This is a genomic window from Providencia sp. (genome assembly GCF_052096715.1).
Classification (GTDB): domain Bacteria; phylum Pseudomonadota; class Gammaproteobacteria; order Enterobacterales; family Enterobacteriaceae; genus Providencia.
This window is the reverse complement of the sequence record NZ_JBQDNB010000009.1, coordinates 57,672-115,342: the sequence shown is the minus strand read 5'-3', so window position 1 is coordinate 115,342 and position 57,671 is coordinate 57,672. Positions and strand designations below refer to the sequence as shown.

Below are 57,671 nucleotides of genomic sequence, written 5' to 3'. Positions count from 1 at the left end.
ACACCATTAACTTGTGATATTTTTTGAGCAACTCGCGTTTCAATGATGTCTTGTACTTGAGTGAGCGGCATTGCATCAGACGTTACTGCCAGTGTTAAAACAGGAGGATCAGCAGGGTTGACCTTATTATAGATAGGTGGGTAGGGTAAATCTGATGGTAATAAACTTGTTGCCGAGTTAATTGCCGCTTGGACTTCTTGCTCAGCGACTTCAAGCGGTAAGGTCAGTTGGAACATGAGCGTAATAACAGATGCGCCACCTGAACTTTGGGAGGACATCTGTTTAAGCCCAGACATTTGTCCAAATTGGGTTTCGAGTGGTGCAGTTACCGCTGAGGTCATGACATCAGGGCTGGCGCCGGGATATAACGTCACCACTTGAATTGTTGGGTAATCAACTTCGGGTAAAGCGGAAACGGGTAAGAAACGATAACCAATAATACCCGCAAGTAAAATAGCGACCATAAATAATGTGGTCGCGACAGGGCGCAGAATAAAGATGCGAGAAGGGCCGCCACCTTTCATCATTTCAGGTTGCATTACGCTTTCTCCGCGCTGTTTCTATTATTTTTTCTTGTTTCTGAGCTGGGCTCTTTTGATTTTCGCGCCACTTGCCCTGGATTAACAACCTCAACACTGGTGCCATCCGTTAATTTATCGACGCCATCAGTAATGACTTTACTTTTAGCACTTAAGCCACTTTCAATGACCACTTGTTGGCTATCTTGCATGCCGACAACCACATTATGTTTTGTCACCTTATTGTCATCACTGAGTATCCAGACGTAGTGTCCTTCATTACCCATTTGTAATGCTGCTGTTGGGATCACGACGGCATTCTGTAGGGTTTCAACTTGCATTTTTACATTCACAAATTGGTTTGGAAAAAGTTTTTGTTCTTCATTGGTAAAACGCGCTTTAATTTTTAATGTACCCGTTGCTGGGTCGATTTGGTTATCCGTACTCAGTAACTCACCACCGGCAATCATGGCAATATTATTTCTATCCCATGCTTCAACAATCACTTTCTGACTTGATGACTGCGCTTGTTGAATGGCGGGGATATCACCTTCAGGCAGGGCGAATAACACATCAGCAGGTTGCGTTTGTGTAATCACAACAATAGGTGTGGATGTCCCTGCTGAAATAAAATTGCCCGTATCCACTTGTTTTAAACCAACACGGCCAGAAATAGGTGCTGTAATTTTACTGTATGTCAGTTGTAATTTGGCGTTATCGACGGCCGCTTGGTCGACTTTAATGCTGCCTTCGGCCTGTAAAACCGCCGCTTTTTGGTTATCAAGCTCTTGTTGTGAAATAACTTTGGTGCCTGCCAATTTTTGATAACGAGCTAAATCTAATCGTGCATTGGCTAAAATAGCTTTGTCTTTTGCTAATTGCCCTTCGGCTTGGGCTAATTGAACTTCAAATGGGCGAGCATCTATTTGCGCTAGTAAATCACCTGCATTGACATATTGTCCTTCGGTGAAATAAAGCGCCATTAGCTGCCCTTCAACACGGCTCGTAACAGTCACAACATTGGCGGCTTGTACTGTGCCAAGGCCAGATAAGTATCTAGGCACTACTTTTTCTTCAGCGGTCGCAAATTGTACGGGCGCTAAAACGCGTGGTGGTCTACCGCCTGTACCGGGTTTTTGTTGCTGATTTGGCTTGGCTCCAGCGGCAGAATTTGAGGTATCTGCTTGATTATTATGTTGATAAAAATACCAGCCTGCACCAGCTGCCGCAATAATGGCAACAACGATAGCGCAGCGAGTCAAAGTAGTACGGCGATTTTGTTTATTCATTTTGGGTAAGTCGCTCAACGCAAAAAGTGGATAAAGTCAGTTCGTTTTTAGAGCAAAAAACTAACTGAAAAAGAGTCAGTTACACAAATAACATAGTAATAGTTTAGCGTGATAGGTACAAAGAAAAATGGAGGAAATATGAATTAGTGTCAATTTATATATACATAATTGTTTGGTTAACACTTTGTAAGTGAAGAAAACTAGTTTAGGAATATCTCCAAATCAAAGTGTGAACATTTTATTTGTTTAAATTCAACCAGTTATCATTATCTTGATTGGGCTAAAATATAATTCACAATGAATTATATAAATTAAAAATTAGTTTATTGAATATGAGAATTATATTGTTTAAATGCTCGTTACAGAAAGGCCACACAATATTTTCTTAAACTAACTTTAAAAGGATTTAATTAATGGATATTCTTGATATTACAACTTTATTGAGTCTCGGTCGTGAAGTTGTTGCCCATAAAGCTACTGACCATGGAGTTAATATTTACGAAGAAAAGGGCACGGATAAAGTAGTGATTGAAGTACCAATTGAAATAATGACTGAAGTAGCGGTTGAATTAGTGACTGAATTAGTGACTGAAGTGCCAATTGAAGTAATGACTGAATCGGCAACTGAAGTAGTGGCTGCTTGTGGTGTAGATTCACATAAGAAAATTGAAACATTAGTGTCTTCATTTAGTGGTCTCAATCAAGCGCAAATCGAAATGTTAGTGTCTTCATCCAATAGTATCAACCAAGTAGAAACAGTTTCCATGGACTTTGAAAAAGCAGTCAGCTATGCCGAATCATTTATTGAATGCCCACTAGCTGTATTTTAATTCTCAGTAACCTATTATTTGCAGCCTTAATGTAATCATTAAGGCTGCAGAATATCTGTCTACTTCCCTTGAATTGAGATACATCGATTTAAAGTCCTTTAATTGTTAACATCTTAATTTGATAGGGAAAATAATAAATATCATTAAATGAAAAATTTCTAATGGTTAATTATTAAAAATTAACAAAAAAACTAAAAATGAGGCTTAAAGTATGAAGCATGGTAATGAAGTGAAAATCAATTATGTTATTAATTTAAAAATTGAAGCCCTAAGGTTTCAAAGAGATTCAAATAAAAATTATAATAAAATGGAAAAACATTTAAGAAATCAATGGAAATATATTAAGAAATATGAAAAAGGCGTAAAGAAAAATCAGCAATTGAATGATGCTGAAAGTCTTGTTGAATATAGTAAAAATATAGCCATTATCAGCCAAATGGAGAATATCTATTATTCTTATGAATATGATTATAAAAAACAAAAGGCAGAAATAGAAAATTATATCTCTAGCATAAATAGCACTAATTTTTTTGATACACGAATAGAGCAATTAAAATTAAGCTCAGAGCCTAGAGCTTTAACTGTGGATGATGATGTTAGTAAATATATTGAAATGCCTAAAATGACAAAGAAGAAAGAAGAATTAATGAATAAAATATCGGATAGTTGTCATCATTTTAATGCTAAATATAATGAGATTACTTCTTTGCTTGTTAATTTAGATAATGCCGTGCAAAATTTTTATATAGATGACTACAATCAAAATCTACAGGTTGATTATAAAATTGAAAGGGGTATTCTTTCTAATGAAAAAGAAAAAATATCTAAAGAACTGATTGAGTTAAAAGCTAAAGTTAGCAATAAAGATTCAGAAAATATAGCTTATTATAATCGTATTATTAAACGTAAAGAAAGAAAAATTGAAGCTATAGAAAGTGAATTAGAGGTTATCCGAATCGTACGTATGGAGTATGAATCAATTGATTTAGAAAAAGAAATGGGGGAGCCTAATGTTACTCAAGAAGAGTCGGGAGAGTTTAATTTTACTCAAGAAAAGGTGGAGAGTAAAGAAGAGTTTATTTCTGATGTTGATTCACAAAAGCAAATCGGGATATTAGAGTCTTTTGTCTGTAGTTTCAATTCAATAGAAAAAAGTTGCATAGATTCTAAAACAACAACTGTTAATTATTTCAATTTTATTGAAATGGCAATGCCGGTATTTTAATTTACAATAATCTATTATCTGCACCTTAATTTAATGATTAAGGTATGAAATAGTCTGACTACATCCTTTTAATCAAAGTATATCGATTTAGAGTCTTTAATTACTAATATTTAATTTGATAAGGGAGAGGGGAGTGTAATGAAAATAAAAAGGAGTTCCGTTTATGGACTTTTTGAAAAGTGATAGTGAAGAAAATAATATAAATAAATTAACCAACATAGAAATCAAGTTATCTGATCTTGAAGATAAAATCAAACAAACAAAAAGCAGGATTGAAAAATATAAGGAAATTTTTGAAGTTAAAATAAATGTAATGAAAGAACAGATTGAAAAATATAAAGATGAAATAATATATAATGAGCTCTGCAAGGCTATTAGTAATATTGAAAATAATTTCACTAAAAATACCGAGAGATTGCACTTTACCTTTTTGCATGTGGACAATTTTATTCGGCGTACGAGAAGTCGATTTCATTGTAAGACTGATAGAGATCAAGCATTAAAGGAAGTGAGTTTTGATTTTAATAATAACGAATATATCAAAGATTATATGGAAGTATCTATTGGTAACTATCATTTTAAAAAAAAATTGCCAGAAGAATTAAGCGGGAATGTTAATAAAATAGCAAATATGAATGCCAGTTTGAAATCAAATTTACATCAAATGATAAAAAAAATAAGACAAATAGAAAAAGAGTACCTCAAAATTGAAGCAGGTAAACCCTATAAAGGACCTAGTTATAGTAATCAATACATAGAACTAAGTAATGATATTAATTTTTTATCACGGGTAATTAAAACAGAAACTGATCCAGAGAAACTGGACTCACTTAAAGCGGAGAAAGCAAGCTATGAACAACAACGAATCAAAATAAAAAATAGTTTAGATAATGCTAAGTCAAAAAAAATATTTGCTAGGGATCATCGAGAACAATCCTTTGTCAATGATAAAATAATCTATGCTGAAATGCTAAGTTCGTTAATAAATAGCATTGATGAAAGTGAAATGTTAACTCCTAATAATAAAAAAATATTACCTGAATATTTAAATAATACGCCTTTGATTTTTGATTTTAGTTAATGTCTTAAAATTCATGAAAAAAGGAATAAAAAAAGCAGGAAAAATGTATTTCCCTGCTTTTTGCACGACTAAAACGTATGGTTAACTAATGTGTGGTGCTGGTATTTAACACCTTGGCACCGTCATCAATTTTAGAACTGTTGGCTGTCCACCCTTTCCAAGAAAGAGGTACATAAGCAACAGCCACTGCTAACAATGATACGCCTGCGACATAATAAGCGGGTGCCATATGGGATTGTTGTAACCAAGCACCTGTCAAAATTGGGGTCAATCCACCGAAAATCGCATAAGCCACATTATAAGCAAATGATAATCCAGAATAACGAATCTCAGGTGGGAACGCACGAGTACTGATAATCGGCGTCGTTGCAATAGCCCCCACAAAGAATCCCATTAAGGCATAGTTAAAAATCAAAGTATTGGCTGCGATATCTGTAGATAAAGACGAGTAAAAATAAATTGCTGTTACTGCAAGGCCGCCCCAAGAAAAAGTCATTGATGCGCGAGTACCCGCTTTATCACCTAGCCATCCCCAGAAAATACAGCCTAAAGTTAGCGTTAAGGTGGCAGCGCAGTTTGCCTGCAGCGCAATATTACGGTCAATATTATAGATGCCCTTTAACACCACATCAGGGGTCATTAAAATTGTAACAACGATCGCGGTTGATAATGACCACGTTAATGCTGCGGTTATCATACAAGCTTGTTTATGAGAGCGAATGACTGTTTTTACAGGTAACTCTTGAGATAAGGCTTTTTTTGCGGCTAGCTCTTTGAATATCGGTGTTTCTTGTAAGAAACGGCGCAAATAAACAGAGATAAAACCAAAAATACCACCAAGAATGAAAGGAATACGCCAAGCAAACTCATGAACTTCCTGTGAAGTATAAGAACGTTCAATAATAATTGCGACAATAGAGCCCAGCAAAATACCACCGGTAATGCCCGAGGTTAATGTGCCAACGCCTAAACCATAACGTTGTTTAGGGGTATGTTCTGCAATAAAGACCCAAGCGCCTGGCATTTCACCACCAATTGCTGCGCCTTGCATAATACGCATTAATAATAATAGTAAAGGTGCAGCTGCACCAATCGTGGCATAAGTTGGTAAAAAGCCGATAACAAAGGTCGGAAATGCCATTAAGAAAATACTTAATGTGAACATTTTTTTACGGCCAATTTTATCGCCAAAGTGGGCCATAATAATACCGCCAAGAGGACGGGCAAGGTAACCCGCAGCAAACAAACCTAGCGTCGCCATTAGTGCAAGAAATTCATTGTCTCCTGGGAAAAATAGTTGAGAAATGATTTTTGCGTAAAAGACGAAAATAACAAAATCATAAAATTCTAGGGTTCCGCCTAATGAGGATAAGCCTAATGTTTTATAATCTTCTTTACCCAAGGGTCTTGCCGAGGGCTGGCCGGTTGTTTGCGATGACATAATACTATCCTTCTAAAATACCCAAAAATATTGATGGGAAATGACAAGCTATTTTTGCTTTGAATAAATATATTAGTGATTAATTAATATTAGTTGTGTGCAGATAAGCGGTATAAAACGTTGGATGGATGAACCTAGTTAATACTGTGTATCTTTTGCATACCCTCATTTATAGCAGAAAGTTTCATATTCTGTAAACCTCGACTGTTAAAACAAGCATAACATTCTTATTAGTTGATTTTTTATGGTTTAAGCATTCAATGTGAGGATAAATAACATTATATGATGTTAATAATAACAATTTGGCAGACGATCGTATATTGGCGTTGGTAATTTAAGGCCATAATTTATAGAAAATAAATGAATTGTTACTCTTTTTATTTAAATAATAAGGGGAGAAACCTATTTCATGACATTAATTACAACTAATAGTAGTAGCGAATAAATCTATTTGAATAAATAGAATAAGTTTAAATGACCTGTTTATTGCTGTCTGGCTAGTTTGATTAAGTAGTATGAAAATATAAACTGGGGGATTGTAAAAAAAACATGCCCAGAAGGAAGCTGAGCATGTTTGAATAAAGCGCTAAACCAAGAAGAGGGTGGCAAGACCAAGGAAAATAAAGAAACCACCGGTATCAGTGATAGCCGTGATCATCACACTTGAACCAATCGCGGGATCTCTACCGATCTTGAGCATAAGGAATGGCACTAATACACCCATAATGGCGGCCATCAGTAAGTTCAGTATCATCGCGAGCGTCATGACGGCACCCATCGCGAGGTCGCCATAGAGAAGGTAGGTGACAACACCCATAATTCCTCCCCAAACGACACCGTTAATCATGGCGACACCAAGCTCTCTAACTAAAAGGAATGAGAAGCTATTATTTCGGATCTGGTGTAGGGCAATTGCGCGGACAATCATCGTAATGGTTTGGTTACCGGTATTACCCCCGATCCCAGCGACTATCGGCATGAGTGTCGCTAAGGCCACTAGCTGAGAGATAGTATCTTCAAATACACCGATAACACGAGAGGCGACAAATGCAGTACAAAGGTTAATTGCAAGCCATGCCCAACGTGTTTTAACAGCTTGTCCTACAGGTGCAAAGACGTCCTCTTCGGCGCTTAATCCACCCATACGACGAATACTATTGTCATTTTCTTCGTTTAAGTTATCAACGATGTCTTCAACAGTCAGTCGTCCCATCAACAGACCATTACTGTCAACCACCGCGGCAGAAATCAAGTCATACCGTTCGAACGCACTTGCCGCATCTTCCCCTTTTTCATCGGGTAAGAAGGTGACCGTATCGGTTTTCATCACATCCGCGACAATTTTTTCAGGGGATTGGATCAGTATTGTGGTAAGTGGAAGCTCCCCTTGAATGTAATTATTGTTGTCGACAACAAAAATTTTATCTGTGGCTTCAGGAATTTTTCCGCGTTGACGCAAATAGCGTTGCACTGTTTTTAAGGTGACATTAGGACGCACGGTAACGAATTCAAAATCCATCATCTGGCCGACACTGTCTTTTGCATATTGCAAAACTTCACGAATACGGCTGCGTAAACTTGGGTCTAAATAGGTGAGCAGCCTGCGCATGGTATCGCGAGGTAAATGTTCGGCAATATAGGCTTGCTCATCAACATGTAAATTGGCGACGGCCCGTAGAAGTTCTCTATCGGACATATCTTTAATCAAGCTGTCCCAAACGGCAACAGAAGCTTCAACTAACACTTCACCACGGTCGTTATTATCGACAAGACGCCATAAAGCAAGACGCTCATCGTAAGGCAGCATTTCTAAAATATCTGCAATATCGGCGGTGTGGAGGTCAAGTAGCAACTCTTTTACAGTATTGACTTTTTCACTAAATGCTTTGTCATCACTATCGACATGTTGATCTTTTTCAACAAGGCGATGAACGAATTCTTCGTCATCCAAAAATATCGTTAGGATCTGCTGGCGGATATGCGCCAGTTTTTGTGAGTGCGGATTTACTGTTGATACCGCATCGTTAGAAAAAGCATGTTGTGACATTTTAATCCTTAAAACAATAAGAGCGCTAAGGGCGCTTCTAAACTAATCCGTCTGCTAATTGACGAAATATCTTACTACCATTGTCACCGATCCCGGCAAAATATCAAATATATGAGTAATAAGGTAGTCAATTTTATATTTATAAGTCAAATAGCTAAGTTTAAATCACTACAAATGATAGATTGAAGTTACTCATATTCTGGGCTGATGGTTAATTGCCAACCTGGCACATCTTCCCAATAAGCACTTTCTTTCTCAAGGTCGAGTAGCATAAGTGCATTTCGCGTTAAATATTCAGCAGGTAAAAATAGGTTCCAATGGTCATCATCGGTTTCTATTCTTAGCGATGATGGGGTCGTTGTCGATTGGCGCTGGTTATTTAACAGTATCGATAGCCGCAAAATTTGAATTAACGGCATAAACTGTTTTCGTTTATAAAGGTTAAACTTCGGAATATCATCATATTTAATCACTCGGCGATGATTACGAACCAGTGTCGCTAACAGTAATTGCTGTTCTTGATTAAATCCGGGTAAATTAGTGTTCTGGAGAATATAAGCGGAATGTCGATGCATACCACTGTGATTAATACTCAAACCTACTTCATGCAGCATGACTGCCCAAATAAGTATTGATTCAAGTTGTGGATTTAACTGTTTGGGATTTTGCTTACCCCATTGATAATAAAGCTCTTCCATCGTTTTGAGAACTCGCTTGGCTTGTTCTCTATCAATATTATAGTGCTCCGCTAGGCTTAGTGCAGTGCGTTGGCGGATATCTTGATGGCGAAAACGACCTTCCATTTCATAGAGAACACCTTCACGTAAGGCGCCGTCAGAAAGGCGTAACTCTTTAACGTTGAGTGAATCAAAGACAGCAATTAAAATCGCTAATCCGGGCACAAAAACATGTTTGCGTTCATTAGAAAGACCGGGAATATTTACCGCAGAGAATGACTTATACTTCAAGGCCATTTGTTTGATTTTTTCAAGCCGTTCACGGGTGATAATGCCGTCTTTTTCTTCCATTTCGAGCAACACTGCGTGTACCGCTTTGATGGTACCTGAAGCGCCCATCGCGACATCCCAGCTTTGTTTTTTAAATAAGATAGCGGCATTTTCAAGTTTCAAACAGGCTGCAAGGTAGGCTCGATTAAAATTTTCAGACGAAATGGTTTCATTAGGAAAATAATTGCGGGCAAAACTGACGCATCCCATCCGGCGGCTTTCAATTAACAGAGGCTCGAATTTTTCTCCAATGACAAGCTCAGTCGAGCCACCACCAATATCGATAACCAGTTTACGGCCTTTTTCCGGTTGAGTATGCTCAACACCCATGAAAATCAATCGCGCTTCTTCTTGTCCTGAAATAATTTCAATGGGATAGGGCATTATGCCTTTAGCGCGCTGCAAAAAATCTTTTACATTCGTTGCCACACGTAATGAATGGGTGCCTACGATACAAACGTTTTCAGGTGAAAAACCTTGTAAGCGCTCAGCGAATAGCGCTAAACAAGCTAGTCCTCTTTCCATTGCTTCTTCGCTAAGTTCATTGGTATCACTGAGCCCGTCAGCAAGATGCACCCGTTTTTTTAAGCGAGTAAGCACTTGTAATGCACCATTAACGATACGTGCAATCACCATGTGAAAACTATTAGAACCTAGGTCAATAGCCGCAATTTCTTGTGGTCTAGTCGTGGATGTATTGGTTATTGGCATAGTATCAAGCTCTTGTATCAGGCGTTTCGTGTGATTTTAAATAGTCATAAACCGCAAGTTGGGAACGAATTTTACGTTTATTACCGCGGGGAACATAATGATTACTTAAATCTTTGTCAACATAACGCGCTTTTACAGTATCGTTAAATTGTAACTCAAGAATATCTAAAACTAATTGTTTAAGACGTGGGTCTAGCAGGCGAACAGCGACCTCAATACGATAGTCTATATTACGAGTCATCCAATCTGCTGACGAAATAAAGACCTGTTCATCACCGGCGTTTGAAAAGACGTAAACGCGGTCATGTTCAAGAAATCTATCGACAATACTGGTTACTTGAATGTTTTCACTGTAACCCGCCTGACCAGTAACTAAAGAACACATACCGCGTACTAATAAGCGGATTTTGACACCTGCATTTGATGCATCATAAAGTTTATCGGTTAATTCTTTATCAACAAGGTTATTGATTTTTAATGTAATACCACTAGGTAATCCGGCGAGAGCATTACTAATTTCTTGATCAATGAGTTCATTTAATTTAGTGCGGGTATTTTGTGGTGATACCATTAAATTATCGAATGAAACAGGGCGGTATGGATTTTCAATAAAGCTAAAGACTCGGCGAACTTCATTGGTGATTTGTTCATTTGCAGTGAGTAATGAATAGTCAGTATAGAGACGCGCGGTTTTCTCGTTAAAATTACCGGTTCCAATATGTGCATAGCGGATAATTTCGCCATTTTCCATCCGCGAAATAATAAACAATTTAGCGTGGATTTTAAGGCCTGGCGCAGAGAAAATAACGTGTACGCCTGCTTCAGTTAATCTTTTGGCCCAATGAATGTTGGCAGCTTCATCAAAGCGCGCTTGTAGCTCAACCACCACTGTGACTTTTTTGCCATTGTGCGCGGCATGGATAACGGAATCAATAATCCGAGAATCTTTAGCGACACGATAAATATTGATTTTTATCGAGAGCACATTGGGGTCAAAAGAAGCTTGCCTCAGTAATTCTAAGGTATGTTCAAATGTGTAATAAGGGTAATAGAGCAGCACATCTCGTTCACGGATGGCATCAAATCCATTGCGAAAATTATCGAACCAACGATGGCGAAGTCTCGGCAATGGTTTATTTAATAAGTTTTTATTACCTTCATTTGGGAAGTTAATGAAATCTTTAAAGTTATGGTAACGTCCACCCGCAATAACAGAGTCATCATTAGATAACCCCAATTTTTGTCGTAGAAGAACCACCATTTCATCAGGCATATCTCGCTGATAAACAAAACGCACAGGTTCCGCGGTAAGGCGCTGTTTCAGGGTCGATGACATGATTTCAAGTAGGCTGGATTCCATTTCTGTCGCAATATCATATTCTGCATCGCGTGTCATTTTCATGGAATAAGCATTTAACTTATCGTAGTCAAAGAAGCCTTTAAAAATTTCATCAAGGGTATATCGCAAGATATTATCAATTAATACCATAGACTTTCGACGCTTGGGCATTTCGGGAGGCAAATTAACAAAACGCGGCACTTTATCTGATGGTATTTCTAATAACGCATACTGAATATCACTACCGTTAATAATTTCAACGGCAAGGTAGGTGTAGTCATCTTTTAGAAACTCGACTAAATCCGTATCCCGATTAATTAAAATCGGGGTAATGTGTTGACGTAAGTTTTGTCTGAAATATTGACGTACCCAAATTTGTTGGCGTGGGGATATTTGTCTTTCGTTAATTAAGAATATTTGGTTGCGAGCCATTTCAAGCAGTAAATCATTATACAAAACGTCAAACTCTTGTTCTTGTTTGGCGACTTTAGATTGGATGCGTTTAAGTAAATGACGAGAGCCACTGGCTGAGCCACGTTCTTCATTAATTAAAATCCGACGCTTCACATCGGCAAAACGGACTTTATAAAATTCATCTAAATTATTGGAATAAATGCCCAAAAAACGCATTCGCTCAATGAGAGGGTTACGCTTATCAGCGGCTTCTTGTAAAACGCGTTCGTTAAAAGCCAGCCAGCTTAACTCTTTTTCATGATAGAGACGTTCTTGGGACATTATTGCTCCGTAATACTCTAAGCGTTAATACTTATATGCCGTTGATATTAGATATCAATGTATAAATATGAATAATTTAGCTTTGATTAAACGCGCTGCTTAATGGCTGCATTTTTACTGACAACACTTTCAGGATTATCAGACTGTTGTTTCATTGCAAAATATTGGTGTTGAAAAACACACATACGAATTGCTGTATGATAGCGACCATTAACAAAAAACTCGTCAATTAATTCGCCTTCAGTATGAAAGCCTAGTTTATTATAAATATGAATAGCTTTTATATTTTCTTTATCGACGATGAGATAAAGCTTATATAAATTAAGAACAGAGAAAGCATAGTCCATCGCAAGTTTGGCTGCACGCGTTGCATAGCCTTTCCCTTGATAATGTGGAGCAATGATTATCTGAAATTCAGAGCGTCGGTGAATGTAATCGATTTCAACGAGTTCGACTAAGCCGACTTTTTCACTATCATTTTCAATGATAAAACGACGTTCGGATTGGTCATGAATATGTTTGTCGTAAAGATCGCTAAGTTCGACAAAAGCCTCATAAGGCTCTTCAAACCAGTAACGCATCACGCTGGCATTATTGTCAATTTGATGAATAAATGCTAAATCTTCACGTTCAAGTGGGCGCAACCTAAACGGATGAGCTTGCCCGGTAGTCATATAACACCTCTAATTATTTTTGGTATATGTTTATATATCGATTTTGCCGTTTTGGTAAAAACAGAAATAAACACACTGAATTAACTTCTAAGAACCATGATAAGGATACCATTTATTTGTAATAAAATAATGACTCAACGCAGAGAGTTTTTTTTCATGGCGAAGATTTATCCAGTTTAGGTGGGAAAATATTGAATAAGGTTAGAATAAAGAGAAAAAGGGCAGAAATTATTTTCGGCCCTTGATTTGATTAGCCTAGCGATTTAGCGGGTGTCGCTTAATAAAGGTCACTCGACAGCGGCACCTTGTGCAGGAAGTGGATTGCCATCTAACACCGCTTTGCCATCAATCATTGTTAATCGGTCATTCACAAACCATTGCACTACCATCGGGTAAATGTGGTGTTCTTTGGTTTTGATCCGCTCAATGACACCATTTTCAGTATCGTCTGTAAAAAGTGGGATTTTTGCTTGCAAAATGACAGGACCGCCATCAAGTTCTTCGGTGACAAAATGCACAGAAGTACCGTGTTCTTTATCGCCATTTTCAAGGGCTTTTCGGTGAGTATGCAACCCCGGATATTTAGGGAGTAAAGACGGGTGTATGTTGAGCATTTTACCCGAGAAATTTTTAACAAAATTCGATGATAAAATTCGCATAAAACCAGCAAGCACCACTAAGTCAGGTTGATATTGCGCTATTGTTTCCAGTAAAGCAGCATCGTATTCATCGCGGCTAAGATAGTTTTTAGCATTCAGACAAAGGGCGGGAATACCCGCCTCTTGTGCTCGAATAATACCGTATGCATCGCTTTGGTTGCTCACTACTGCAACAATATCAGCATTGATGGTGCCGTTATGGCAACCATCAATTAATGACTGCAAATTACTGCCACTACCGGAAATGAGGACAACAATTTTTTTCATTAGCGGATCACTACTTGCTCTTCACCTTCAGGTAATTGGCCGATGGTGCCAATCTGCCATGCTTTTTCACCTAATGCGGTGAGTAATGTTAACGCAGAGGCAACTTCGGTTTGAGGCAGAGCAATAATGATACCGACACCACAGTTAAACGTGCGATACATTTCATGTGTTGTAACTGCACCTGCTTGTTGTAACCAACTAAATACGCTCGGCCACTGCCAGCTATCGCCATCAATAATAGCTTGAGTATTATCAGGTAAAACGCGTGGAATATTTTCCCAAAAACCGCCACCTGTAATATGTGCGATAGCGTGAATATTATTTTTAGAAATCAGCTCAAGGACATTTTTCACATAAATGCGAGTTGGCATTAATAAATGATCAGCGAGTGATTTGCCCTCTAACTGAGTATTTTCTGGGTTAGTTTTGCTGACTTCTAAAATTTTGCGTACGAGAGAATAGCCATTTGAATGAGGACCACTTGATCCTAAAGCGATTAATGCATCACCCGCACTGACTTTAGTGCCATCAATAATTTCTGAGCGCTCAACGACACCAACACAGAAACCAGCAACGTCATAATCTTCACCATGATACATACCTGGCATTTCGGCAGTTTCACCACCCACTAAGGCACAACCTGATTGTTTACAGCCTTCAGCGATACCTGTGATGACGCTTGCCGCTGTATCGACGTCTAATTTGCCTGTTGCGTAGTAGTCGAGGAAGAATAGGGGCTCAGCACCTTGTACAATTAAATCGTTAACGCACATAGCGACAAGGTCAATACCAATCGAATCGTGACGCTTTAAATCCATCGCAAGACGTAATTTGGTGCCAACGCCATCGGTACCTGAAACCAAAACTGGTTCACGGTACTTCTGTGGCAGGGAACATAATGCACCAAAGCCTCCGAGTCCTCCCATGACTTCTGGGCGGCGAGTTTCTTTTACTACACCTTTAATGCGTTCAACCAATGCGTTACCTGCATCAATATCGACACCGGCATCTTTATAGCTGAGAGAGGTTTTATCAGTCACTACGGCCCCCAAGGCAATTGCATATTTAGAAAAATAAACTATCTTGATAGATATTCTAGCAGGCAACGCAAACGTTTGCGATAGCTTTGTTAATGAAAAATTATGGCAAAGACTCTTCAAGTTACCATGGTGTTAGCTACACTTAGTATTCATCCTTATAATATCGCTTAGAGATAAGCATATAAACTAGCTAATTAACTATTTGAATTAGCAGATATATTTAAAAAAACAAAATCTAACTGATTAAATTTTGACCTAAGTCAAGCGGAATCTAGTGGCATCTACCGAAAAAAGAGGTATAATCCGGCGATTTTTTTGTCCGCCAGTGTCTAAAACAGTAGGAGAAACCCATGAAGATCGTTGAGGTAAAACACCCTCTCGTTAAACATAAACTCGGCCTGATGCGAGCTCATGATATAAGTACTAAGCGTTTTCGTGAACTGGCCTCAGAGGTTGGTAGCCTACTCACTTATGAAGCAACCGCTGACCTAGAAACTGAAAAAGTAACAATAGATGGTTGGTGCGGTCCGGTAGAAGTTGAACAAATCAAAGGTAAGAAAATAACGGTAGTCCCAATTCTTCGTGCAGGTATCGGCATGATGAATGGTGTTCTAGATAGTATTCCAAGTGCACGTATCAGTGTGGTGGGTGTTTATCGTGATGAAGAAACACTAAAACCTGTCCCTTATTTCCAAAAATTAGCTTCAAATATTGATGAGCGTATGGCGCTAGTCGTTGACCCGATGTTAGCGACCGGTGGCTCTATGATTGCAACAATTGATTTGTTGAAAAAATCAGGTTGTCATGCAATTAAAATTTTGGTTCTTGTTGCTGCGCCGGAAGGTATTAAAGCACTTGAAGCCGCTCACCCAGATGTTGAATTGTATACTGCTTCTATTGATGAATATTTAAATGAAGAAGGGTATATCGTTCCGGGTCTCGGAGATGCGGGCGATAAGATATTTGGTACTAAATAATAATGAGCCGACTTAATGAGTCGGCTTTTTTTTGTTTGTTTAATTATTATTTTCTTAATTATAAAATCCATTATTAAAAGGATAAAACGAAATGACACGTCGTACGATCGGTGTTGAAGAAAGACCCCCTCTACTACAAACTATTCCACTGAGTTTACAACACCTGTTTGCTATGTTTGGGGCGACGGTTATCGTACCTATTTTGTTTGGTGTTAATCCTGCAACCATACTGTTATTTAATGGTATTGGCACATTGTTATATTTATTTATCTGTAAAGGACAAATTCCAGCTTATTTGGGTTCGAGTTTTGCTTTTATTTCACCAGTATTAATTTTGCTACCGTTAGGATATGAGCTTGCACTTGGTGGGTTTATCATCTGTGGTGTGCTGTTTTGCCTTGTTGCTTTAATTGTAAAAATTGCGGGTCGTGGTTGGATTAACGTCATGTTTCCACCTGCGGCAATGGGTGCAATTGTTGCAGTTATCGGTTTAGAGCTGGCGCAAACAGCGGCAGGAATGGCGGGTTTACTGCCAAAAGAAGGCGTGCCTGTTGAATCCTCCACGCTAATTATTTCAATTGTCACTTTATCAGTCACTATTTTGTGTGCAGTGGTTTTCCGCGGCTTTCTGGCGATTATTCCAATTTTAATCGGCGTGTTGAGCGGATATGCGTTGTCCTATTTCATGGGTATTGTTGATTTTACACCAGTTATTGAAGCGCCATGGTTTGCTTTACCGACTTTTTATACACCACGTTTTGAATGGTTTGCGATATTAACTATCTTACCTGCGGCGCTGGTTGTTATTGCGGAGCACGTGGGTCACTTAGTCGTCACCGCGAATATCATTGAACGCGATTTAATGAAAAGCCCAGGCCTGCATCGCTCAATGTTTGCTAATGGACTTTCGACAGTAATTTCAGGCTTCTTTGGATCGACACCTAATACCACTTATGGTGAAAATATCGGTGTAATGGCCATAACGAAAGTGTATAGCACATGGGTTATTGGTGGTGCTGCTGTGATTGCCATACTACTTTCTTGTGTCGGAAAATTAGCAGCGGCGATCCAGTTAGTGCCAGTTCCAGTCATGGGCGGTGTTTCTTTATTACTTTATGGTGTGATTGGTGCTTCCGGTATTCGCGTTTTAATTGACTCAAAAGTAGATTATAACAAACCACAAAATCTAATTTTAACGTCAGTTATCTTAATTATTGGGGTTAGCGGCGCGGTTATTCATATTGGACAAGCAGAACTTAAGGGAATGGCATTGGCAACAGTAGTGGGTATAGGAATGGCGTTACTGTTCCGTTTTATCACTTTTGTACGCCCTGAAAAGCAATTTGTCACTGCGGAACTTGAAGAAGTCGATACGAAGAAAAAATAAACTTTTTCTATATGAAAAGATAAAACTAATTGCCGGTGTGACGAAATACGCCGGCAATTGAAATTCTTACTGTTCATCTATCCTTGAAATTTATGGTAAACTTGTCCGCGTTAATTGATTTGCACAGTCAGAGGTGCTTCTGAACACACCATCACAGCTTTCACTGCCACTTTATCTACCCGATGATGAAACTTTCGCCAGCTTTTATGCAGGGGAAAATGATGCCTTATTATCTGCAATTAAATCAGCGATTACGCAATCTCATGGGAGCTATATTTATTATTGGTCTCGTGAAGGCGGGGGAAAGAGTCATCTGCTTCATGCAGCTTGTGCTCAATTGTCGGAGCAAGGTGTGGCTGTAGGCTATGTGCCATTAGATAAACGAGCTTATTTTGTACCTGAAGTTTTAGAGGGTATGGAACATTTATCACTGGTATGTCTTGATAACATTCAATGCATTGCTGGAGATGAAGAGTGGGAAATGGCCATTTTTAATTTCTACAATCGAATATTAGAAATCGGGCGTACTTGTCTTTTGATTACGGGTGATAGGCCGCCAAGACAAATTGATTTGGTTCTTCCTGATTTAGCGTCAAGGCTAGACTGGGGACAAATTTATAAGCTACATCCACTAAGTGATGAAGATAAAATTTGTGCGCTCCAATTACGAGCTCGGATAAGAGGGTTTGAACTACCTGAAGATGTGTGTCGTTTTGTTTTAAAGCGCCTTGACCGAAAAATGGGTACTTTATTCGATATTCTCAATAAGTTAGATCACGCATCTATCGTTGCACAACGTAAACTGACTATCCCTTTTGTAAAAGAAACTCTCAAATTATAGCATTCTCCGACTAGGGAAATGATTGGCAGCCAAATGACTGCCAATAATAGTCGCTATAAAATATCGAATACCTGCTCAGGTGGGCGACCTAATTTAGCTTTATCACCATGGACCACAATGGGGCGTTCAATCAACTTAGGATTATCGTGCATCGCTTTGATGAGCTGCTCTTGACTCAATGAATCATCGCTAAGTTTTAATTCTTCATATAAATCTTCTTTAGTACGCATTAATTGGCGCGCATCGTTAAAATTAAGCATTGTTAGCAATTTTTTAATATCAGTAATGCTAGGCGGTGTTTTTAAATATTCAATTACCGTTGGCGTAATGCCTCTTTCTTCTAAAAGATTGAGCGTTTTTCGACTTTTAGAGCAGCGAGGATTATGGTAAATCTTAATATTATCCGTCATGACGATTATTCCTTACGGTTTGGCATTACTGTCGCGTAATTGTAATTTTTTCAATTCATCGATACGTGCATCGTAGCGTTGTTGTTCATAACTGCCGAGCTTGCTTTTTCTGCTAGCATCACTGAGATAATTGATTGCATTATCATAGTTGCCTCTAAGCGCCATTCCCTCAGCGTAAGCCGCGAGTTCTTCGTTTCGATTACCTTGTTTTGCCGATGCTTCTGCTAATAAATCCCAACCGATAGGGTCATTAGGGTAATCAAACGTATATTTATTTAACAGTTTACTGGCTTCTTTATATTGATGGCCATTAACTAATGCGTTGGCAAGGTTAACGATTAGAACTGTATTGTTGGGTGATTTTTTTAACGCATTTTGCAGGCGAGTAATGGCTTTACCTACTTGTTTTTGTTCAATATCAATATCCGTCATGCTATCGATAAACCACGGATTGTCTGGTTGTTTTGCTAATAATTGGCTGACTATTTTTTCTGCTTCTGCATACTTTTTATTTTGAGATAGTTGTAAGGCTTGGCCGTATTTCGCGGCGAGCTGTTCTTGTTCAGAACCTTTACTATAGTTATCAATTATTTGGTCTAAAGCGATTTTTTGATCTTCACTATACATCGACAAGATACGTACACGGGCTAACATAAAATCCAGTGATGATGGCGTGCTCACTTTTGGATATTGATTTGAGCGGTTACGTGCATCGGCTAAACGACTATCTGGTAATGGGTGAGTCAGTAATATTTCAGGCGGCTTAGACATATAGCGGGTTTGGTCTGACATTGTTTGCATAAAATCAGACATTGCATGAGGATCAAACCCAGCACGTCTTAACGTTTGTAAACCAATGCGGTCAGCTTCTTGTTCGTTGGCTTGGGTAAAGCTAATCATACCTTGCTGTACACCCGCCATAGTACCTGTTAGCGCTGCAAATCCTGCTTGTGGATTAGCCATAATGAGCAGTAATGAACCAATGGTTCCTGCAATGGCTAGCGGCGTGGTACTTTTTTGGTCTTCCATCATTCGAGCAAGATGGCGCTGAGTAACGTGAGATATTTCGTGAGCCATAACTGAGGCTAACTGGCTTTCATTTTGGCTATAACGAAAGAGCGCGGAATGCAGGACGACATTACCACCGAAATAGGCGTAAGCGTTAATATTTGGGTTATTTACAAGATAAAACGTGAAGGGTGTTTTAACTGAATCGGCATTTTTAACTAAACGCATACCCAATTTGTTAATGTATTGAGTAAGTAATGGGTCATAAATTAATGGTGTACTGGCGCGAATTTGGCGCGTAATTGCATCACCCATGATAATTTCTTGGTTAATACTTAGTGTAGCTCCTGCGGTTGTACCAATATCGGGTAACGTATCTTCAATAGCGCCATACGCAGGGAGTACTGTACTATTCATTAGTGCAGTGATTAATAAAGCCAGTAGTGGATATTTAAATTTTTTAGTCATTTGGTCATGGTATCCCATACAGCACGAATTATTTAGGGGATATGATAGCAAAAGCTATCGTAAAATCAGTTATTCGGTATAATTTTCGATAATTTAAGAACTGTCCTTTATTTTAAGCGCATTTTTTTGCATTAATATCCCAGGAGCCAATGAATGTTGGAATTGTTTTTACAGTGGTATCGCCGACGTTTCGCTGACCCACAAGCTGTTGCACTTTTTACTCTGCTCGTTATCGGCTTTCTTATTATTTTTTTCTTTAGCAGTATATTGGCTCCGTTATTGGTGGCAATTGCATTAGCGTATTTGTTGGAATGGCCGACACATTTACTTGAACGTATTGGTTTATCTCGGGTTCTCGCTGTTAGCATTATTTTGACCTTATTTGCAGGAATTAGTGCCATGGTCATTTTAATAATTGCACCTACAGCATGGCAACAGGGAATTAATTTAGTTGCTGATTTACCGAGTATGGTCACGCGTTTCAATGAATTTGCTCAAAAATTACCTGAACAATATCCTGCTTTAGTTGATGTTGGTATTATCGACATGATGGCAGATAACTTGCGTAGTCGTTTATCTGGTGTGGCAGACTCGGTAGTAAAAGCATCAGTTGCGTCTTTGATTGGTATTTTTTCCCTCGCTATCTATCTAGTGCTTGTTCCGTTAATGATGTTTTTCTTACTTAAAGATAAAGACAGAATAGGGAAAAGTTTTGTTAAATTGCTACCAAAAAATCGCGTGTTAGTTAGCAAAGTTTGGTTGGAAATGAACCAACAAATTGCGAATTATTTACGCGGTAAAATCACTGAAATGGTGATTGTTGGTGTTTGTACTTATTTATGTTTTGCTTATTTTGACTTGCGTTATGCGGTGTTACTTTCCGTATTAGTCGGAATATCGGTATTGATCCCATATATTGGGGCGGTAGCCGCGACAATTCCGGTTGTGCTTGTGGCACTATTTCAATGGGGAATTGGTAGCGACTTTTGGTCCTTGATTATTGTTTATCTTGTCATTCAAGGGCTTGATAGCAATATTGTTGTTCCACTTCTCTTTTCAGAAGCGGTAAACTTACATCCATTAGTTATTATTTTATCTGTGGTTATTTTTGGTGGATTATGGGGATTTTGGGGGGTGTTTTTTGCTATTCCTCTCGCCACTTTGATTAAAGCCGTGATCCACGCATGGCCTGAAGATACCAGTGATAGTGAAAAGCTAGAGAGTAAGGACAGTAAATAGTTATTGCGCTAATAAGAGCCTCGTCCTTTAGGGGACGGGGGGAATGACAAGATTTTATGCTTAATTTAACGATGAACGATTGATGATAAATGCTTATTTATCAGTTGGATAGTGAGTGACATATTACAGGTTTTGAAAAAGAGGGTTGAATACAACATAACAACCCTATTCAATTAGATTAGTTGTGAGTGTTTATGTAGTTAAGTACAATCTCATGGTGATTACTGGTTTTAAAGTCGTCAAATACGTGTTCAACGTTACCTGCAGCATCAATAAGAAAGCTAATACGATGAATTCCATCATACGTTTTCCCCATGAATTGTTTTTCGCCCCATACACCAAATTGTTCACAGACTTGGTGGTCTTCATCGGATAATAAAGTGAAGTTCAATAGTTCTTTTTCAGCGAAACGCGCCAATTTTTCAGGTTTATCGGTGCTGATCCCTAAAACTTCGACACCTTTAGCTTTCAGTGTGTCCATTTCATCGCGTAGACCACAAGCCTGCACAGTACAACCCGGCGTCATTGCTTTTGGGTAAAAGTAAACTAATACACGCTGACCTTCGTAATCAGACAGACTGATAACCTCACCATCTTGGTCAGGAAGGCTAAATTGTGGCGCCTTATCACCGGCTTTCAATGGGTTCATTGCTTATATCTCCATTAACTCTGCATGTTGGGGTTGTTAACAATGCTGATATTGCCTTTAGCTTTAAGCATTGTACATAGTTGTTGAAATTTATTTTTTATTATTATGCCATTATCATCTAATGGGTCATGTGCCGTAATTTGAATTTCTAGTTGGGCTGGTACATTATTATGGGCAGGTTGAGTTTTAGAAACAAGTTCTGCAATATTACATTGTTGGGTTGTGAATAAATTTGTGAATTGCTCGACAATTCGAGGCGCATCATCGACCACAATATTGACAGTCACTGTCGATGGATAGTAAGTGGTTTGAACGCTTTTAGTTCTTTTCATAACAATGAGAAGCTCTAACTCGGCTCCTTTGGGGGGTAGTGTTGATTCTAAGAGGGCGATAGAGTTCCAGCTACCCGACAGCATCATGATAAAAGTAAACTCTTTGCCAAACATCGCTAGGCGACTATCTTCAATATTACAATCACATTCGCTAACAAGGCGAGTTATTGTATTCACAATGCCTGGACGATCTGTTCCCAGCGCGGTAATAACGAGAAATTGCTGTTCAGTCTGAGGCAAAGTCTATTCCTTATTTTTGTATTATGTCAGTTTTCATTCGACCGACAATATTGCCATAAAAAATATTGGCATAAATAAAAAGTATCGTCATAAAAAAACTAACTTTAGATAATGATAAGGAAACCATAAAAATATGAATCTGCCAAGAGGAGTGACTCACTCTTGCGAGAAATATCAGTGAATTATTACTTCTATTTAAGTTTATGCTGCTGGCATTAACAAAATTCATTAAAATCTTGCGTTTGGGTGGTTTTCTTCTTCGATATGAAAAAGTAACATGGGGGTTCAACTATTTTAGAGGTTATCGCCATGGCTAACGGAAACTACAAAGATTTTTTAACGGGAAGTATTGTTGCAGTTATTACACCGATGGATTCAGCTGGGCGTTTAGATAAACAAAGCCTAAAAAGATTGGTTGATTATCATGTTGAAAGCGGTACATCTGCTATTGTATCGGTTGGTACTACTGGTGAATCTGCTACGCTAAATCACAAAGAGCACGTTGAAGTGGTGAAAGCTACGTTAGAATTAGCCGATGGACGTATCCCTATTATTGCTGGTGCAGGCGCCAATGCGACAGCAGAAGCTATTTCATTAACGAAAGATTTCGAAAACAGCGGTGTAGTTGCTTGCTTGACGGTAACACCTTATTATAATAAACCGTCTCAAGAAGGGCTTTATCAACATTTTAAAGCAATATCAGAAAACACGAGCTTGCCTCAAATTCTCTATAATGTACCATCACGTACTGGTTGTGATTTATTACCAGAAACCGTGGGGCGTTTAGCTAAATTAGCAAATATTGTTGCAATTAAAGAAGCAACAGGGAACTTAGCAAGGGTTCACCAAATCAAAGAACTTGTTGATGATAATTTTGTATTGCTCACAGGTGATGATGCAACTGCACTTGATTTTATGCAACTCGGGGGCCAAGGTGTAATTTCAGTAACTTCAAACGTTGCAGCTGCACAGATGGTAAAAATGTGTGACTTAGCGCTTGCAGGCAAATATACTGAGGCTCGTGAATTAAATAAACGACTGATGGGACTGCATCATCAGTTATTTGTTGAACCAAATCCAATTCCAGCGAAATGGGGCTGTCACCGTCTTGGCCTGATCTCCGATGATACTTTACGGTTACCAATGACACCGTTAACCGCATCAGGTCAGCAGAAGGTAGAGGAAGCTCTGAAGCTCGCTGGGTTACTGTAAAATTTAGGGAATTTTAATGGCAACATTATTGCAAAAATCGAAGGTTATGAAGGTTGCTGGCCTGTCACTTGTTGTGTTACTGGCAGCCTGCTCCAGCGATCAGCGCTATAAACGTCAGGTCAGTGGTGATGAAGAATATCTCAATGCTGCGCCATTGAAAATGTTGAATGCGCCTCAAGGAATTACATTACCAGAACAAAATGGTGAGTTTGATATTCCTAAGGCAACATCAACAGGAGCGATAGGGAAAGCACTTGATATTCGCCCACCAGTACTGACTATTTCGCAATTGTCCGGTTCGCGTACAGAAGATAGCGCTAATGCGAGTCGTTTGTTGCTAGAAAATACCCCTGAAAATAGTGCTCTATGGTCACAAGTGACATTGATCCTAGAACAGCGCGGTATTCCTGTATCTTCAAAAGATGATGGTTCACATTCAATTGAAACCAATTGGGTTAAATGGGATCGCGCAGATGAAGATGTGGCAATCGAAAGCCGCCATAAAATTACAGTGCAACCAGAAAATAACATGATAGCGCTGACCGTGACTAACTTAGGAATGCAGCAGGGTACCGAATCGATTACCGATGCCGCTGAAATGCAACGTTATAATAAATTGCTGTTAAATGAATTAACCGATAATTTATTTGCATTGCGCGATACATCTAATAAAAATAGCATTCAGAATGCTTATGGTATTATTGATGTTCAAACTGGTAGTGACACCACAGGTCTACCATTGGTCATTGTTCGTGCGCCGTTTGATGCTGTGTGGGAGCGTTTGCCTCATACACTGGAAAATGTCGGTATGAAAGTCGGCGATCGTAGCCGTTCGACAGGTTCTGTTATGGTGACATATAAAGGACTAAGCAGCTCTGAATGGCAAGCACTTGGTGTTGATGACCCATCAGTACCAGAAGCCGACTATAAAATTCAGGTTGGTGATTTGAATAACCGTAGTAGCCTACAGTTTATCAATACTAAAGGTGTGCCATTAACTCAAAAACAAAATGATGAAATGGTTGCTGCATTGAAAGCCGCATTTAGTAAAGTTGCACCTAAAAAATAATTATTAATTATTTGATTTGAATATAAACCGTAACGCATTTATTGGGTTACGGTTTTTTTCGTTTTATTACGACTAAACATAAATTAAGCACAATAATATTTAATCAGTAATATAAAAAAATAAGAATATTTGGTGGATTTATAATCAATTTATTTTCAGATATACTCTACTTATAGATTGGTAACATTATAGGGATCTGTCGTGCATAATAATCGAATTGAGAGGATAAAAAATAGAGACAGTAATGTAATGCCAAGGAAAATATCAGGGGCTGGTTTCAATCGAAAATTACGAACAACTGAGGGTAATATTTCACATACTGCTACCTTTATTAGAGAGGGTATTGGTGATTTTGAATTACCAAATTATGATATTTCTATTGGTTATCGGTTGGTTAAGTCAGAAAAAAAAGAGCAATATCGTTTGATAACTGTGGGCGATATTCCTGAAACCGTTTACTTGGTTGAGTTAAAATTTCGAAAAGATATTATTTTGGATAGAATAACGTGTACACAAATTAAAGTATGGCGCACAATTTCATCGATCCATAAAAATGTTATTCGAGAATTACCCAGCTTATTTTTTGCTTATCTACTTGATACATACTGCATTATGCTTACTGATGAAGAACATACCGATGACGGGAGACGTTTTTGGGAATCAATGATTGATTGGGCATTTAATACTCAATATTACGTTTATGCTTCTGATGGTACGGTTGAAGATAGACCTCTGACTGTGATTAAAAATATGAATGATTTTTATACGAACTGGAGCGATCTATTTTGGGGGAACGACATTGATATTCATACACATAGATTAATTGCTATAAGTAAAATACCACTAATCTCTAGATAATACGGTTAAATCGCCATTCTTCAGTTTTTACTCGCAAAAATCAATTCTGAAATTGCTATTCATTTGAATAAATAAACCATAAAACAAATGGACAAAAAATCAGTGTTCATCGTTAAGTAATCGTTTGCGTCTGAATGATATTTTGATTATCATAATGGTTAGTGAGTTATTAAATATTGAATATCAGTTAGTTAGCAATGACGAATGAAAATATTCGGTAACTAACTGAAACAGAGCAGAAAACTAACAATGAATTGCATTTTTTAAAGTTATCGCAGCACTGCTGTTAGTTATCTGAATCTGCAACGCAGGTTGATATCCTATTTCGTTTAGCCACATCTCTGGAGTGTGTAAAATGCAAAAGAAAGCTGAGTTGTATCGTGGGAAGGCAAAAACTGTCTATACCACAGAGGATCCTGATTTATTAATTCTGGAATTCCGTAATGATACATCAGCACTCGATGGTGAGCGCATCGAGCAATTTGATCGTAAAGGAATGGTAAATAACAAATTTAATCATTTTATTATGAGCAAACTAGAAGAGGCGGGTATTCCAACCCAGATGGAAGCCTTGTTATCTGATACTGAAGCTTTGGTTAAAAAATTGGATATGGTACCTGTTGAATGCGTGATCCGTAACCGCGCTGCAGGCTCATTAGTGAAACGCCTTGGCATTGAAGAGGGTATGGTATTAAATCCTCCAATATTTGATTTATTCTTAAAAGATGACGCAAAGCATGACCCAATGGTCAATGAGTCTTATTGCGAAACATTCGGTTGGGTAAGCCAAGAAAACTTAGCACAAATGAAACTGTTAAGTTACAAAGCCAACGAAGTATTAAGCAAAATTTTTGCAGATGCAGGGCTTATTCTTGTTGATTTTAAATTGGAATTTGGCTTGTGTAACGGTCAAGTCATTCTTGGTGATGAATTTTCACCTGATGGTAGCCGTTTATGGGATAAAGCGACATTGAACAAAATGGATAAAGACCGTTTTCGTCAAAGTTTAGGTGGGCTAATTGAAGCTTATGAAGAAGTTGCTCGCCGTATCGGTGTTCAACTCGACTAATAAATTAATATATTTTCCTTAAATGATGTTTTTTTAGCCTGCAAAATGCAGGCTATTTTTTTAGGCGTTTTGATTCATTTTAGTCGCATTTATAAATTGAGTAGCCCAGAAATGAGGCTCACGTTGTAGGGGTAATTGCAAAGCATGGCTCAGTGATATTAGCGTTGGTGCGGGAAGTTCTGAGGCGGGCTGTAATTCACCGTGGCGTAAAATTTGGTCAATATCACCATCTCCAATTAATTGACCCGCAGATAAATGTAAGGCTCTATCAAAATGACGAGCAACAAAATCAAGGTCATGGCTGATGGTAATGACCGTCGTGCCTTGCGCTTTTTGTAGATTTAGCCAATGCTCAAAACAATTCATCCAACGTGCATCGAAATCTCGACTAGGTTCATCAAGTAGCAATAATTTGGGTGCAACGGCGCTCAAACAGGCTACCGCGACCATACGGCGCTGTCCTGAATGGAGGTCAAGTGGATGTTTGTGTGCTACCTCTGCTAAATTGCAAACGTCTAAAGCCTGTAGGGTACGTTGTTGAATTTCTTCTTTGGATAATTTTTGCCTACGAAGCCCAAAGGCAACCTCATCCATTACCGTACTATGAAAGATTTGTTTTTCTGCTTCTTGAAATAAAATGCCGATTTTACTGGCGCGTTCAGGTGCAGAATAATTCGTTAAAGCTATATTTTCAAACAACACACTGCCATGAGTGGGTTTTAATAATCCGGCAATAAGGCGCAATAAGGTTGATTTTCCTGCACCATTATCGCCCACTAATGCTATCCATTCGCCCGAATTAATGGTTAAGCACAGCGGTGAAATATTGTCATTCACTGAATTAGGCCAACGATAGGTTAAATTATCAAGCTGTAGCATAAAAATCCTTAAATGCTTGGAGCAATTGGTTATCATTGCGAGGGATAGAATTTTTCCAATGCCCCGACTTAACCAAATGACCAAGGGTACGCCACGCATCAGGCATATTAATCGTTTCTTGAGCTGCGGTGAATATCTGCTCAATATCGCCGTGAGCAATAGTATGACCTGAATCGAGCAGTAAAAAATCATCACAAAAGCTAAGAGCCGGCAACAAATTTCGCTCGAATAAAATTACACTACAGCCGCTATGTTGGGTGTGTTGTTTAAGTTGTAATAATATGCGATGTGTCGCACTCGGTGTTAAGCGACTAAATGCTTCATCTAGTAATAACAATTGTGGGCGCATTGCAAGCGCGCTAGCTAAAACCACACGTTGGGCTTCGCCACCGGAAAGGGTGGCAGGATGGCGGTAACGTAATGACTCACAAAATGTCAAAGATATAGCTTCATCAACTCGTTGAGTAATATCGTTAGGTGATAAACCTAGATTTTCGGGACCGAATGCAACTTCTTGTTCAACAGTAAACGCGCAACCGGATAATTGTAGTTGTGGCGATTGCTGGATAAGTTGTCGATTAGCCGATAATGTGACGAGAGAGCCTTCGGCTAAAGGCTGTTCTATGGCTTGTGCTGTTCCTTGCAATTGACCACTCAGTAAATCGGGATGCCATCCACATAGTAATTGCGCTAAGGTACTTTTACCACTGCCATTACCGCCTAGCACACATAGCCATTCCCCGCGCACTAATTGCATATCAATGGGGCCTAATATGGGTGTTTCTAAGCCAACGGGCGTAAAGCTCATTTGTTGTAAATTTACCACCACAGTGTTAACCCACCTTCAACAATAATAAGTAATAAAAGACCATAACGCAGCCAGCGCTGAGATGGGCTATCGATAGGGTGATTAAGCGTGGTGCGTTGAGTGGTATAGCGAAACCCTCGCATATCTAATGCTGCACCACGAATACTGAGCTCGCTTAAAGTATTACTGGCAAGAGGTAATAATATTGTGGGTAATGAAGTTAGCCGTTGCCAGAAATTATCATCAAGCGGAACCCCTCTCGCTAATTGAGCTTCTTTAATACTGGCTAGCTGTTGGCGAAGTTGTTCGACGAGTAATAAAGGTCCAGCTAATAAATAAGAAAAGCTAGCAGGGAGTCTGCTAGCAAATAACGCACGAATGAAACGCTCGGTTGGCACATACTGTAACCACAATTGAGAGCCACTGATTATGGCTAGTAATCTAAACCATAATGCCATCGCTCTTTCTTGATGATTATTTTGTAGCATTTCACCTGTTAATAGTTGGGACAGCCATCCGCTATGGATCAGCCAGAGTCCTGCTGCCATTGGAAGCATAATCCATGCGACAAAGCGCCAACGAAAACGAGCGGCTGGCCAAATGATTAATGCTGAGAATAGACTACAACTGAGTATAATTAGCGGCCAACCTAAAGGTAAAAGCATTGCGCTAGCACTGAGCCATAACCATATAGTTAACGAGGTGAAAGGGTGCATCCTTAGCGAACCTTCGCCATTTGTGGGAAACTTCTTTGTACGCGCTCAGGTAATCGGCGAACTAATAACCAAGCAACTAAGGCTGAAATAATTTTATCGGCAATATTCGCACCGAGTACGGTGATGGCGACAGATTCAAGTAAATTATCCCCAACAGCATGAAAATAAGCGACAAAAAAGTCTGCACCACTACCCGTAGTTCCTGCAAATAAATAAGTTCTTATTGGTACAGCAACAATCATTAAAGCAAAAGTTATCACTACGCCAGATAAAATAACGCGGGGCAATGTACGGAATCCTCCGGCACGCGCTAATAATCCTGCACTTAATCCTATCATCATAGCGACGGGTGCAAAGGCAGCAGCAATAGGGCCGCTGAGCAGTCCCCATAATAAATTTGTTAATAAACCACTGAATAAGGCCACCCATGGTCCGGCTAATAACGCACAAATTAATGTACCAATAGAATCAAGAAATATAGGGAGTTTAAGCATTGAGCTTAATTGTCCACCAATCATATTAATTGCGATAGAAAAAACAATTAAAGCTAATGTACGACTAGAAATAAGGGGGGATTTTGTCATGACAGCATTAATCCTTGCAAAATATAACCAATAATAAAATTAACGAGAGGTAATGACGAGTTCGTCGTAACCAGATAAAGGGCAATGTTCGCGGATGAAAGTATTATTTTCTAGTTCGCCGATCACCAATTCTAAAGTGGTTCTAACCGTACAGCCCGGCATCATGTGCCCGCCACTCATGTGACCATTTTCATCGGATACTGCAAGATGGAGGTGTTCTCCATTAGCATCTAGTGTGCCAATTAAAGAAACAATTTCGAATTTTCCAGAGGTTTGATGGCTATTTTCTTGGCCTGCAAAGCGCAAAGCAACATCGGTTAAACTACCAACTGATCCTGCAATAAAGGCAGCTTGTAAATTATGTTGTTGAATTTGTTGTCGTAAAGTGAGGATTACATCCTCTCCCGGGCTCAAGCGGATAGCGATATAGCGAGCGCTTGAATAAGGTGATAAAGGTTTGTTCATTTCATCAATCCTAAAAATAGTGGTGTGTAAAGCTTCTCACGAGGAATTAAACAGATAAAAGTATTAAAAATAATAAGCTATAAATTTTTAATATAGATTACCCTGCATCATTATACGTGATTATAAAATCTTGTCTGAGCGTAAAGACTTTCCAGCTATTTTTCAGTAACACTTGCTATTAGTTGATGTTTATCGGCACTTAAGACAGGAAAAAGCATAATTTAAAATTTAGAGAGTCGCTAATATTCCGACTATTTAGCTTAAGTAGTTCAAGCAGGATCACTGATATTACACACTAAATAATGAATGCTCTTCTTCCTTAAATCTGTACAAACATTGATTTAATATAGGAAGAAAAATAACCGCTAAAACTATTTTTATGTTGTAAGCGGAAAATATTAGGTAAATATTTGCTTCTTCAATGATGAGTCAATAACATGTTTAATCTATGTGTTTTTTACTGATTGCGAATGCAAGACAGTTGTTTTACAGGGAATGATTATGGGCAATGTCGACTCGACGTTGATAATTTTATTAGTATTAGCTGGGCTGGGTATTATCAGTCATAACATGACTGTCACTTTAGCGATGCTATTTTTGCTTGTCGTTCGGATCACGCCATTAAATGATTTTTTTCCTTGGGTGGAAAGATATGGTCTGACGATTGGTATTCTTATTCTTACTATTGGTGTAATGGCGCCGATAGCCAGCGGTAAAATATCTGCACATGACGTATTGAGTTCATTTTTAAATTGGAAATCAATATTAGCAATTATCATTGGTATTGCCGTTTCATGGCTTGGTAGTCGTGGGGTGACACTCATGTCGCATCAACCCTCTACCGTTGCAGGCTTATTGGTCGGTACGGTTATCGGTGTCGCATTATTTCGAGGTGTACCAGTTGGGCCACTGATTGCAGCGGGTATTTTGTCACTGTTAATTGGTAAGTCTTAGATAGCTATGTATAGCTCATTACCCGATATATGTGCACAATTACGCCAATGTGGGTTTCGCCGGTTATTGGTGTTATCGGGAGAGAATACGTGGGTAGAACAACAGCTTACTCAAATTAAAGCTCAATTATCAGGTGATTGGCTAACTTTATCTTCCCACTTATCGGCAGCAATGTTACCAGAAAAAGCCCATTTACTACTAGGACGTGAGTATACTCACGCTATATTTGATGCAAGGTCTGGTTTTCATAGTGAAGCATTTGCAATATTAGCTGGCACGCTAAAAGCAGGAAGTTTATTGGTGGTTTGTACGCCACCCCATGAAATTTGGCCTCAAAGCGAAGATGCAGATAGTGTACGTTGGAATGAGCAATTGGGTATTATATCAACGCCAAATTTTATTCATCATATTCAGCGCATTATTAAAGCTTCACCACAAACCCTTATTTATCAGCAAGGACAAGAACCGCAGTTTGCATTATTAACTGATTGTCCTACTTGGCAATCGCCAACGGGCCAGCCGACTCAGCAACAACAATTCGCACTTAACCAGATGTTGTCTACAACGCAATCGGTAGAGCAAAAAATTTGGGGTATTATTGCTGCCCGAGGTAGAGGTAAATCTACTGTCGCTGGAATGTTGATTCAGCAATGGCAAGGGGAATGTTGGTGCTGTGCACCCGCAAAAGTTGCGACACAAGTTTTAGAACAATATGCAGGAAAGTCATTAACATTTTGGGCGCCAGATACGTTACTCCAATATTGCCAACGCGGTGAGCAAGTCAGTGCTGACTGGTTGATTATTGATGAAGCAGCGACGATTCCAACATATATTCTTAGACAAATTATTACCTATTTCCCTCGAGTTTTAATGACCACCACGGTTGATGGTTATGAAGGCACAGGGCGAGGTTTTATTAATAAATTTTGCGTTACGCTTAACCATTTTACGGCATTAACGTTAAATGAACCTATCCGATTTGCTCGTAATGACCCACTTGAAAATTGGCTAAACCAAGCGTTGTTATTGTCTGAGCCGCCACAACAGCTTCCGGTTGATGGAAATATTCAACTTGAAATTATCTCACAATCTCAACTTGCAAATAACGCTGAACGGCTCAGCAGATTTTATGGGTTATTGACGAGTGCCCACTATCGAACTTCTCCTCTTGATTTACGTCGCTTGCTTGATGCTCAAAATCAATATTTTTCGGTTGCTCGCTTAATGGGGGATCATTACGTTAGTCATCAATCTGAACGTTATGTTGGTGCGTTATGGATGATAAGCGAGGGGAAATTAGATGAAGCATTAAGCTGGCAAGTTTGGGCTGGGTTGCGGCGTCCAAGAGGTAATTTAGTTGCACAATCACTTGCTGCACATAGTTATTTTCCCTCTGCGGCACAAATGAGCTCGCGCAGAGTAATGCGAATTGCGGTCGAATCTGCTTATCGTCGGAAAAAAATAGGTTTTCAGCTAATTGAATTACAAAAAAAACAGGCGCAACAACAGGGGCTAGATTATTTATCGGTCAGTTTTGGTTTAACGCCAGAGTTACTTGCTTTTTGGCAAGCTGCAGGTTTTGGGTTGGTGCGAATTGGTAGCCACAAAGAGGCTAGCAGCGGCTGTTTTTCGGCGATGGCAATAATGCCAATTTCAGTTGAAGCACAAAAATTGTATTCGAGAGCTGACTATTTATTACAAAGAGATCTATTTTGGCGTAACGATTTGAATGAATTTAATCTGAAAAGTAGCCAAGAGCAAAGTCTTACCACCGAAGATTGGATGGAATTAATTGGTTTTAGTCAATATAGCAGACCTATGGCTGCAAGTAGCGCGGCGATTCAGCGCTTGTTAATGCAGGACAACCTAATTAAACCACCAAGTGCTGAACATCAATGCGGCTCCCAAAGTGTGCTAGCCCTTTATTTTCGTGACGGCTTATCTATAGCGGAAATTTGCACACAGGTCGGTTTGGCCGGTCAAAAACAGTGGATTAAACAAGCAAGGCTGGAAGTCGGTCTGTATATTCGTTATCAGCAATTGGAACTTACAGCCATGATTGAGCAAAAATTTACGATTTCTTATCCTTAGGCCAATCGTCTTCATCATCCCAAAGGTGATTATTATCTTTATGGGGTGGTATCTCAGGTTTATTATCAATAAATTTTTTAGGGTCGATTTTCTTCATCGCCTTGATTGCATTCCAAATAATGCCGATAAGTATGAGTAAAATAACCCACCAATAATCAGTTAACCATTGCATATATGTCCTCAAATTTTGATGATATCCGGATTTAATCACTTAGTTATACGGATAGTATTTGATGAGAACATCGATAATTGCAAGTACTTTAACAATGGCTAATCATAGTTAGCGATAATGCTTTATTTATAGATGCTGATTAACTGAATTTTTTACATTACAAAAATCAAGTGTTATCAGTGAAATAGGCTTGTGATTTAAAGTTACAATAAGTAATGATGAATAATTGAATCGTTTTAGTGCGCTTTAAATGAGAACTAGGGTTTTTTTAATATATTTACATGAAATATTTTTATTTAATTTTAGCCTTGGTTTAATCAAAAATATAGTTAACACATCAAATATAGATATGCCAATAAACTCCATACGATATCATGAAGTAATAGTGTGTAAATAGGTTAGCGCTGGTTCTTTAAATAATGCCATTGACTACTAAAAATAGCTTTCTTCATTATTCTTATTTTAAATTTCTATTAGGGTCTTATTTTACATTAAATATCAATATAAGATTGTTGTTTTATGATTGTTTACAATGGCTTTAATTAATTTCAAGTGATATTTGTAATGCGAAATGAACTGAAAAGTCTCAACGGATAATATATATTTAAATTTAAATTCATTTTTATAGTGTAACTATCTATTTTTTGACATTGGTCAGCTATATGTCACCAATCGCTAACGTAAAAGGGGATTATTTAGTTATAAACTCTATTCTATTTGATTTTTATAACATGATGTTTTTATTGGGGTTACTTAGTTATTAACTTAACGAATACTTATAAAAGTAAATTGAATTTGCTTTACTCACTAATGAGTGATGTTGTTTGTTTTTAAGTTATGAATGCGTAAAATATTAGTTAGAAACTAATCTGAATCTAAACTTTGATAATAAGATCAGAGGTGAAACATATGGAAATTGAAAAATATAAATATTCGTTATCGATTGGAAAAAAGATAAAAACAATTAGACTTCAAAAAGGTTTAAGTGGTGAAGCTCTTTCTAAAATGACAGGAATAAGCCAACAGCAAATTTCTCGTTTTGAGTGTGGTATTAATAGAATCGATGTTGAGTCATTAGCTAAATTTGCTAATGCCTTTAATATAAATGTCGTATTTTTATTATCTGATTATGATAAAAATATATTTATCGCAAGTACGTTAGTTATCTAGTTTTGGATGGCAGTATTAAATGGATTTATCCCTATATATGTAGTTTGTCACCTTTATTTTAAAAATAAAGGTTGAGATTTTTTTATCTTATAAAGGTTAAATATGAAAAAAACATTTTTAGTTTTATTTATCGCATCTTCAATTTCAGCATCGGTATTAGCAGCTGATGGTACTATTACATTTAATGGTGAAATTACGGCGACAACATGCAAAGTCAGCTCAGGTACTAATGGTGACTTTACCGTTAATTTGCCCACAGTGTCTACTACTGCATTGAATGCGGCTGGTGCTACTGCCGGAAATACATCTTTTACTATCGATTTGACTAATTGTACTGTCAGCGGTGTTGATGTAGCGGCAAATTTCGAAAGCTTAACAAATGGCGATGCGGCGACAGGTAATTTGATTCCTTCTGTTGCACCTGCAAACGTCCAGATTGGTTTAGCAGATCAAGGAGGTAATGTTGCGAAGGTAAATGGCACACCTGTTGGTTCGACTCCAATTGTTGGTGGCGCAGCTCAACTTGCGTATCAGGCTTATTATTTCGCTAAGGATACAGTCACTGCTCCGGGTAATGTTACTGCACAAGTAAATTATACGCTTACATACCCATAATGAATAATGCTGTCAGGAGAATTTAATTCTCCTGACAGCTAAATTGAAAAATTCATGTATTACATTAAAAATGCAAGGTTAGGTCATTATGTCAATTCGACTCGCCTATATAAATAAAATATTCTTATTTGTATTTCTATTCATGATATCAACATCACTTTATGCGAGTGTTATTATTAATGGCACTCGTATTATATATAATGAAAAATCTAAAAGTAAAGTTGTACAGCTAGTTAATGAAAATAAATGGCCAGCATTGGTTCAAGTTTGGTTAGATAAAGGCGATCCTAATGAGCTTCCTGAGGATATTAAAACTCCATTTGCTATTACACCACCGATATTTAAAATGCTACCAAATGCAGGGCAAAATTTAAGATTAACTTATCTTGGTGATTCACTACCTAAAGACAGAGAATCAATTTATTATTTAAATGTGTTAGAAATTCCACCAGAAAAAGAAGATGCAATTGAATCTAATAAAAATACGATGCAAATTGCAATTAGATCTAGAATAAAATTATTTTTTAGGCCTACAGGTATAGGAATGCCTGAATTATTAAATGAAAAACTTATTTTTTCATTCAAAAAATCGACAAAAGGGAATGCGTTATTTATCAAAAATAATTCACCTTGGTTTATAACTTTTCAAGATGTCGTTATTCATGATGCATCTAATAAAATGAAATTAGAAGGTAAAATGGTAGCACCTTACTCAGATGTGATCCTTAATAGTGATAGTGGGACTGGGATACCTAATGCATTTATTAATGCTAAAAAAATTAGTTACTCAGTTATTAATGATTACGGTGGTTTAGATACCTATGAATATAATTTATAAATAATGGTATTGCTATGAAAATTAAATTAATCCTTATATTTATTTCACTATCTTTAATGAGTGGTCGCTTAGCTTTTGCTTTAGAAAAAAAACTGCCTGAAAAAAAATATTCATATAATGAAGGTTTTTTGCTTGGAAACGCTAAAGATATATCAATAGATAAGCTGACAGAAGATCAAAATACGCCGGGTAATTGGTTTGTTGATCTATACCTAAATAACGAATTTATTTATAATAAAGAGATTAGGTTTTATGAAAACAAGCAAGGGAAAGTTATTCCTTGTTTAACTCAAGAAGATATTGATAGCTTTCAAATAAAGCCAGAATATTTAAAAAATATCAAATCTACTGAGCAATGCAAAGACCTCCACATGTTGTCGAAAGATGTGCAAATTAAGCTTAAGCAGGATGTATTACGTTTAGATATTTTAATTCCACAAATTATGGTAGAACAATACGCGCGTGGATTAGTACCTGTTAGCGCACTTACCGAAGGGATCCCTGCACTATTTCTTAACTATAATTTCAATGGCTATAGTAGTCGTAATCATGGACAAGATAGCCATTCTGTATATGGAAATATATCAACAGGAGTTAATTTAGGTTTATACAGGTTTAGACATCAATCTAATCTTCAATATAACCAGGATAATAAATTTAGACATGAGAATGTGAGAACATATGTTCAAAGAGCAATTCCGCAAATTGAAAGTGAATTAACCATTGGACAATCATTTACTAATGGAAATATTTTTGACAGTTTTTCTTATACCGGTGCAGAATTAACAACCGATAATCGTATGCGTCCGCAATCGTTGCAAGGGTTTGCGCCTACAGTTAGAGGTGTAGCGAATAGTAATGCTCGTGTGAGGGTAATACAAAACGGTTATGTTATTTATGAAACGAATGTATCCCCGGGAGAGTTCACGATTAATGACCTGTATGCAACAGGTTATGGTGGAGATCTGACGGTTCAAGTGACAGAAGCGAATGGCAATGTATCAAGTTTTATTGTGCCATTTTCAACAGTGCCCGGTTTATTGAGGCCAGGACAAATTGATTACAGCATTGTGAGTGGTAGATTGCGTGGTGATGATACTTCTTCTGATATTTTTATTCAGTCAACAGTGCAATATGGGCTAAGTAATATTGTCACTCCATTTATAGGATTGCAGTATTCAAATAAATATCAATCCGGTTTGCTTGGACTGGCCGTAAATACGCAAATTGGCGCGTTTAGCTTTGATGTAGCTAATTCAAAATCTGAATTAGATAATAACCGAATTTATAATGGCACTCGTGCTCGAGTCACATGGAATAAAGATATAAATACAACAGGCACCAATATTGCGTTAGCAGGCTATCGTTATGAGTCACAAAATTATTTAAGCTTGTATGAAGCAAGTCGCGATACAAAGAACGATTTATTTGATGGGGATAATATTAATCCCCGGCGTGCACAATATGTGTTAACGATTAATCAACACCTAGCAGATTATGGCTCGGTATATGCGAGTGGCTCATTGCAAACGTGGCGTGATAATTTACCCGATACCAAACAATTGCAAGCGGGTTATATGAATAGCTTTAAAGGAATTGGTTATAGTTTTAGCTATATTAAAATGTATCGAAATGATAACAATGCTACTGATAATAACTATATATTTAACGTGTCAGTACCATTCTCTATCTGGTATCCAGAACAAAATACGTTATTGTCTAGCTCAATCTCACGTTCTGAAGATCGTTGGCTAAATAATACGAGTGTGAGTAGTACGTTTGGCGATGATAAATCAATGACTTGGAATGCATCAATAAGTAATATTGGACAGTCGGATAGTAGTTTCTCTGGAAATATTCAAAAAGATTTTTCAGTGACTTCTGTTAATGCTGGTTATTCCCAAGGTAATGATTTTAAATCACTTTCCGCTGGGGCAAGTGGTGCATTGGTTGCTTATCAAGGTGGCATCGTACCATCTCGTTATTTAAGCGAAACATTTGCTATTGTGGAAGCAGATGAAGCGGAAGGTGCTTCAATATCTTCATGGAGTAATATAGTCATTGATAAACGAGGGAAGGCAATAGTACCGTCACTTACACCTTATCAATACAATACCCTTTATCTTAATTCTGAGAATATGAGTACAGATGTTGATATTGATAACAATATGGTAAAAATAGCACCTTATGCAGGATCTTCAGTGTTAGTTAAATTTGAGACTAAAAAAGGTATGAATATTACTTATCGAATAAAGCTACAGGATAATAAGTCTGTACCATTTGGCGCTGATATATACGATGAAAATAATAGAAAAGTAGGTTTAGTTGGGCAAGGAGGATTAGTTTATTTTAATTCTCAATCAGCACAAGGAAAGATTACTGTCAGATGGGGAAGTAATAATAAGCAGCGTTGTAGCTTCAATTATAATATTTCTAATAACAACTCCATACCTGAATCAGTTTGTCAGTATTATTGATATAATATTATCTTTTAATTTATCATATTAAATATTGCGTTAACTATTGCTATTTATTTTAAAGTGTCATTCCACCATTGGGTTTAATGACTCATGCTAGTTATTTCTTTATTTAACTTGTGTTATGTTCGGAGAGAGTTATGCTTAAACGTGATTTAATGTTTTTCGGATTTATATTATTTTTTATGTCCGAATTATCCCAAGCTACATGTGTTGTAAGGAATGGTGGATTACCAAGTGGTAATTCTGGAAATCCCGTGAGAGTTGGGTCAAAAACTGACTTGATGATCTATAGGGAAGTATATCAACCAATAGGTACACTTTTAGCGTATGAATATATATCGCCTAGTAACATATCCGGTCAAACTGGTATTCCATTAGATAGGGTTCTTTTTCAATGTGACCTAACTGATAAGGACTCAATTTATGAAATGTATTATATGCCACCTGGAATTATTAATAATAATGCCCCGCGTCTTACTTTAGCCGGTATTAGATATTGGTCAACTAACATGACGGGCATGATGTTTAATTTTTTCATTGGTTCAAATACGGATACAACAACACAGTTTAATAACGCAGTACAAAGAAAAAAACTGACTGGATATGATATAGACTCAATTAATCCAAATAAAATTAATATTACATTAAAACATTTTTCGGGTATCTCTATTAATCAAGTTCGTTCAGATCAAGCCGTTAATTCAAATGCATACTTAAGCCAAGTGGGTATCGTTTCTCGCGGAGTATTTGGATTTTCTGGACCAGGTTTAAATCCAGGCACAACATTTTCAGCCGCTAATTCATATACTAATTTAGCTCAGCGAGTTATTGGTGGGCGAGTTATTAATGCCTGCGGTATAAATCAAGTGACCTCTGTCGTCAATTTAGGTCAGCACTCAGCAACTAGCCTTCCTTCAACCCCTGCAAATTTTTCAGTTACACTTGAATGCCAACGGGGCGCTACAAAAGTAAAATATGGTTTCGCACCTAATGAGGAAAATAGGGTGAATAATGAGCAAAATTATTTGCTATTAGATCCTGACTTAGGTTCAACCGCGAAAGGCGTAGCTATTGAAATATTAAATTCGGTTGGCGGCCGAGTGAAAGTGCTTTCACTCGGTACTTTAGGGAACGGGATTCCCATTACCAATAATAACTGGATAGCGGTTCCAGTACAAACGGGGTCGGGTACTCAAATAATAACGTTAAACTTTAGCGCTAGGTATGTTAAATATCCCCCTGAAATAATTAAACCGGGTAAGGCGAATAGTAAGGCTATTTTCATGATAGATATGCAATAGTCAGATAAACATGTAATAAAAAATCGGGATACTTCAATTATTCATTTGGGTATCCCGATTAAGTGTTTAAAATTATACGTATTAATCATAATATAAGTTTAATATCTTTTTTTAGTTAATGTGTTTATATTCACTTTCACATAGCTAAAATTAAGTTTCTTTATTTGTGTTAGTGAGCTAGATTTCGTTATATATTTCCTATCATGATAACACTCAACACTCAACACTCAACACTCAACACTCAACACTCAACACTGACATGTTTAGTGTTATTGAAATGAACGTCACACAGTGGTTCGATAACATTGCCAATAAAGGTAATTATACCGTTTTGTTTTTCTCCCAATATTTTAGTTTAACTATATCCACGATTAACATTGGAAGTGAAAATAACAACTGCTGTCAATAAAGATAAGTGTTTCATTATCTATCTACCATTCTTACCCGATATAAAACATATTCTTCATATTTCAAGTTGAAAGGTTGTTAACGGAATTATTTATGACACAGCGTATTGTGGATTTAGTAATATAATCCCTTATCATTTGTATGCTTATAGCCTTATAAAGACATAGTGAATTATCCATACTTTCATTTTAGCTTAGTTCAAATGTGAGTAAGTAAAAGAAATCAATTAATGATGAAGCCTTTTTATTTATAAGATGAAAAAGATAGATTTATGCACTAGTAGGAAAAGTATGATCAATTAAAAATTATCTGATATTGGGGAAAGATAAAAGAGATTCCTTCTCATTTAGCGCATTTGGTATTAGAGTATAATCTTGGTCATCTTCGAGGTTACCATAGGTTTTATAAGGATATTTTACGGACTATTGTCTTATACGGGAAAACCTAAGTGAGTATAAAAAAAATATTTCTGATAATGGTAGGCTGGCTCGCCGTCATTTTAGCTTTCGCAGGGGTGATTTTACCGGTATTACCCACAACACCATTTTTACTGCTAGCAGCTTGGTGTTTTTCTCGCTCATCTCCTCGTTTTCATCATTGGTTACTTTATCGGTCATGGTTTGGCGGTTATATTCGTCATTGGCAAAAGTATAAAGGATTACCGAAAGGGGCGAAGCCAAAAGCGATTGGATTAATATTAATCACATTTTCTTTTTCTATTTGGGTTGTGAGTTTTTGGTGGTTGAAAATAGGTTTATTAGCATTGCTTTGTTGGTTACTCTTTTTTATGTACCGTTTGCCTGTGGTTGATGAACAAATTCCAACACGTACTAAAACAGAACGTTAAATAATTTTATTTTAAACAACCGTACCAAAAATCACAGTAATAGAAATAACCGTATGCATCCGCTTTATGTTTATGGCGTTATGTCGCTGATGCATACTGGTTGATATCAAAAGGGTTAATCAGGCACTTTAATATAGCGTCTAAACACATAATCAAGATTATCTAATAACCAACTTTTACCATTAATATCTTCTTGTAATAAAACGCGTCTGATAACATCAGGAGTGAGTAGCTGTTCAGCTTCATGAGATAGTGGCCAATAACTGATATGCCAAGGCTCATAAGCCACTCCGGCGTCTTTGGCAGTAAAAGGGCGATAAAAATCAAATGACGCCATATTATCTGTTAGCCAGTTATTTAATTCGGCGAAATAGCCACCTTCTTCGTATTCCCAAGGCTCTAATTGTAATGTTTGACCGACAGGGATTCTCAAGGGATCATATATATCTATCTCAGTTCCCCAGTGGTGGCGACTTGCACCTGGTAGTGCTGACCAGTGTAAAATCGCTTCGCACAGTTGCCCTTCAGTTAGTGTTGCTATATCTAATGGTTGACTTTGGGTATCAAGCACGGGACGTTTACCACTAAACTTTTCGTTCCAAATTAATAATTGGCGTGAAAAATCGCGAAATGCACTCGCTGATTGCAGTTTAAATCCAGACTTAGCTGCGGCTTGTTGCATCGCGAGAAAGGCTTTGGTGGTATTAAATTGCAAGCGATGGTTACCACCTAATGTGACTAAGTGGTCTGAAGAACGACCGGTTAGCATATCAATAGTGATCATAATAATAGCAACTCCATAATTCTTTCATAAATTAAGGCGAGTTGCTTTAAATCGTCCACACTGACACATTCGTCCACTTTATGGATGGTGGCATTTAATGGACCTAACTCAATTACATGTGCACCTGTCTGAGCAATGAATCGACCATCTGATGTGCCACCACTGGTGGAAAGGGTGGCAGTACGCCCTGTAAATTCATTGATGGCTTGTCTTGTTGCAGTGACAAGTTTACTGTCACCTGTTAAAAATGGTTGCCCTGAAAGTGACCATTCAATCTTATAGTTCAATCCATGGCGAGTGAGCATTTCGATCACTTTCTCGCGGATCATAGTATCAGTTAGTTCTGTACTAAATCGAAAATTAAATTGAATGAAAAGTTCACCGGGGATTACATTACTTGCCCCAGTTCCTGCTTGAATATTGGCAATTTGCATTGTTGTAGCAGGAAAAAATGCATTACCGTTATCCCACTGGGTCGTAACAAGTTCTTGTAAAAAAGGGGCGGTACGATGAATGGGGTTATCCGCTAGTTGGGGGTAAGCAACATGTCCTTGCGTGCCAATAACAGTTAAATTCGCCGTAATAGACCCTCGACGACCATTTTTAATGATATCGCCAAGTTCAGATTGGCTTGAGGGTTCACCAACTAAACAATAATCTAGACGTTCATTGCGGCTAATTAATGTTTCAACTACTTTGACTGTACCATGTGTCGCCGCAGCTTCTTCATCAGAAGTAATTAGAAAGGCAAGACGACCACGATGCTCTGGGTATTTTTCAACAAAACGCTCGGCAGCAACCACCATTGCGGCAACTGAGCCTTTCATATCCGCAGCGCCACGCCCATAAAGATGTTGATTAATAATGGTGGGGGTAAATGGAGGTGTTTGCCAATGAGTGGGGTCCCCAGCCGGAACAACATCTGTATGGCCTGCAAATGCAAGAGTTTCACCTTCCATTCCACGATAAGCCCAAAAATTTAACGTATCCCCAAATGGCATTTGTTCAACGGTAAAGCCTATTTTTGCAAGACGTTCTATTAGTAATGCTTGGCAGCCATGGTCATCTGGGCTAATAGAGGGTTGAGCGATAAGTTGTTTTGCCAGTTCAATAACAGGACAATCCATTTTAATCTCCTGTTTATTTAATAAAGTGTTGGTATTCATCGGCAGAAAAACCCACGATGTAGCGGTTATCTGAAGAAACAAGTACAGGACGTTTTATCATTGCAGGTTCGTCGAGCAATACTTTTTTGGCGCTGTTAGCATCAATAACTGAGTTTTTTTCATCTTCAGTTAGTTTTCGCCATGTTGTTCCTCTTTTATTAACAAGAACTTCCCAGCCCAAATGCGCGATAAAGGTCGATAACAGCTTATCATTGAGACCATCAGCGCGGTAATCATGAAATTGGTAGGGAATTTCATTATCTTCTAAGTAACGGCGTGCTTTCTTAATGGTGTCACAGTTTTTAATTCCATACATAATATAAGACGAAGAAGGGGTGTTTGGCATCGCGTAGTCCTCTGATGACTTACTATTTTGCTTAACATAATGCGCGAAAATGGTTTTTTGGTCTACCCCTTTGAATAGGAAAGATTTATTATTTATAAATGAAAACGTTAGTCATATACTGAATGACGGACTATTATTAATACTTGTTAATTAATAAACTTCATATTAAATGAGTTTAAAATAATAATTTTTTGTGATTAAGTTATTAATACATCATTTATTTTGAACGCATATAAAGTAAGCTAGCTTCTAATCTCGAACGAACATGTAGTTTCTTTAAAATATTTCTAATGTGAACTTTTACAGTTTCTTCCGAGATAAATAATAACTGTGATATTTCTTTATTTTTTAAACCGGCGGCCATTTCATGGATAATTTCACATTCACGACGGGTTAAGTTAGATAATGGTTCTGTTGTTTGATGGCGAGTAATCAAATGTTGGTATATTTTTTCACTAAAAACGTGATGGCCCGCAGTTGCCTTTTTTAAGCTATGCATTAGCATATCGAGATCGCAGTTTTTTAATAGATAGCCTTGAGCACCTGCATCAATAGCACTATAGACATCTGTTTTCATTGTGGATAATGAAAGAACGAGTAGGTAACTGTTAGTGCAATGTTTACGCAGTAATCGCATGGTTTCAAACGTTTTATTTCCATGCATATTAATATCAATCATAATCATATCAGGCTGTAAACGCGTAGCAATATTAAGTGCTTCTGAGCAATTACAACTCTCTGCAGTAACGGTAAAATGTTCATCGGAGTCCATTAACTGACGTAATCCAAAACGGATAATAGGGTGTTCATCGATAATCATAACGGTGTGATTAGACATAGTTAATTCCTTTTTATGTCCTAGCGCTTAATGAGATAATATTAAGAATTAAAAATTAACTATTAGAACTATTATTTAATGACTTGATTTAATCTATTTGTTAATAATTTAAATCCCATGAATTACATGACGAAATTATGTTTTAATTTTTATTTTAATTTCTTCTTGTTATTTAAATAATACATTAAATTTGTGAAAATAATAATGAAGATTTAAGTAAGTAATTTATTTGTAGAAATAGAGTTATAACTAATAATATTGCTATTATTCTAAAACCCGAGAACGCTTTACTTAGTTTTTTACTCATTTTCATCGTAACCAAAAGATTTTTCTGGAAATTGCCAGCATGATCATGATTTGCTAGAAAGATGTGTTTATACTGTTATCGCTCTTACCTTACCTATTTTGAAAGGACTTGATGATGGATGATAAATTAAAACAAAGTGCTCTTGATTTTCATGAGTTTCCTCATCCAGGGAAAATAACTGTAACACCAACTAAACCCTTAACGACGCAACGTGACCTCGCATTAGCTTATTCGCCAGGTGTTGCCGTCCCTTGTCTTGAAATCGCAGCCGATCCTTTAAAGGCATATCGCTATACTGCAAAAGGAAACTTGGTGGGTGTTGTTTCAAACGGTACGGCAGTGCTGGGTTTAGGCAATATCGGTGCTTTGGCCGGTAAGCCTGTCATGGAAGGAAAAGGCGTATTATTTAAGAAATTTTCTGGTGTTGATGTCTTTGATATTGAAGTCGATGAAACGGATCCAGACAAGCTTGTTGACATTATAGCCTCGCTTGAACCTACTTTTGGCGGTATTAATCTCGAAGATATTAAAGCGCCAGAGTGCTTTTATATTGAACAAAAACTGCGCGAAAGAATGAAAATTCCGGTGTTTCATGATGACCAACATGGAACCGCAATTATCTGTACAGCTGCCGTCATTAATGGTTTAAGGATCGTCAAAAAAGAGATTGGTGAGGTAAGGCTGGTGGTATCGGGTGCCGGTGCCGCATCAATTGCCTGTATGAATTTGTTAGTGGCGTTAGGATTAAAACGTGAAAATATTACGGTGTGCGATTCAAAAGGTGTGATTTATAAAGGTCGTGATGACCGAATGGATGTGACCAAAGCAGCATATGCGATTGATGATAATGGCCAACGTACTTTAGCGGATGCAATTCCAGACGCTGATATTTTCTTAGGCTGCTCAGGCCCTCGTGTTTTAACACCTGAAATGGTGAAAACGATGGCTAAAGATCCGCTTATTTTAGCGCTCGCTAATCCTGAACCTGAAATTCTGCCGCCATTGGCAAAAGAAGTACGCCCAGATGCAATTATCTGTACTGGACGCTCAGATTATCCAAATCAAGTTAATAATGTTCTGTGTTTTCCATTTATCTTCCGTGGTGCATTGGATGTCGGCGCAACCACTATCAATGAAGAGATGAAATTGGCCTGCGTTTACGCTATCGCAGACCTCGCATTAGCAGAGCAAAGTGAAGAGGTTGCCTCTGCTTACGGTAATCAAGATTTATTTTTTGGTCCTGAATATATTATTCCTAAGCCATTTGATCCTCGCTTAATTGTGAAAATTGCGCCTGCGGTGGCAAAAGCAGCGATGGATTCTGGTGTTGCAACCCGTCCAATTCAAGATTTTGATGCCTATATTGAAAAACTCAATCAGTTTGTTTATAAAACAAATTTATTCATGAAACCTATTTTCTCTTTAGCAAAAACAGCGAAAAAACGCATTGTTTTAGCTGAAGGAGAAGAAGAGCGCGTATTGCATGCGACGCAAGAGTTAGTCTCACTCGGTTTGGCATTCCCTATCTTAGTAGGGCGTCCAAGTGTTATTGAGATGCGCATTGAAAAATTGGGCTTACATCTTGAGCTCGGTAAAGACTTTGAAGTCGTCAATAACGAAAATGACCCGCGCTATAAAGAATATTGGCAAGAATATTATCAAATCATGAAACGTCGTGGTGTGTCACAAGAAATGGCGCGTCGTGCAGTGATAGGTAACCCGACTCTCATCGGTGGCATTATGGTTTTACGTGGTGAAGCTGATGGCATGATCTGTGGTACTGTGGGAAGTTATGGTGAGCATTACAATGTGGTTAAAGACCTATTCGGCTTCCGAGATGGCGTCCACACGGCTGGTGCCATGAATGCATTACTCTTGCCTACGGGTAATACATTTATTGCTGACACCTATGTTAATGAAGATCCAACCTCAGCAGAACTTGCTGAAATTACGCTTATGGCCGCAGATACCGTGCGTCGTTTTGGTATTGAACCAAAAGTTGCATTGTTATCGCGTTCAAGTTTTGGCTCTTCTGATTGCGCGTCGGCTCAAAAAATGCGCGATACATTAGCATTGATTAAATCTCGCGATCCTCACCTAGAGATTGACGGTGAAATGCATGCCGATGCGGCATTAATTGAATCAATCAGAAAAGATGTTATGCCAGATAGCCCATTAAAAGGTTCTGCTAACTTATTGATTATGCCAAATATGGAAGCTGCTCGTATTAGTTATAACTTATTGCGTGTAACGAGTTCAGATGGTGTGACAGTAGGACCTGTGTTGATGGGAATAGCAAAACCGGTACATATTTTGACTCCGATTGCGTCTGTACGCCGTATCGTGAATATGGTGGCATTAGCCGTAGTTGAAGCTCAGACTAATCCACTTTAATTATAAGGCCTTAAATTAATAGGGTTTTATATTTTTAGTTTAATTTAAAAACAAAAGACTTCTATTTTTATAAGTAGAAGTCTTTTTAATTGTAAATGATTCTCATTATCTGTATTTTGAGTGGATTAACTACTTAGATATGGAAAATATAATGATATCAGTTGGATTGAAGGGCAGTGCATCGATTCTTTTTATCGGGCTATTATTTCTGACCGGATGCGCTCAAAAAATAGTGCAATCTCCCGTTCAGTTAGATAATAAGCTAACCGCTCAAGGGAAAATTATCGATCTATCGACAGGAAAAGCAATTACGCCACAACAGCTAGTTCAACAGCTCTCGCAATCTCCTAGAGTGATTGTCGGTGAAAAACATGACAATCAATACCATCACCAAATAGAACAATGGCTTTCACAAGAAATGCCCAAAGTAAGACCTCAAGGATCTGTTTTACTTGAAATGCTTACACCTTCACAACAAGCTCAGGTCAATAATATTAAAGCTGAAATGCAAGGTAATCTCTATATACGAGATGAAAAATTGCAATCAACACTTAAATGGCAAAATGGTTGGCCATGGGAGCAGTATGGTGAATTGGTTAAACAGCTATTAAAAACGCCTTACCCATTATTAACTGCCAATCTTGATAAACAAGAAATAACAGAGGCTTATCATAATTCCCCTGTATTAACGGGGGAGCGTTCAACGCAGCCCATCGTTAAGGAAATCATTAGCAAAACAATTGAAAGTTCACATGGTGGTGAATTAACGGCTGAACAAGTAGACAAGATGGTTGTTATTCAACAATTACGCGATCGTAGAATGGCTGAATCACTCATTAAGGCTCCAACACCTGCACTTTTATTTGTCGGTGGTTATCACGCAACAAGAGCCATCGGAGTACCGTTACATGTACAAGATCTTGATGAAAATGCTGAATTTAAAGTGTTGATTATCTCTGAGCAAGACAATGAAATTGATCATTTACATGCAGATTATGTTTGGTACACACCTAAATAATCAATAACGAAATAGTTTCATATCATGAATAATCAATGACTTCTGCGAATGATTTAGTCGAAAATATAAGAAATAGTTTTCATTTGCATTTGTTATTGATTATCATTCACGCTTTGTGTGATTAAAGATAAAAATGAATACAATGACTTTAGGGCAAGGACAAACATTTAAAATGGCAGGTTCAGCCGTTTTAGCTGTTGTTTTACATATTGTAATTATTAGCTTGTTTATTCATAACATGTATGAAGAACAACGAGAACAGCTATTGCCACCACCTTCGGTGATCATGGAGCTTTCTATTGATGCGCAAGCTGAGCAATTAACTGAATTAAATATAGGTCAAACTCAAGAATTATCAGTGGCAAGTGAAGCACAAGAATCAAAAACAGAAGAGATGGAAATTCCTTCGGTGCTCATCAATGAACAAGCTGAAATTTTAGTGACGAAAACAGACAAGAAAAAGTCACTACCTGAGCCTAAAAAAGAGCAAAAGGAAAATAAGGTTCCAAAAATTAAAAAAATTGAAAGTGATCATTCAAAAGCGAGTGATGCACCAGTTACGAGTGACGCTGCTGCGTTAAAAAAATTTGAACGCATAGCCGCGCAGATAAATAGCCAATCTCAGTCACAACTGGATGAGAAAAGGCGTTGGGAAGCTTTGGTGCTCGGGCAGCTTAATAAATTTAAGCGCTACCCCGCAGATGCTCAAAAACGAAATCGAATGGGTAGTCCTGTTGTTAAGTTTGAAGTTGATGCGCAAGGTTATGTTTTAGCGAGCTCATTAGCGGCAAAATCAGGAACTCAATCCTTGGACAGAGAAGCGCAAAATGTGCTTTCAAGAGCTGAACCATTACCCCAACCACCTGCTGACATGTTGATAAATGGACGTGTGATAGTAGAAATGGCAATTGATTTTACGATAAATAATGATTAATTAGTTAGGAAAAAAAATGTTCAAACGATTACATTTATTGTTAGCATCTCTTGGGGTCACTAAATTTTGTATTATTACACTCTTTGGATTATATGCAGGGAATAGCCTTGCGGAGGATTACATGTCAGCACCTAAGGCAAAAAAACAACCTTATACAATGACAATGCACAACGATGTACGTGTAGATGATTATTATTGGTTAAGAGATGACGAACGAAAATCACCAGAGATAATCGATTATCTAACCGAAGAAAATAACTATACTAAACAAGAGCTTAAACTTGGCGAGTCGCTAAGAAAACAAATTTATGACGAATTGCTTTCTCGTATGAAGCAAGATGATGAATCAGTTCCGTATGATTATAATGGTTATACTTACAGAACGCGGGTTGAAGCTGGAAAAAACTATTCAATTTATGAAAGACGCCCGATTGATAGCAAAGGTGAATGGACTTTGCTTGTCGACGGCAATCAACGGGCAGATGGCCTAGAATATTATCGAATGGGCGCATTAGCCATCTCTCCTGATAATACGATGATAGCAATTGCAGAAGATAAACAAGGTCGCAATGAATTTGCTGTTTCTTTCCGTAAAGTTGGTGATAAACAATGGCAAGAAGCAACATTAACAAATACGTCGGGCAATATTGTTTGGGCTAACGATAACAGCACGTTATTTTATGTAAATAAAGACAAACAAACTTTGCTGCCATACCAAGTTTTCTCGCATCAATTTGGGACAAAACAAGCACAAGATAAGCTGTTATATGAAGAAAAAGATGATACTTATTATGTGAGTTTATCTAAATCGACTTCTAAAGATTATATTTTAATTGGTATCACGAGCACTGAAACGTCCGAATATCGATTGATTGATGCAAATAATCCTACACAGGAAGCCAAAGTATTCAAAGCTCGCCAAACCGGTGTTGAATATTACCCTGATCATTTTGATAATAAATTTTATATTCGTTCTAACCATGAAAACCCATTATTTGGGCTCTACACGAGTGAAAATAATTCTGATGCATGGATGACGTTAATTGCGCCTCGTGATGATGTTGATTTAGAAGGTTTTGAACTCTTTAATCAATGGCTTGTATTGGAAGAGCGTGCTAACGGCTTAGTCAATATTCGCCAAATCAATTGGCAAACAAAAGCTGAAAATTATGTCAGTTTTGATGATCCTGCCTATATGGCATGGGTCTCAAGTAACCCTGAGCCAAATACGAATAAGCTGCGTTATGGCTATTCTTCAATGACTACACCTTCTTCTATCTATGAAATAGATATGCAGACGCAAGAAAAACAGTTATTAAAACAAGAAGAAGTACCTAATTTTGATAAAGCCAATTATCAAAGTGAGCGTTTATGGATAACGGCGACGGATGGCGTAAAAGTTCCTGTTTCATTGGTCTATCGTAAAGACATGTTCAAGGAAGGCAAAAATCCGTTGTTAGTATATGGTTATGGCGCTTATGGCTATGGCCTCGACCCATCATTTAGTTCTTCTCGTTTATCATTACTCGATCGCGGTTTTGTATACGCTATTGCCCATATTCGCGGTGGCGGTGACTTGGGTAAAAACTGGTATTTACAAGGTAAAACAATCAATAAGATGAATTCATTTACTGATTTCATCGACGCAACAAAAGCGTTAATAAATCAAGGTTACGGTCAAGTAGGGCATATTTATGCAATGGGTGGTAGTGCGGGAGGCTTGTTGATGGGAGCGGTTGTTAATATGGCCCCTGAACTGTATGAAGGTGTTGTTGCCGCCGTTCCATTTGTTGATGTGGTGACGACAATGCTTGATCCTTCAATTCCACTGACTACTGGTGAATATGACGAGTGGGGTAATCCTGAAAATGAAGATGCATATTGGCGCATAAAATCTTATAGCCCTTACGATAATATTAAGGCACAACAATACCCTCATTTACTCATTACTACTGGGTTGCATGACTCTCAAGTACAATATTGGGAACCTGCTAAATGGGTGGCAAAATTACGCGATATGAAACAAGGTAATTCAATATTGTTATTAGAGACAAATATGAATGCGGGACATGGCGGAAAATCAGGGAGATTTAACGCGTTAGATGATACCGCTTTGGATTATAGTTTTATCTTGATGTTAGAAAATAAAGAGGTTTATTTTCCTCGTTTAAAGTAATTAAATAATAATTAGCCAAGAGCTAAGATAGTGAAGGGTAACGGTAGCAAGTTATAGTGAATAAATTATAATTTACTGCCGTTCTCTTATTAGCGGTAGCAAATTTTCCGCTGTGGCATGTGAGCACATAAGTAATTCATGTGTTTACAGGAATGGTTTGATGAATAATAAAATAATATATATGGGGATCAGTTTAATCATAACTGGATACCCTAGCTTTTCTTTTGCTCAAAATACACAGCAACCAACTAAGACAGACGATAAAGTGGTGAAATTTAGTCGATTGAAGGTTTCTGGGGCGCAGAAACAAACGGCATTAGTCAAAGCATTAGAAAAACCCGGCGCCTTTAGTGCTGTGGGAACTGAAAATAAATTGCAGTCAATGGATAAAATTATCCGCACCATGCCCGGCACCTATACGCAGATGGATGCCAGCCAAGGTGCTGTGAGTGTTAATATTCGTGGGCTTAGTGGTTTTGGCCGTGTCAATATGATGGTCGATGGGGTAACGCAAAGTTATTACGGTATTTCCCCAAGTAATTATACCCACGGGCAACAACCAAATAATGAATTTGGTGCATTAATTGACCCCAACTTTATTGTGAAAGTTGAAGTTGAAAAAGGGCAATTAAATGGTAGCAATAGTATTAATGCATTAGCTGGAAGTGCAAATTTTAGAACAATTGGTATTGATGATGTATTACTTGACCATAATTTATATGGGTTACGTAGTAAAGCGAGCTGGGGAGATAACGGTCTTGGTTATAATGGTATGGTCGCTGTTGCAGGGAAATCGGAATTAAACTCAGAGGATGGCTATATCGGTGGGTTAATTGCCGTCAGTGGGCACAATATTCCTGGCAGCTATAAAAATGGATCTGGTTATAATAGTGAGGATTTTGCTACTGACTCAACCTATAAGCAAAAGCCTCAATCACAACTCACTAAATTAAAATTTAAACCAAATGATAGCCATGAATTAGAATTTAGCGGGCGCTTTTTTCAAAATAAATTAACACGTCGAAAAATTGATAGTGAAGATTATTACCTTAAATACAAATATACACCTTTAAATGAACTTATTGATTTCGAGTTATTAGCGAATCATGGAAAAAGTAAACAACAATTTGAAGGTGACTCATTAGGTTGGGCATTGAGGGAAGGTAAATCAGAAAATACGGCAGATGGCATTAATATGTTTAATACCAGCCGTTTTTCTTATGGCGCTGTAGATTACCAATGGTTAGCAGGTTCAAAACTGATGAAAACTAAATATCAGAAAGAAGTTAGCTCGGTTATCGATCAAGATACGTTGATTTATAATCCATTCTCACCAAGTGGAACGCAAGACTTAATAAGTGCTTATACACAACTTGAGGCTAAATATGATATTTATACGGCGACATTTGATTTAAATTACACCCATTATCGTTTAAATGGCTATAAACCTGCTTGTAATGAAACGGAAAAATGTTTCCCGCAAGAAGAAGCAAACTTAAATCTACGAGAAGGTGGATTTAACCCAGGGTTATTATTATCCGCAGAAGTGATCCCTGAATTTCAACCTTTTGTCAGCTACGCACATTCAATGCGTGCACCAAATTCGCAAGAAGTTTTTTATTCGCAAAATGGTGGGCAATCAATGAATCCGTTTTTAAAAGGAGAAAAGGCACAAACATGGCAAATTGGGTTTAATAGCTTTAGACCAGATTTAGTGGTTGAAGGCGATCAATTTAATTTAAAAGCACTTTGGTTCCATACAAAAATTAAAGATTATATTACCAGTAAACCTTACTTATTATGTCGCCCAAGGAATGATGCCGAATTTGAATGGTGCTTAATGAATGATGATGTTTGGGATAAAGAAGGACCTGACATTATACAAAAAAGTTATATTTATACTAATGACCCTCGTGATGTCAATTTACGCGGCTATGAATTACAAGCCAACTATGATGCAGGTGTTTTTTATTCTACAGTTTCGTATACAAAGGAAACTGGCGATCAACCGAACTCAATAGCGCGGATGGCTGATTTCAGTGCGGGTGATTTTACAGAATTACCTGATTATTATCTTACACTAGATACGGGTGTTAGGCTGTTAGACGAAAAATTAAAATTAGGGACTATGATCACATGGACGGGTCCATCGAAACGTATTGGTGTGGAGTCTATCGTAGATAATAATGGTGATGCTTTAAAAGATAAATATGAGAAGCAACCCACAGTAATTGACTTATATACAGATTATGAAATGAATAAAAACATCAAATTGATGTTCACGGTTAACAATATTACCAATGAAAATTATTCTGATGCATTAAATCGCGCAAACTCGACGGCTATTATGGAAGAGAGAGGCAAAAATAATGCCACTGCAAGAGGACGAACTTACATGCTTGGTGGGCAGGTGCGTTTTTAAGCAATAAATAAATTAACCACCACTTATCTGCATAAATTTCATTGGATAAGTGGTGGAAATGTTCATTTGGTTATTTTTTTTACTTTTAACTTTTGAATGTTGGTGATTTCGCTTTCAACCCAACCATCATTAAGGCGTGTTCTTAGTTGTTGACCTAATTTAACTTGATTAGTTTTTTTCAATACAGCGCCTTTCGCTGTTTCACTAATACTAAATCCACGAGCAAGCGTAGCTAAAGGGCTTACTGCTTCCATTTTTGAACATGCCACTGCAAAACGTTGACGATAACTATTTACAAGTCCGGACATCATATTTTGTAGATGATATTGAGTTTGTTGAAGTTGTCGTTGCTGTTTTTGCAGTTGTGGACGCATATCAGTCTGCAATAAACGACGTTCATATTTCTCAAATTGAAAGGTGGATTTTTGTAATTGGCGAGTCATCAACTGAGTTAATTTTTGCTCAAGTAAATTAAGTTGATGATGTTGTCTTGCAAGACGTAATTGTGGGTGTTGTTGCTGTAATCGATGCTGCAAGCGAGAAAATCGTTGCTGCTGGCTTGCCAGGTAATAATCCATTGCCATTTGAAGATGCTGTTGCTGAGACTGGATTTGGCGTAACATTTCAGTTTGATTTCGGCTCACTAACTCGGCCGCGGCAGACGGGGTTGGTGCTCTTACGTCAGCAATATAATCTGCTATTGTCACATCAGTTTCATGACCAACAGCACTAATAACAGGTAGTTTACTTGAAAAAATAGCTCTAGCGACGATTTCTTCATTAAATGCCCAAAGATCTTCTAAAGAACCACCTCCACGACCGACGATCAGCACATCACACTCATTACGTAAATTAGCAATTTCTATTGCGCGAGCAATAAGTGCAGGAGCCAATTCACCTTGAACGGGAGTTGGATAAATAATGACGGGTAAAGAAGGGTCACGACGACGCAGTATATGTAAAATATCATGTAGCGCCGCACCTGTCGCCGACGTTACGACTCCAACACATTTTGCAGGTGTAGGTAACGGTTTTTTATGAGCAATATCAAACAGGCCTTGTGTATTCAATGTTTGTTTGAGCAACTCAAAGCGCTGTTGTAATAATCCTTCACCTGCAGGTTGCATACTTTCAATGATGAGTTGATAGTCACCACGTGGCTCATACAGCGTTACTGTGGCGCGGACAAGCACTTGCTGCCCATTTTGCGGACGAAAGCTGACTCGGGTATTTTGACCGCGAAACATTGCCGCACGAACCTGTGCTCGGTCATCTTTTAACGTCAAATACCAATGACCGGAGCTTGGTTGTGAAAAATTAGAAATTTCAGCGGTGAGCCAAATTCTGCCCATTTGGCTGTCTAACAGCTCGCGAACAGACTGATTGAGCTTGCTGACAGAATAAATTGCGTTATTTTGTTGTGTCGACATGTGAGCCAGATCAAATTTTAAAACAATGACTTAATGAGTAGATACTAACGTAGCTATTGACGTTAGCAAGTTTTTTTTCAAAAAAAGGCTGGAAGCAATCGATTACGGTGTGTATAATTCCGCGGCAATATTTTATACCTTTCCATAACGCTGCCTGGTGGGATATTGCCTATGTTACGCATTAAAAAAGAAGCACTAACTTTCGACGATGTTTTACTCGTTCCTGCACACTCTACTGTATTACCTAATACAGCCGATCTGTCCACCCAACTCACTGCAACAATCCGCCTCAACATCCCTATGCTTTCAGCTGCAATGGATACTGTCACTGAATATGAGCTCGCTATCGCACTTGCTCAAGAAGGTGGTATTGGTTTTATCCATAAAAATATGACCATTGAGCGTCAAGCGGAAGAAGTTCGCCGTGTGAAAAAACATGAAAGTGGAGTGGTGACTGATCCTGTCACGGTCACCCCAGATACAACAATTCGTGAAATTCAAGAAATGGCTAAGCGTAACGGATTCGCAGGTTATCCGGTTGTTTCTACTGATAATGCATTAGTGGGGATTATTACTGGCCGTGATGTGCGTTTCGTGACCGATCTTGATCAACCCGTTACTGCGGTAATGACACCTAAAGAAAAATTAGTTACGGTCAAGGAAGGCGAAGCACGCGAAGTTGTATTACAAAAAATGCATGAAAAACGTGTTGAGAAAGCACTCGTCATCGATGACAGCTTCCATTTGTTAGGAATGATCACTGTTAAAGATTTCCAAAAAGCAGAGCGTAAACCAAACGCATGTAAAGACGAGCAAGGCCGTTTGCGTGTTGGGGCTGCCGTTGGGGCAGGCGCTGGCAACGAAGAGCGTGTAGACGCACTGGTCGCTGCTGGCGTTGATGTTTTGTTGATTGACTCATCTCATGGTCATTCAGAAGGTGTATTACAGCGTATTCGTGAAACACGCCAAAAATACCCGGAATTACAAATTATAGGCGGTAACGTTGCGACAGCAGAAGGTGCGAAAGCCCTTGCTGATGCAGGTGTTAGCGCTGTTAAGGTTGGTATTGGCCCAGGTTCAATTTGTACCACTCGTATCGTAACTGGTGTGGGTGTTCCGCAAATTACAGCAATTGCCGAAGCGGCAGAAGCATTAGCGGGTACCGGTATTGCTGTCATTGCGGATGGTGGTATTCGCTTCTCGGGTGATATTTCTAAAGCAATCGCCGCAGGTGCTTCTTGTGTCATGGTGGGCTCCATGTTTGCAGGCACAGAAGAATCTCCAGGTGAAACCATTTTATTCCAAGGTCGTACTTATAAATCTTATCGTGGAATGGGCTCACTCGGTGCAATGTCTAAAGGTTCTTCAGACCGTTACTTCCAGTCTGATAATGCTGCCGATAAATTGGTACCTGAAGGTATTGAAGGGCGCGTTGCTTATAAAGGCCGTTTAAAAGAAATCATCCATCAGCAAATGGGTGGTTTACGTTCCTGTATGGGTCTGACTGGATGTGGTACCATTGAGCTATTGAGAACTAAAGCAGAATTTGTTCGCATCAGTGGCGCAGGTATTCAAGAAAGCCACGTTCATGATGTGACGATTACAAAAGAATCTCCGAACTATCGTTTGGGGCAATAACAGATAACGTTACAGGGTGGCTTTACATACCAGATAGAGCCACCAATTTTTATTTTTTGACTTGAATTTTTGGAATTCGCCTCAAATGACAACTAATATCCATAAACATCGCATTCTTATTCTTGATTTCGGTTCGCAATACACTCAGCTAATTGCCCGTCGTATCCGTGAAATTGGCGTTTATTGTGAACTCTGGGCGTGGGACGTTACAGAAGAACAAATTCGCGAATTTAATCCAAACGGTATTATTCTTTCTGGTGGACCAGAAAGCACAACAGAAACTGATAGTCCTCGTGCACCCGACTATGTTTTCAATGCTGGCGTTCCAGTATTAGGTATTTGCTATGGCATGCAAACTATGTCGATGCAATTAGGTGGCGCGGTTGAAGTTTCTGGAGAGCGTGAATTTGGTTATGCAAATGTTGAAGTAACTGAACAATGCGAACTATTCCGTGATATTCAAGATTCATTAAATGCCAATGGCACGCCAGTTTTAGATGTCTGGATGAGCCACGGTGATAAAGTTACTGCAATTCCTGCTGATTTTAAAACTATCGCCAGCACCCCAAGTTGCCCGTATGCCATTATGGCAAACGAGGCGAAAAAATTCTATGGTGTTCAATTCCACCCAGAAGTGACGCATACCCATCAAGGTTTGAATATTTTAAAACGTTTTGTTTTAGATATTTGCCAATGTCAGGCTTTATGGACATCAGCTGCAATCATCGAAGATACAGTTGAGCGTTTAAAAGCACAAATTGGTGATGACCATGTATTGCTGGCACTGTCAGGTGGTGTCGATTCTTCGGTAACAGCATTGTTATTGAACCGCGCCATTGGCAAGCGTTTGACCTGTGTATTCGTTGATAACGGTTTATTGCGCCTAAATGAAGCAGATCAAGTGATGGAAATGTTTGAAGGTAAATTTGACCTAAACATTATTCATGCGAAAGCAGAAGATCGTTTTCTTAATGCACTAAAAGGTATTAGCGATCCTGAAGCTAAACGTAAAAAAATCGGTCATGTTTTTATTGAAGTTTTCGATGAAGAATCATCAAAATTACCGCAAATAAAATGGTTAGCACAGGGGACTATTTACCCTGATGTTATTGAATCTGCTGCATCAGCAACAGGTAAAGCGCATGTTATTAAATCACACCATAATGTTGGCGGATTACCAGATGACATGAAACTGGGTCTGGTTGAACCATTAAAAGAGCTGTTCAAAGACGAAGTGCGTAAAATTGGTCTTGAATTAGGTCTGCCAT

Annotated in this window: 48 protein-coding genes and 2 pseudogenes (2 of these 50 cut by a window edge); 26 read left to right on the top strand and 24 right to left on the bottom strand. The window is 38.1% G+C overall.

The window, feature by feature from the left end:
- Both ACTH6U_RS09585 and ACTH6U_RS09580 read right to left on the bottom strand, forming a co-directional pair.
- Positions 1-539: the start of an MdtB/MuxB family multidrug efflux RND transporter permease subunit gene (locus ACTH6U_RS09585; RefSeq protein ID WP_441832085.1), read on the bottom strand. Its footprint begins 2,584 nt before the window's first position; the window shows 539 of its 3,123 coding nt (coding positions 1-539); the start codon lies at positions 537-539; its stop codon lies off the left edge, out of view.
- Positions 539-1,807, bottom strand: a complete 1,269-nt coding sequence (locus tag ACTH6U_RS09580) for an MdtA/MuxA family multidrug efflux RND transporter periplasmic adaptor subunit (RefSeq protein ID WP_441832084.1) — start codon at positions 1,805-1,807, stop codon at positions 539-541. The genes ACTH6U_RS09585 and ACTH6U_RS09580 overlap by 1 nt, the downstream gene beginning before the upstream one ends.
- A 413-nt stretch (positions 1,808-2,220) precedes the next feature.
- Between ACTH6U_RS09580 and ACTH6U_RS09575 the strand changes: the two genes are divergently transcribed.
- The 3 genes from ACTH6U_RS09575 to ACTH6U_RS09565 all read left to right on the top strand — a co-directional run bounded on the left by ACTH6U_RS09575 (position 2,221) and on the right by ACTH6U_RS09565 (position 4,943).
- Positions 2,221-2,637 carry a hypothetical protein gene (locus tag ACTH6U_RS09575; RefSeq protein WP_441832083.1) on the top strand — a complete coding sequence of 139 codons (417 nt, stop codon included), beginning with the start codon at positions 2,221-2,223 and terminating at the stop codon, positions 2,635-2,637.
- A gap of 211 nt (positions 2,638-2,848) precedes the next feature.
- Positions 2,849-3,862: a hypothetical protein gene (locus tag ACTH6U_RS09570; RefSeq protein WP_441832082.1), complete on the top strand. Its 1,014-nt coding sequence runs from the start codon at positions 2,849-2,851 to the stop codon at positions 3,860-3,862.
- Between the two features lie 163 nt (positions 3,863-4,025).
- A complete protein-coding gene (locus ACTH6U_RS09565) occupies positions 4,026-4,943 on the top strand; it encodes a hypothetical protein (RefSeq protein WP_294105772.1) in 918 nt (305 codons plus the stop codon).
- 85 nt (positions 4,944-5,028) lie between these two features.
- On the opposite strand, the gene ACTH6U_RS09560 is transcribed toward ACTH6U_RS09565, so the two are convergent.
- The 7 genes and pseudogenes from ACTH6U_RS09560 to purM all read right to left on the bottom strand — a co-directional run bounded on the left by ACTH6U_RS09560 (position 5,029) and on the right by purM (position 14,863).
- Positions 5,029-6,384, bottom strand: a complete 1,356-nt coding sequence (locus ACTH6U_RS09560) for an MFS transporter (RefSeq protein ID WP_294105774.1) — start codon at positions 6,382-6,384, stop codon at positions 5,029-5,031.
- A gap of 586 nt (positions 6,385-6,970) precedes the next feature.
- Positions 6,971-8,251, bottom strand: a pseudogene (mgtE, locus tag ACTH6U_RS09555) (magnesium transporter); the annotation flags it as partial.
- Positions 8,252-8,619: 368 nt separating this feature from the next.
- The gene (gene ppx / locus ACTH6U_RS09550) at positions 8,620-10,149 is read right to left on the bottom strand and encodes an exopolyphosphatase (RefSeq protein ID WP_294105779.1); all 1,530 of its coding nucleotides are present in this window, start codon (positions 10,147-10,149) and stop codon (positions 8,620-8,622) included.
- 4 nt (positions 10,150-10,153) lie between these two features.
- Positions 10,154-12,223 carry a polyphosphate kinase 1 gene (gene ppk1 / locus ACTH6U_RS09545; RefSeq protein WP_336429903.1) on the bottom strand — a complete coding sequence of 690 codons (2,070 nt, stop codon included), beginning with the start codon at positions 12,221-12,223 and terminating at the stop codon, positions 10,154-10,156.
- Between the two features lie 86 nt (positions 12,224-12,309).
- Complete coding sequence (gene speG / locus ACTH6U_RS09540) at positions 12,310-12,897, bottom strand: spermidine N1-acetyltransferase (protein WP_294105785.1); 588 nt, start codon at positions 12,895-12,897, stop codon at positions 12,310-12,312.
- A gap of 287 nt (positions 12,898-13,184) precedes the next feature.
- Positions 13,185-13,823, bottom strand: coding sequence for a phosphoribosylglycinamide formyltransferase (gene purN, locus ACTH6U_RS09535; RefSeq protein ID WP_336429906.1), 639 nt, complete (start codon positions 13,821-13,823; stop codon positions 13,185-13,187).
- A complete protein-coding gene (gene purM / locus ACTH6U_RS09530; RefSeq protein ID WP_294105790.1) occupies positions 13,823-14,863 on the bottom strand; it encodes a phosphoribosylformylglycinamidine cyclo-ligase in 1,041 nt (346 codons plus the stop codon). The genes purN and purM overlap by 1 nt, the downstream gene beginning before the upstream one ends.
- A gap of 350 nt (positions 14,864-15,213) precedes the next feature.
- Here purM and upp point away from each other — a divergent pair, with 350 nt between their 5' ends.
- The 3 genes from upp to hda all read left to right on the top strand — a co-directional run bounded on the left by upp (position 15,214) and on the right by hda (position 18,068).
- A complete protein-coding gene (upp, locus tag ACTH6U_RS09525) occupies positions 15,214-15,840 on the top strand; it encodes a uracil phosphoribosyltransferase (RefSeq protein ID WP_294105799.1) in 627 nt (208 codons plus the stop codon).
- A 91-nt stretch (positions 15,841-15,931) separates the two neighbouring features.
- Positions 15,932-17,227 carry a uracil permease gene (gene uraA / locus ACTH6U_RS09520; RefSeq protein WP_294105802.1) on the top strand — a complete coding sequence of 432 codons (1,296 nt, stop codon included), beginning with the start codon at positions 15,932-15,934 and terminating at the stop codon, positions 17,225-17,227.
- A gap of 133 nt (positions 17,228-17,360) precedes the next feature.
- The gene (gene hda / locus ACTH6U_RS09515) at positions 17,361-18,068 is read left to right on the top strand and encodes a DnaA inactivator Hda (protein WP_294105805.1); all 708 of its coding nucleotides are present in this window, start codon (positions 17,361-17,363) and stop codon (positions 18,066-18,068) included.
- A gap of 53 nt (positions 18,069-18,121) precedes the next feature.
- Here hda and arsC read toward each other — a convergent pair whose 3' ends face one another.
- On the bottom strand, positions 18,122-18,478 hold the full coding sequence (gene arsC, locus ACTH6U_RS09510) for an arsenate reductase (glutaredoxin) (RefSeq protein ID WP_441832081.1): 357 nt from the start codon (positions 18,476-18,478) through the stop codon (positions 18,122-18,124).
- A gap of 12 nt (positions 18,479-18,490) precedes the next feature.
- Positions 18,491-19,954: a beta-barrel assembly-enhancing protease gene (locus ACTH6U_RS09505; protein ID WP_294105811.1), complete on the bottom strand. Its 1,464-nt coding sequence runs from the start codon at positions 19,952-19,954 to the stop codon at positions 18,491-18,493.
- Between the two features lie 153 nt (positions 19,955-20,107).
- On the opposite strand from ACTH6U_RS09505, the gene ACTH6U_RS09500 reads away from it, so the two are divergent.
- On the top strand, positions 20,108-21,193 hold the full coding sequence (locus tag ACTH6U_RS09500; protein WP_294105815.1) for an AI-2E family transporter: 1,086 nt from the start codon (positions 20,108-20,110) through the stop codon (positions 21,191-21,193).
- A gap of 178 nt (positions 21,194-21,371) precedes the next feature.
- Here the strand turns inward: ACTH6U_RS09500 and bcp are convergent, their stop codons facing one another.
- Positions 21,372-21,842, bottom strand: coding sequence for a thioredoxin-dependent thiol peroxidase (gene bcp, locus ACTH6U_RS09495; RefSeq protein ID WP_294105817.1), 471 nt, complete (start codon positions 21,840-21,842; stop codon positions 21,372-21,374).
- Between the two features lie 14 nt (positions 21,843-21,856).
- On the bottom strand, positions 21,857-22,414 hold the full coding sequence (locus tag ACTH6U_RS09490; protein ID WP_294105818.1) for a glycine cleavage system transcriptional repressor: 558 nt from the start codon (positions 22,412-22,414) through the stop codon (positions 21,857-21,859).
- A gap of 309 nt (positions 22,415-22,723) precedes the next feature.
- On the opposite strand from ACTH6U_RS09490, the gene dapA reads away from it, so the two are divergent.
- The 4 genes from dapA to purC all read left to right on the top strand — a co-directional run bounded on the left by dapA (position 22,724) and on the right by purC (position 26,622).
- Entirely contained in the window at positions 22,724-23,626 is a 903-nt protein-coding gene (gene dapA / locus ACTH6U_RS09485; RefSeq protein WP_294105820.1) for a 4-hydroxy-tetrahydrodipicolinate synthase, read from the top strand.
- A 16-nt stretch (positions 23,627-23,642) separates the two neighbouring features.
- A complete protein-coding gene (gene bamC, locus ACTH6U_RS09480; protein ID WP_294105822.1) occupies positions 23,643-24,695 on the top strand; it encodes an outer membrane protein assembly factor BamC in 1,053 nt (350 codons plus the stop codon).
- 201 nt (positions 24,696-24,896) lie between these two features.
- Positions 24,897-25,553 carry a hypothetical protein gene (locus tag ACTH6U_RS09475; protein WP_441832080.1) on the top strand — a complete coding sequence of 219 codons (657 nt, stop codon included), beginning with the start codon at positions 24,897-24,899 and terminating at the stop codon, positions 25,551-25,553.
- Positions 25,554-25,908: 355 nt separating this feature from the next.
- Positions 25,909-26,622: a phosphoribosylaminoimidazolesuccinocarboxamide synthase gene (gene purC / locus ACTH6U_RS09470; RefSeq protein ID WP_434719056.1), complete on the top strand. Its 714-nt coding sequence runs from the start codon at positions 25,909-25,911 to the stop codon at positions 26,620-26,622.
- A 60-nt stretch (positions 26,623-26,682) separates the two neighbouring features.
- On the opposite strand, the pseudogene ACTH6U_RS09465 reads toward purC, so the two are convergent.
- The 5 genes and pseudogenes from ACTH6U_RS09465 to ACTH6U_RS09445 all read right to left on the bottom strand — a co-directional run.
- Positions 26,683-27,411: pseudogene (locus ACTH6U_RS09465) on the bottom strand (energy-coupling factor ABC transporter ATP-binding protein); the annotation flags it as partial.
- Positions 27,412-27,487: 76 nt separating this feature from the next.
- Entirely contained in the window at positions 27,488-28,330 is an 843-nt protein-coding gene (locus tag ACTH6U_RS09460) for an energy-coupling factor ABC transporter ATP-binding protein (protein WP_336429918.1), read from the bottom strand.
- The gene (locus tag ACTH6U_RS09455) at positions 28,321-29,025 is read right to left on the bottom strand and encodes an energy-coupling factor transporter transmembrane component T (protein WP_441832079.1); all 705 of its coding nucleotides are present in this window, start codon (positions 29,023-29,025) and stop codon (positions 28,321-28,323) included. Before ACTH6U_RS09455 ends, ACTH6U_RS09460 begins: the two co-directional genes overlap by 10 nt.
- Positions 29,026-29,027: 2 nt before the next feature.
- The gene (locus ACTH6U_RS09450) at positions 29,028-29,609 is read right to left on the bottom strand and encodes an ECF transporter S component (protein WP_294105831.1); all 582 of its coding nucleotides are present in this window, start codon (positions 29,607-29,609) and stop codon (positions 29,028-29,030) included.
- 39 nt (positions 29,610-29,648) lie between these two features.
- Positions 29,649-30,074, bottom strand: coding sequence for a PPC domain-containing DNA-binding protein (locus ACTH6U_RS09445; RefSeq protein WP_441832078.1), 426 nt, complete (start codon positions 30,072-30,074; stop codon positions 29,649-29,651).
- 501 nt (positions 30,075-30,575) lie between these two features.
- On the opposite strand from ACTH6U_RS09445, the gene ACTH6U_RS09440 reads away from it, so the two are divergent.
- Positions 30,576-31,028, top strand: coding sequence for a DUF441 domain-containing protein (locus ACTH6U_RS09440; protein WP_294105834.1), 453 nt, complete (start codon positions 30,576-30,578; stop codon positions 31,026-31,028).
- 6 nt (positions 31,029-31,034) lie between these two features.
- Complete coding sequence (locus ACTH6U_RS09435) at positions 31,035-33,119, top strand: tRNA(Met) cytidine acetyltransferase TmcA (RefSeq protein WP_441832077.1); 2,085 nt, start codon at positions 31,035-31,037, stop codon at positions 33,117-33,119.
- Here ACTH6U_RS09435 and ACTH6U_RS09430 read toward each other — a convergent pair.
- Positions 33,100-33,291 carry a hypothetical protein gene (locus ACTH6U_RS09430; RefSeq protein ID WP_294105839.1) on the bottom strand — a complete coding sequence of 64 codons (192 nt, stop codon included), beginning with the start codon at positions 33,289-33,291 and terminating at the stop codon, positions 33,100-33,102. The two genes, ACTH6U_RS09435 and ACTH6U_RS09430, sit on opposite strands and share 20 nt — an antisense overlap.
- A 909-nt stretch (positions 33,292-34,200) precedes the next feature.
- Here ACTH6U_RS09430 and ACTH6U_RS09425 point away from each other — a divergent pair.
- The 6 genes from ACTH6U_RS09425 (at position 34,201) to ACTH6U_RS09400 (ending at position 40,950) form a co-directional block, all read left to right on the top strand.
- Positions 34,201-34,461, top strand: coding sequence for a helix-turn-helix domain-containing protein (locus ACTH6U_RS09425; protein ID WP_441832076.1), 261 nt, complete (start codon positions 34,201-34,203; stop codon positions 34,459-34,461).
- Between the two features lie 102 nt (positions 34,462-34,563).
- Positions 34,564-35,076: a fimbrial protein gene (locus ACTH6U_RS09420; protein WP_294105844.1), complete on the top strand. Its 513-nt coding sequence runs from the start codon at positions 34,564-34,566 to the stop codon at positions 35,074-35,076.
- An 88-nt stretch (positions 35,077-35,164) separates the two neighbouring features.
- Complete coding sequence (locus tag ACTH6U_RS09415) at positions 35,165-35,914, top strand: fimbrial biogenesis chaperone (RefSeq protein WP_441832075.1); 750 nt, start codon at positions 35,165-35,167, stop codon at positions 35,912-35,914.
- A gap of 14 nt (positions 35,915-35,928) precedes the next feature.
- Positions 35,929-38,391 carry a fimbria/pilus outer membrane usher protein gene (locus ACTH6U_RS09410; protein WP_441832074.1) on the top strand — a complete coding sequence of 821 codons (2,463 nt, stop codon included), beginning with the start codon at positions 35,929-35,931 and terminating at the stop codon, positions 38,389-38,391.
- A gap of 140 nt (positions 38,392-38,531) precedes the next feature.
- On the top strand, positions 38,532-39,695 hold the full coding sequence (locus ACTH6U_RS09405; protein ID WP_336431508.1) for a fimbrial protein: 1,164 nt from the start codon (positions 38,532-38,534) through the stop codon (positions 39,693-39,695).
- An 862-nt stretch (positions 39,696-40,557) separates the two neighbouring features.
- Positions 40,558-40,950 (top strand): DUF454 family protein, encoded by a 393-nt coding sequence (locus ACTH6U_RS09400; protein ID WP_441832103.1) that lies wholly within the window; start codon positions 40,558-40,560, stop codon positions 40,948-40,950.
- A 115-nt stretch (positions 40,951-41,065) separates the two neighbouring features.
- Here the strand turns inward: ACTH6U_RS09400 and ACTH6U_RS09395 are convergent, their stop codons facing one another.
- The 4 genes from ACTH6U_RS09395 to ACTH6U_RS09380 all read right to left on the bottom strand — a co-directional run bounded on the left by ACTH6U_RS09395 (position 41,066) and on the right by ACTH6U_RS09380 (position 44,084).
- A complete protein-coding gene (locus ACTH6U_RS09395; protein WP_441832073.1) occupies positions 41,066-41,734 on the bottom strand; it encodes a M15 family metallopeptidase in 669 nt (222 codons plus the stop codon).
- Positions 41,731-42,861 carry a succinyl-diaminopimelate desuccinylase gene (gene dapE, locus ACTH6U_RS09390; protein WP_441832072.1) on the bottom strand — a complete coding sequence of 377 codons (1,131 nt, stop codon included), beginning with the start codon at positions 42,859-42,861 and terminating at the stop codon, positions 41,731-41,733. Before dapE ends, ACTH6U_RS09395 begins: the two co-directional genes overlap by 4 nt.
- 13 nt (positions 42,862-42,874) lie before the next feature.
- Positions 42,875-43,246, bottom strand: a complete 372-nt coding sequence (locus tag ACTH6U_RS09385; RefSeq protein ID WP_294105860.1) for an ArsC family reductase — start codon at positions 43,244-43,246, stop codon at positions 42,875-42,877.
- 217 nt (positions 43,247-43,463) lie between these two features.
- Positions 43,464-44,084, bottom strand: a complete 621-nt coding sequence (locus tag ACTH6U_RS09380; protein WP_294105863.1) for a LuxR C-terminal-related transcriptional regulator — start codon at positions 44,082-44,084, stop codon at positions 43,464-43,466.
- A gap of 421 nt (positions 44,085-44,505) precedes the next feature.
- Between ACTH6U_RS09380 and maeB the strand changes: the two genes are divergently transcribed.
- The 5 genes from maeB (at position 44,506) to ACTH6U_RS09355 (ending at position 53,335) form a co-directional block, all read left to right on the top strand.
- A complete protein-coding gene (gene maeB / locus ACTH6U_RS09375; RefSeq protein ID WP_294105866.1) occupies positions 44,506-46,785 on the top strand; it encodes an NADP-dependent oxaloacetate-decarboxylating malate dehydrogenase in 2,280 nt (759 codons plus the stop codon).
- Positions 46,786-46,936: 151 nt separating this feature from the next.
- Positions 46,937-47,803: a ChaN family lipoprotein gene (locus tag ACTH6U_RS09370; RefSeq protein ID WP_441832071.1), complete on the top strand. Its 867-nt coding sequence runs from the start codon at positions 46,937-46,939 to the stop codon at positions 47,801-47,803.
- A 133-nt stretch (positions 47,804-47,936) separates the two neighbouring features.
- Positions 47,937-48,737 carry an energy transducer TonB family protein gene (locus ACTH6U_RS09365; RefSeq protein ID WP_441832070.1) on the top strand — a complete coding sequence of 267 codons (801 nt, stop codon included), beginning with the start codon at positions 47,937-47,939 and terminating at the stop codon, positions 48,735-48,737.
- Positions 48,738-48,753: 16 nt separating this feature from the next.
- A complete protein-coding gene (locus tag ACTH6U_RS09360) occupies positions 48,754-50,913 on the top strand; it encodes a S9 family peptidase (RefSeq protein WP_441832069.1) in 2,160 nt (719 codons plus the stop codon).
- Between the two features lie 160 nt (positions 50,914-51,073).
- A complete protein-coding gene (locus ACTH6U_RS09355) occupies positions 51,074-53,335 on the top strand; it encodes a TonB-dependent receptor domain-containing protein (protein ID WP_441832068.1) in 2,262 nt (753 codons plus the stop codon).
- A 62-nt stretch (positions 53,336-53,397) separates the two neighbouring features.
- On the opposite strand, the gene xseA is transcribed toward ACTH6U_RS09355, so the two are convergent.
- Positions 53,398-54,765 carry an exodeoxyribonuclease VII large subunit gene (gene xseA, locus ACTH6U_RS09350; protein WP_441832067.1) on the bottom strand — a complete coding sequence of 456 codons (1,368 nt, stop codon included), beginning with the start codon at positions 54,763-54,765 and terminating at the stop codon, positions 53,398-53,400.
- A 171-nt stretch (positions 54,766-54,936) separates the two neighbouring features.
- On the opposite strand from xseA, the gene guaB reads away from it, so the two are divergent.
- Positions 54,937-56,403 carry an IMP dehydrogenase gene (gene guaB, locus ACTH6U_RS09345; protein ID WP_294105884.1) on the top strand — a complete coding sequence of 489 codons (1,467 nt, stop codon included), beginning with the start codon at positions 54,937-54,939 and terminating at the stop codon, positions 56,401-56,403.
- Positions 56,404-56,488: 85 nt separating this feature from the next.
- Positions 56,489-57,671 carry the 5' portion of a glutamine-hydrolyzing GMP synthase gene (gene guaA, locus ACTH6U_RS09340; protein ID WP_441832066.1) on the top strand. 395 nt of this gene lie beyond the right edge of the window, so 1,183 of the gene's 1,578 nt are visible here — the first part of the coding sequence; the start codon lies at positions 56,489-56,491; its stop codon lies beyond the right edge, outside the window.

Coding starts and splice junctions, on each gene's coding strand:
- dapA (WP_294105820.1), top strand. CDS start 22,724: ATGGCTAACGGAAACTACAAAGATTTTTTAACGGGAAGTATTGTTGCA.
- ACTH6U_RS09500 (WP_294105815.1), top strand. CDS start 20,108: ATGTTGGAATTGTTTTTACAGTGGTATCGCCGACGTTTCGCTGACCCA.
- ACTH6U_RS09430 (WP_294105839.1), bottom strand. CDS start 33,291: ATGCAATGGTTAACTGATTATTGGTGGGTTATTTTACTCATACTTATC.
- maeB (WP_294105866.1), top strand. CDS start 44,506: ATGGATGATAAATTAAAACAAAGTGCTCTTGATTTTCATGAGTTTCCT.
- uraA (WP_294105802.1), top strand. CDS start 15,932: ATGACACGTCGTACGATCGGTGTTGAAGAAAGACCCCCTCTACTACAA.
- bcp (WP_294105817.1), bottom strand. CDS start 21,842: ATGAACCCATTGAAAGCCGGTGATAAGGCGCCACAATTTAGCCTTCCT.
- ACTH6U_RS09560 (WP_294105774.1), bottom strand. CDS start 6,384: ATGTCATCGCAAACAACCGGCCAGCCCTCGGCAAGACCCTTGGGTAAA.
- ACTH6U_RS09565 (WP_294105772.1), top strand. CDS start 4,026: ATGGACTTTTTGAAAAGTGATAGTGAAGAAAATAATATAAATAAATTA.
- ACTH6U_RS09360 (WP_441832069.1), top strand. CDS start 48,754: ATGTTCAAACGATTACATTTATTGTTAGCATCTCTTGGGGTCACTAAA.
- ACTH6U_RS09415 (WP_441832075.1), top strand. CDS start 35,165: ATGTCAATTCGACTCGCCTATATAAATAAAATATTCTTATTTGTATTT.
- ACTH6U_RS09370 (WP_441832071.1), top strand. CDS start 46,937: ATGATATCAGTTGGATTGAAGGGCAGTGCATCGATTCTTTTTATCGGG.
- ppx (WP_294105779.1), bottom strand. CDS start 10,149: ATGCCAATAACCAATACATCCACGACTAGACCACAAGAAATTGCGGCT.
- purN (WP_336429906.1), bottom strand. CDS start 13,823: ATGAAAAAAATTGTTGTCCTCATTTCCGGTAGTGGCAGTAATTTGCAG.
- ACTH6U_RS09395 (WP_441832073.1), bottom strand. CDS start 41,734: ATGATCACTATTGATATGCTAACCGGTCGTTCTTCAGACCACTTAGTC.
- ppk1 (WP_336429903.1), bottom strand. CDS start 12,223: ATGTCCCAAGAACGTCTCTATCATGAAAAAGAGTTAAGCTGGCTGGCT.
- ACTH6U_RS09580 (WP_441832084.1), bottom strand. CDS start 1,807: ATGAATAAACAAAATCGCCGTACTACTTTGACTCGCTGCGCTATCGTT.
- ACTH6U_RS09575 (WP_441832083.1), top strand. CDS start 2,221: ATGGATATTCTTGATATTACAACTTTATTGAGTCTCGGTCGTGAAGTT.
- ACTH6U_RS09355 (WP_441832068.1), top strand. CDS start 51,074: ATGAATAATAAAATAATATATATGGGGATCAGTTTAATCATAACTGGA.
- ACTH6U_RS09365 (WP_441832070.1), top strand. CDS start 47,937: ATGAATACAATGACTTTAGGGCAAGGACAAACATTTAAAATGGCAGGT.
- ACTH6U_RS09380 (WP_294105863.1), bottom strand. CDS start 44,084: ATGTCTAATCACACCGTTATGATTATCGATGAACACCCTATTATCCGT.
- ACTH6U_RS09410 (WP_441832074.1), top strand. CDS start 35,929: ATGAAAATTAAATTAATCCTTATATTTATTTCACTATCTTTAATGAGT.
- dapE (WP_441832072.1), bottom strand. CDS start 42,861: ATGGATTGTCCTGTTATTGAACTGGCAAAACAACTTATCGCTCAACCC.
- ACTH6U_RS09570 (WP_441832082.1), top strand. CDS start 2,849: ATGAAGCATGGTAATGAAGTGAAAATCAATTATGTTATTAATTTAAAA.
- ACTH6U_RS09445 (WP_441832078.1), bottom strand. CDS start 30,074: ATGAACAAACCTTTATCACCTTATTCAAGCGCTCGCTATATCGCTATC.
- arsC (WP_441832081.1), bottom strand. CDS start 18,478: ATGACGGATAATATTAAGATTTACCATAATCCTCGCTGCTCTAAAAGT.
- ACTH6U_RS09455 (WP_441832079.1), bottom strand. CDS start 29,025: ATGCACCCTTTCACCTCGTTAACTATATGGTTATGGCTCAGTGCTAGC.
- speG (WP_294105785.1), bottom strand. CDS start 12,897: ATGACTACCGGGCAAGCTCATCCGTTTAGGTTGCGCCCACTTGAACGT.
- ACTH6U_RS09450 (WP_294105831.1), bottom strand. CDS start 29,609: ATGACAAAATCCCCCCTTATTTCTAGTCGTACATTAGCTTTAATTGTT.
- xseA (WP_441832067.1), bottom strand. CDS start 54,765: ATGTCGACACAACAAAATAACGCAATTTATTCTGTCAGCAAGCTCAAT.
- ACTH6U_RS09425 (WP_441832076.1), top strand. CDS start 34,201: ATGGAAATTGAAAAATATAAATATTCGTTATCGATTGGAAAAAAGATA.
- ACTH6U_RS09440 (WP_294105834.1), top strand. CDS start 30,576: ATGGGCAATGTCGACTCGACGTTGATAATTTTATTAGTATTAGCTGGG.
- ACTH6U_RS09405 (WP_336431508.1), top strand. CDS start 38,532: ATGCTTAAACGTGATTTAATGTTTTTCGGATTTATATTATTTTTTATG.
- ACTH6U_RS09385 (WP_294105860.1), bottom strand. CDS start 43,246: ATGCCAAACACCCCTTCTTCGTCTTATATTATGTATGGAATTAAAAAC.
- purC (WP_434719056.1), top strand. CDS start 25,909: ATGCAAAAGAAAGCTGAGTTGTATCGTGGGAAGGCAAAAACTGTCTAT.
- guaB (WP_294105884.1), top strand. CDS start 54,937: ATGTTACGCATTAAAAAAGAAGCACTAACTTTCGACGATGTTTTACTC.
- ACTH6U_RS09420 (WP_294105844.1), top strand. CDS start 34,564: ATGAAAAAAACATTTTTAGTTTTATTTATCGCATCTTCAATTTCAGCA.
- upp (WP_294105799.1), top strand. CDS start 15,214: ATGAAGATCGTTGAGGTAAAACACCCTCTCGTTAAACATAAACTCGGC.
- ACTH6U_RS09435 (WP_441832077.1), top strand. CDS start 31,035: ATGTATAGCTCATTACCCGATATATGTGCACAATTACGCCAATGTGGG.
- ACTH6U_RS09505 (WP_294105811.1), bottom strand. CDS start 19,954: ATGACTAAAAAATTTAAATATCCACTACTGGCTTTATTAATCACTGCA.
- bamC (WP_294105822.1), top strand. CDS start 23,643: ATGGCAACATTATTGCAAAAATCGAAGGTTATGAAGGTTGCTGGCCTG.